General features: G+C 39.7%; 37 protein-coding genes (1 of these 37 running past the window's edge). 18 read left to right on the forward strand and 19 right to left on the reverse strand.

Features of this window, described 5'->3' with window-relative positions; genetic code table 11:
- Positions 1-77 precede the first annotated feature (77 nt).
- Positions 78-458: a hypothetical protein gene (locus V7K56_RS08235; RefSeq protein WP_334909350.1), complete on the reverse strand. Its 381-nt coding sequence runs from the start codon at positions 456-458 to the stop codon at positions 78-80.
- A gap of 89 nt (positions 459-547) precedes the next feature.
- On the opposite strand from V7K56_RS08235, the gene V7K56_RS08240 reads away from it, so the two are divergent.
- The 3 genes from V7K56_RS08240 (at position 548) to V7K56_RS08250 (ending at position 2,545) form a co-directional block, all read left to right on the forward strand.
- The gene (locus tag V7K56_RS08240) at positions 548-964 is read left to right on the forward strand and encodes a XisH family protein (protein WP_334909352.1); all 417 of its coding nucleotides are present in this window, start codon (positions 548-550) and stop codon (positions 962-964) included.
- Entirely contained in the window at positions 952-1,281 is a 330-nt protein-coding gene (locus V7K56_RS08245; RefSeq protein WP_334909354.1) for a XisI protein, read from the forward strand. Before V7K56_RS08240 ends, V7K56_RS08245 begins: the two co-directional genes overlap by 13 nt.
- Positions 1,282-1,363: 82 nt before the next feature.
- Positions 1,364-2,545 (forward strand): class I SAM-dependent methyltransferase, encoded by a 1,182-nt coding sequence (locus V7K56_RS08250; RefSeq protein ID WP_334909356.1) that lies wholly within the window; start codon positions 1,364-1,366, stop codon positions 2,543-2,545.
- Between the two features lie 70 nt (positions 2,546-2,615).
- On the opposite strand, the gene bioB is transcribed toward V7K56_RS08250, so the two are convergent.
- A complete protein-coding gene (gene bioB, locus V7K56_RS08255; RefSeq protein WP_334909444.1) occupies positions 2,616-3,623 on the reverse strand; it encodes a biotin synthase BioB in 1,008 nt (335 codons plus the stop codon).
- A gap of 384 nt (positions 3,624-4,007) precedes the next feature.
- Here bioB and V7K56_RS08260 point away from each other — a divergent pair, with 384 nt between their 5' ends.
- The 4 genes from V7K56_RS08260 to V7K56_RS08275 all read left to right on the forward strand — a co-directional run bounded on the left by V7K56_RS08260 (position 4,008) and on the right by V7K56_RS08275 (position 7,715).
- On the forward strand, positions 4,008-4,583 hold the full coding sequence (locus V7K56_RS08260) for a GNAT family N-acetyltransferase (protein ID WP_334909358.1): 576 nt from the start codon (positions 4,008-4,010) through the stop codon (positions 4,581-4,583).
- A gap of 373 nt (positions 4,584-4,956) precedes the next feature.
- Positions 4,957-5,412, forward strand: coding sequence for a hypothetical protein (locus V7K56_RS08265; RefSeq protein ID WP_334909360.1), 456 nt, complete (start codon positions 4,957-4,959; stop codon positions 5,410-5,412).
- Between the two features lie 460 nt (positions 5,413-5,872).
- Positions 5,873-6,982 (forward strand): bifunctional DNA-binding transcriptional regulator/O6-methylguanine-DNA methyltransferase Ada, encoded by a 1,110-nt coding sequence (gene ada, locus V7K56_RS08270; RefSeq protein WP_334909362.1) that lies wholly within the window; start codon positions 5,873-5,875, stop codon positions 6,980-6,982.
- Positions 6,983-7,061: 79 nt separating this feature from the next.
- Positions 7,062-7,715, forward strand: coding sequence for a DNA-3-methyladenine glycosylase family protein (locus V7K56_RS08275; RefSeq protein ID WP_334909364.1), 654 nt, complete (start codon positions 7,062-7,064; stop codon positions 7,713-7,715).
- A gap of 246 nt (positions 7,716-7,961) precedes the next feature.
- Here V7K56_RS08275 and dapF read toward each other — a convergent pair whose 3' ends face one another.
- Positions 7,962-8,801, reverse strand: coding sequence for a diaminopimelate epimerase (gene dapF / locus V7K56_RS08280; protein WP_334909366.1), 840 nt, complete (start codon positions 8,799-8,801; stop codon positions 7,962-7,964).
- A gap of 69 nt (positions 8,802-8,870) precedes the next feature.
- On the opposite strand from dapF, the gene V7K56_RS08285 reads away from it, so the two are divergent.
- A complete protein-coding gene (locus V7K56_RS08285) occupies positions 8,871-9,089 on the forward strand; it encodes an Hfq-related RNA-binding protein (RefSeq protein ID WP_334909368.1) in 219 nt (72 codons plus the stop codon).
- A 717-nt stretch (positions 9,090-9,806) separates the two neighbouring features.
- On the opposite strand, the gene V7K56_RS08290 is transcribed toward V7K56_RS08285, so the two are convergent.
- The 4 genes from V7K56_RS08290 to V7K56_RS08305 form a co-directional block, all read right to left on the reverse strand.
- On the reverse strand, positions 9,807-11,600 hold the full coding sequence (locus tag V7K56_RS08290) for a diguanylate cyclase domain-containing protein (RefSeq protein WP_334909370.1): 1,794 nt from the start codon (positions 11,598-11,600) through the stop codon (positions 9,807-9,809).
- A gap of 793 nt (positions 11,601-12,393) precedes the next feature.
- Entirely contained in the window at positions 12,394-14,733 is a 2,340-nt protein-coding gene (locus V7K56_RS08295; RefSeq protein ID WP_334909372.1) for a cation:proton antiporter domain-containing protein, read from the reverse strand.
- 278 nt (positions 14,734-15,011) lie between these two features.
- Positions 15,012-15,989, reverse strand: a complete 978-nt coding sequence (locus V7K56_RS08300) for an SDR family NAD(P)-dependent oxidoreductase (protein WP_334909374.1) — start codon at positions 15,987-15,989, stop codon at positions 15,012-15,014.
- 12 nt (positions 15,990-16,001) lie between these two features.
- Entirely contained in the window at positions 16,002-16,895 is an 894-nt protein-coding gene (locus V7K56_RS08305) for a hypothetical protein (protein WP_334909376.1), read from the reverse strand.
- Positions 16,896-17,533: 638 nt separating this feature from the next.
- Between V7K56_RS08305 and V7K56_RS08310 the strand changes: the two genes are divergently transcribed.
- The 3 genes from V7K56_RS08310 (at position 17,534) to V7K56_RS08320 (ending at position 22,449) form a co-directional block, all read left to right on the forward strand.
- Positions 17,534-18,154 (forward strand): cysteine hydrolase family protein, encoded by a 621-nt coding sequence (locus V7K56_RS08310; protein WP_334909381.1) that lies wholly within the window; start codon positions 17,534-17,536, stop codon positions 18,152-18,154.
- Positions 18,142-19,524 carry a PAS domain-containing sensor histidine kinase gene (locus V7K56_RS08315; RefSeq protein ID WP_334909383.1) on the forward strand — a complete coding sequence of 461 codons (1,383 nt, stop codon included), beginning with the start codon at positions 18,142-18,144 and terminating at the stop codon, positions 19,522-19,524. The genes V7K56_RS08310 and V7K56_RS08315 overlap by 13 nt, the downstream gene beginning before the upstream one ends.
- 339 nt (positions 19,525-19,863) lie before the next feature.
- Complete coding sequence (locus V7K56_RS08320; RefSeq protein ID WP_334909385.1) at positions 19,864-22,449, forward strand: GAF domain-containing protein; 2,586 nt, start codon at positions 19,864-19,866, stop codon at positions 22,447-22,449.
- Positions 22,450-22,989: 540 nt separating this feature from the next.
- On the opposite strand, the gene V7K56_RS08325 is transcribed toward V7K56_RS08320, so the two are convergent.
- The 4 genes from V7K56_RS08325 to V7K56_RS08340 all read right to left on the reverse strand — a co-directional run bounded on the left by V7K56_RS08325 (position 22,990) and on the right by V7K56_RS08340 (position 27,345).
- Positions 22,990-24,072: a response regulator gene (locus V7K56_RS08325; RefSeq protein ID WP_334909387.1), complete on the reverse strand. Its 1,083-nt coding sequence runs from the start codon at positions 24,070-24,072 to the stop codon at positions 22,990-22,992.
- 1,376 nt (positions 24,073-25,448) lie between these two features.
- The gene (locus V7K56_RS08330; protein ID WP_334909389.1) at positions 25,449-25,940 is read right to left on the reverse strand and encodes a hypothetical protein; all 492 of its coding nucleotides are present in this window, start codon (positions 25,938-25,940) and stop codon (positions 25,449-25,451) included.
- Positions 25,941-26,281: 341 nt separating this feature from the next.
- A complete protein-coding gene (locus V7K56_RS08335) occupies positions 26,282-26,665 on the reverse strand; it encodes a pentapeptide repeat-containing protein (RefSeq protein WP_334909391.1) in 384 nt (127 codons plus the stop codon).
- Between the two features lie 452 nt (positions 26,666-27,117).
- Positions 27,118-27,345: a hypothetical protein gene (locus V7K56_RS08340; protein ID WP_334909393.1), complete on the reverse strand. Its 228-nt coding sequence runs from the start codon at positions 27,343-27,345 to the stop codon at positions 27,118-27,120.
- A 1,345-nt stretch (positions 27,346-28,690) separates the two neighbouring features.
- On the opposite strand from V7K56_RS08340, the gene V7K56_RS08345 reads away from it, so the two are divergent.
- From V7K56_RS08345 to V7K56_RS08360, 4 genes are all read left to right on the forward strand, one after another.
- Positions 28,691-29,920 carry a sedoheptulose 7-phosphate cyclase gene (locus tag V7K56_RS08345; RefSeq protein WP_334909395.1) on the forward strand — a complete coding sequence of 410 codons (1,230 nt, stop codon included), beginning with the start codon at positions 28,691-28,693 and terminating at the stop codon, positions 29,918-29,920.
- A gap of 4 nt (positions 29,921-29,924) precedes the next feature.
- The gene (locus V7K56_RS08350) at positions 29,925-30,758 is read left to right on the forward strand and encodes an O-methyltransferase (protein ID WP_334909397.1); all 834 of its coding nucleotides are present in this window, start codon (positions 29,925-29,927) and stop codon (positions 30,756-30,758) included.
- A 59-nt stretch (positions 30,759-30,817) separates the two neighbouring features.
- Complete coding sequence (locus V7K56_RS08355) at positions 30,818-32,212, forward strand: ATP-grasp domain-containing protein (RefSeq protein WP_334909398.1); 1,395 nt, start codon at positions 30,818-30,820, stop codon at positions 32,210-32,212.
- A 331-nt stretch (positions 32,213-32,543) separates the two neighbouring features.
- Positions 32,544-33,590, forward strand: coding sequence for a D-alanine--D-alanine ligase family protein (locus tag V7K56_RS08360; RefSeq protein ID WP_334909400.1), 1,047 nt, complete (start codon positions 32,544-32,546; stop codon positions 33,588-33,590).
- Between the two features lie 104 nt (positions 33,591-33,694).
- Here the strand turns inward: V7K56_RS08360 and V7K56_RS08365 are convergent, their stop codons facing one another.
- From V7K56_RS08365 to V7K56_RS08375, 3 genes are all read right to left on the reverse strand, one after another.
- Positions 33,695-34,960: a glycosyltransferase family 4 protein gene (locus tag V7K56_RS08365; protein ID WP_334909402.1), complete on the reverse strand. Its 1,266-nt coding sequence runs from the start codon at positions 34,958-34,960 to the stop codon at positions 33,695-33,697.
- A gap of 119 nt (positions 34,961-35,079) precedes the next feature.
- Positions 35,080-35,883 carry a phytanoyl-CoA dioxygenase family protein gene (locus V7K56_RS08370; RefSeq protein WP_334909404.1) on the reverse strand — a complete coding sequence of 268 codons (804 nt, stop codon included), beginning with the start codon at positions 35,881-35,883 and terminating at the stop codon, positions 35,080-35,082.
- Positions 35,884-36,332: 449 nt separating this feature from the next.
- Entirely contained in the window at positions 36,333-37,781 is a 1,449-nt protein-coding gene (locus V7K56_RS08375; RefSeq protein WP_334909406.1) for an MFS transporter, read from the reverse strand.
- Positions 37,782-38,694: 913 nt separating this feature from the next.
- Here V7K56_RS08375 and V7K56_RS08380 point away from each other — a divergent pair.
- Positions 38,695-41,379 carry a sensor histidine kinase gene (locus tag V7K56_RS08380; protein ID WP_334909408.1) on the forward strand — a complete coding sequence of 895 codons (2,685 nt, stop codon included), beginning with the start codon at positions 38,695-38,697 and terminating at the stop codon, positions 41,377-41,379.
- A 63-nt stretch (positions 41,380-41,442) separates the two neighbouring features.
- Positions 41,443-43,206 (forward strand): PAS domain-containing sensor histidine kinase, encoded by a 1,764-nt coding sequence (locus V7K56_RS08385; RefSeq protein WP_334909410.1) that lies wholly within the window; start codon positions 41,443-41,445, stop codon positions 43,204-43,206.
- Between the two features lie 155 nt (positions 43,207-43,361).
- Here V7K56_RS08385 and V7K56_RS08390 read toward each other — a convergent pair whose 3' ends face one another.
- The gene (locus tag V7K56_RS08390) at positions 43,362-46,655 is read right to left on the reverse strand and encodes a two-partner secretion domain-containing protein (protein ID WP_334909412.1); all 3,294 of its coding nucleotides are present in this window, start codon (positions 46,653-46,655) and stop codon (positions 43,362-43,364) included.
- A gap of 557 nt (positions 46,656-47,212) precedes the next feature.
- On the opposite strand from V7K56_RS08390, the gene V7K56_RS08395 reads away from it, so the two are divergent.
- Positions 47,213-50,068: a CHAT domain-containing protein gene (locus tag V7K56_RS08395; RefSeq protein WP_334909414.1), complete on the forward strand. Its 2,856-nt coding sequence runs from the start codon at positions 47,213-47,215 to the stop codon at positions 50,066-50,068.
- 461 nt (positions 50,069-50,529) lie between these two features.
- On the opposite strand, the gene V7K56_RS08400 is transcribed toward V7K56_RS08395, so the two are convergent.
- The 4 genes from V7K56_RS08400 to kdpC form a co-directional block, all read right to left on the reverse strand.
- Positions 50,530-52,314: an iron uptake porin gene (locus V7K56_RS08400; protein ID WP_334909416.1), complete on the reverse strand. Its 1,785-nt coding sequence runs from the start codon at positions 52,312-52,314 to the stop codon at positions 50,530-50,532.
- 582 nt (positions 52,315-52,896) lie between these two features.
- On the reverse strand, positions 52,897-55,155 hold the full coding sequence (pabB, locus tag V7K56_RS08405) for an aminodeoxychorismate synthase component I (RefSeq protein ID WP_334909418.1): 2,259 nt from the start codon (positions 55,153-55,155) through the stop codon (positions 52,897-52,899).
- A 1,339-nt stretch (positions 55,156-56,494) separates the two neighbouring features.
- A complete protein-coding gene (locus tag V7K56_RS08410) occupies positions 56,495-56,812 on the reverse strand; it encodes a TrkA C-terminal domain-containing protein (RefSeq protein ID WP_334909446.1) in 318 nt (105 codons plus the stop codon).
- 352 nt (positions 56,813-57,164) lie between these two features.
- Positions 57,165-57,671: the 3' portion of a K(+)-transporting ATPase subunit C gene (gene kdpC, locus V7K56_RS08415; protein ID WP_334909420.1), read on the reverse strand. Its footprint extends 132 nt past the window's final position; the window shows 507 of its 639 coding nt (coding positions 133-639); its start codon lies beyond the right edge, outside the window; its stop codon occupies positions 57,165-57,167.

The following is a 57,671-nucleotide window of genomic DNA, read 5'->3' on the forward strand; positions in this document are numbered from 1 at the left end:
TCGGTCTTTTTTCATCACCTGATTGACGTTTAGCATTTTTCTGTCTCATTCCAATCGCCAATCGTTACTTTACCTTATTAAGCGACAAGTCTAATGACTGCTAACCGGAAGCGATCGTGTACTTCCGTTTGATCAATGCTAGAAAAATCTTTATCAATCAGTTCCGGTGGTGTAAAGTCCTCTGAACCAACTAGACAACGATAAACCTTATTATTTTTCGGATTCCGAACCTGAAAAGAATCAGTATCAATAATTGAAGGTAAGGCACGATCGTTTACAAAAATATTTTGCGGCTTAATGTCACCCAAAACATAGCCAGAAATGTGAATTGCTTCAATAATTGAGGCGATATTCAACGCTGTTGTGTGGAAAAAACGCCAATCAACGTTAAATTTCCTGCTTAAAATATATGGGCTGATGGCGATCGCAATTATTTGTCTACCTGAAGTGTTCCGCATTCGCTAAACTTAGAATTGCTGGAATATTGCTCCTGAAATGTCAGACTTCTAATCAGTTAGCGCTGCTGTTGCCAGACTTTACGATACCTATGCCTTCAAAAGATATATTCCATCAATCTGTCCGCACTGCTTTAGAAAAAGATGGTTGGATGATTACCCATGATCCATTGCATCTGAAAGTTGATGACATTGAATTTTTTGTGGATTTAGGAGCAGAAAGACTATTAGCAGCACAAAAACAAGGTCAAAAAATAGCTGTAGAAATTAAATCCTTTGTAGGTGCATCTGAAGTAACGGAATTTCATCTCGCTTTAGGTCAAACCTTGAATTATCGGCTAGCATTAAAAAAAGAAGAACCAGAACGTATTCTATATCTAGCTATTAGCCAAGATACATACCAAGACTTTTTCTCACGTCAATTTATTCAAGATTCTTTAAAAGAATATCAAATTAAACTTTTAATATTTAATTCCTTAAGTCAGGACATTGTTTTATGGAAGGAATAAATTACTCTCAAATTATTCAAGAAGTTTTAAATAACCATTCCGCTAATGACGTAGCTAATGGCACAGAGGTTCAATTGTTGTTTGACGCGGAACGCCATCATTATCAAGTCTTAAATATTGGCTGGAAAGAACAACGGAGAATTTATGGAGTCATCATTCATGTTGATATCAAAGAAAAAAAAATTTGGATACAAAGAGATGGTACAGAAATCGGCATCGCTAATGAATTAATTGCTGCTGGTGTACCTAAAGAAGATATTGTATTAGGATTTCACGCTCCTTATAAACGCCAATTTACTGACTTTGCTGTTGAATAAATAGCAGGAAATAAGCAATACTAATCTTTGCCCTAATCATCCACTATTCGCTAAACTCAGAAATGCTGCGTTATTCCTCATCATGTCCGATTCCCAAATTGTTAGTGCTGCTGTTGCCAAACTCTACAATACCTACCCCTTTCCGCCGGAAGCCCTGTTGGATGAACCACCTCCAGGCTACAACTGGCGCTGGAATTGGCTAGCTGCTCATAACTTCTGCACGGGTCAAAAACCCCAAAGGCAAGATATTCGGATTTTAGATGCAGGTTGCGGTACTGGTGTGGGTACAGAGTACTTGGTTCACCTCAATCCTCAAGCTTCTGTTGTCGGAATTGACCTCAGTACAGGTGCTTTAGCTGTAGCCAAAGAACGTTGTCAGCGTTCAGGGGCTAACCGCGTTGAATTTCATCACCTCAGTTTGTTTGATGTCGAACAGTTACCGGGTGAGTTTGATTTAATTAACTGTGTTGGTGTTTTACATCATACCCCCGATCCAATTCGTGGTATTCAAGCTTTGGCGAAGAAGTTAGCCCCAGGCGGCTTGATGCACATTTTTGTGTATGGAGAGTTGGGGCGTTGGGAAATTCAACTCATGCAAAAAGCGATCGCCCTCCTCCAAGGTGACAAAAAAGGCGACTACCGCGATGGTGTCCAAGTCGGACGAAAGATATTTAACTCCTTACCAGAAAATAACCGAATTGTCAAATACGATAAACAACGTTGGTCACTAGAAAACAACAAGGATGAATACTTTGCTGATATGTACGTTCATCCCCAGGAAATTGACTACAACATTGAGACGCTGTTTGAATTAATAGATGCTTCGGGATTGGAATTTATTTGTTTCTCGAATCCGAGTTTCTGGGATTTAGAGAGACTTTTGGGTAAAGCACCAGAGTTAGTAGAACGGGCAAAACAATTGAGCGATCGCCAGCTTTATCGCCTGATAGAATTATTAGACCCAGAAGTAACTCATTACGAGTTTTTCCTTGGTCGTCCTCCTTTAATCAAAGCTGACTGGTCAGAGGATAACACCCTACTGGCAGCAATTCCCGAACTTAATCCTTGTATTGAGGGATTTCCCAGTCAATGTTTCTTTAATTACGATTACCAGATAGTTAATTTATCTGTAGCAGAGTTTGAGTTTATGCAAAGATGTAATGCTAATTCCACAGTTGCAGATATTTTGGCAAGTGTAGAATTGGGATTGGATAGGGTCAGAACACTTCTTCAGCAGCAGCTGATTTTATTGACACCTGCTTAGAGACTTCAAGTAAAAAATATCCAATTATTTATTGTGGGATAGCCGAAAGACCCATCCCACAATCAGATATTTATCCTACAACAGCCGGACTTGCTACCTTCTCTTGTCTTTGGGAAGGTGGACGCATTCCCAAACCAAGTAAATTCAGCATTTCTCGGTCAGTATCGTAATCTGGACAGGGAGTTGTCACTGTCAACATCTTGTTGTCGTCGCTAGAAAAGATAGAATTAGCTCCTGCCATAAAGCAAAAAGCTTGCTCAACTTGAGAAAGTCTCGCCCTACCAGCACTAAGACGCACATCGGAAGCTGGCATTAAAATTCTGGCTGTGGCAATCATCCGCACAATATCCCAAATGGGAACATCAGGCTGATTTTCCAAGGGTGTGCCTGGTACTTGGGAGAGAATATTAATTGGCACTGACTCTGGATGGGGATGTAAGTTTGCCAGAGTTTGTAACATCCCAACCCGGTCATCGACAGTTTCGCCCAAACCCAAGATACCGCCGGAACAGACAGTGACATTTGTCTGACGGATATTCTCAATTGTGTTTAAGCGATCGCTATATGTCCTTGTGGTAATAATTGTGCTGTAATATTCTTGCGAGGTATCTAAGTTATGGTTGTAGGCGTAAAGTCCCGCTTCTGACAATTTCTTAGCCTGATTTGCCGTCAACATACCCAGAGTGCAACACACTTCTAAACCCATTGCAGTCACATCCTTGACCATTTCTAGGACTTCCTCAAATTGTGAGTTATCCCGCACTTCGCGCCAAGCAGCACCCATACAAATGCGACTAACACCAGTTTCTTTAGCTTTTTGGGCGATGTTAACTACCGTTTCTTTTTCTAGAAGTGCTTGCGCCTTTACCTCGGTTTTATAGCGGGAAGATTGGGCGCAGTAGCTACAATCCTCTGGACAACCTCCTGTTTTAATAGATATAAGCTTGCAAACTTGTATTTTTGTTGGGTCATGATATTGGCGATGCACGCTAGCAGCTTGATAAATAAGCTCTAGCAAAGGCATGTTGTATATCGCCCTAATCTCTAATTCTTGCCAATCGTAGCGTATTCCCACCACATTACTATCCTTCTCGTAGACTGGGTTAATCAAGAGCTATTTTTTGCTTGAATCTGCTGTGGTACAGCGTTTGGGCAAAGCGATTTTATCGAAGTTATGCCCCGCACTGTGTTTTATCATCCATTGGCTCTCAATCCTTCCGCTCTAGATATTAGACATCAGCTTATCAAGATTTTGATTAAATGGCAGATTAAGAGCAAAAATACTCATCGATTGGGGATTATTGACCCTTAATTATTAACAAACTTTATGAAAAAGCTATAACACTTGTGTAAGTCGTAATGATGAGACAGCTAATTTAACTGCTGCTAAACCGCAGGTTATGAGAGAATTTATAACATTTAGAGAATGTTCTGGGAAGAGATCCCCTTGATTAAGTAATTTATGATATCAGAACTGCCAATAATTGCAAGCGATCGCCTGTTATTACGAGCAGCGATCCATGAAGATATATCCCAAATTCTCAAATACTTTATTGATAACAAAACTTATCTCACTCCATTTTACCCTCTTTGGGCTGATGGTTTTTTCACTGAAGAATATTGGCAGTATCAGATAGAGAATAGTTTTCTAGAATTTATCAATGGGCAATCGTTAAAATTATTTATTTTTACCAAAAAAAAACCTACCGTAGTTATTGGAACGGTTAATTTTAGTAATTTTGTCCGAGGAGCCGCTCATTTTTGCTATGTGGGATATAGCCTTGCTGAAAATAAACAAGGTAAAGGATATATGACAGAGGGGTTAAAGTCTGCAACTCAATATCTATTTCAAGAGTTAAATTTTCACCGAGTCATGGCTAATTATATGCCTCACAATCGGCGCAGTGGCAATGTACTCAAAAGACTCGGCTTTGTCATTGAAGGATATGCTAAAGACTACTTATTAATTAATGGGCAATGGGAAGATCATATTTTGACAAGTCTTACTAATCCTGATTGGAAAGCACCTGATTTTTAAAAAATGCTGAAATTTTTTATTAACTTTTTATTTTATTTATCGACTATACCTGTTGAAAAATTAACTGATTTCTACTTGTTGATCATCAACCTTGTTTAGATAATCTATATAAGTAAGTTAGGCTTAAAATTAATTCAAATACTTATTTGTAGTTAGTAAGAAATCCCTGTTTATAATACTATAATGTCTATCTGATAATAAATTTAATATATCAATTGTAAACATCTCCAAATTCATAGCAAATTCATAATAACTACACAACAACTCCACAAGCAAATGCAATAGTAATATTTGTTCACTACCAGGCTTAGTTATTAAGGTTAGCTTTAACCGATGTGTCCAATTTTCTTAAATAGTTGAGGAGTTTTTTAAAATGCTCATTAATTCTATAAAGCGCTTATCTGTCTTTTCTACTATCTTCGCTTTTGCTACCATTTTAAACGGAGTTGTCTTGGCAGCACCAGTCCCAAATTCCGCTACTACACCAGTCTCAAAAACTCAGACTAGTGCTGCATCACACCAGCCAATCAAACTCACAAATCAACAGCGCTTACAAATCCAAATAGCTCGCCAGCAAAGAGATAAGAATATTGAGGCTTTATTAAACCCGTCTCAAGATACTAAGTTTAAGGCGGCATTGCAATCCCGTCAGAGAATCAGAATAGTTTTAAAATCTTTGGATCTGAATCAAGATCAACAGAAACAGGTTCAATCAATTTTGCAAACTTATAACTTACAAGTGAAAAAAATTCTAGCTTCACAAGTATCACAAACAACAGCAAAACCAGTAGGAATTGCTTCACCAACATCACAACCCATTAAAAAATAAAAAATCAGTTTTATTTCATTAAGTTTAAGTTTTGCAAGACTGGCGGATTTTATCCAAACTTCGGTTGAGCCAGTCTTATTTTTTTTGTACGGCGACAAATTGCGTTGGGTTGGTTCTGACACGGATTGGGGAACTGCGATCGCAAAATGCTGGAAAATTTTGAATTTTGAATTCCCGAAGGGCGTGATCGCACTCACTATTTCCCAGTCAACAGTCAACAGTGCTGTGCTCGCAACTACTGGGAAAAATTCTTAGACTCTGCAATCGCACGTCCCAAGCAACATTTGTACATGATTTTTAGCGAGTTTTTACATTAAAAAACTGAGATAATCGACTTTGATCGCAACAATCAGATAGAAAATAGTTTATCTATACATTTAATCTAGTTTTACCTAAAGAAAAAAACTAATAAAAAACACTCTAAAGTGGGAAACTCTGTAATAGATTTAAGGAGAGATGAATGCAATTACAACAGATACAAATTTTAGAAGAAACACTATGGGAAGCAGTTCTCAATCGAGACTTTGCTTTAGAAGGTAAATTTTTCTATGGTGTTCGCTCTACAGGCATTTATTGCCGACCTATTTGCCCTAGTCGCAGACCGAATCGGAATCAAGTTTGTTTCTTCCAGTCGGTACAAGATGCTGAAATTGCAGGTTTTCGACCTTGTAAACGCTGTCAGCCACAATCTGAAACGGTTCCAAATACAGCCAAAATCTTAGCAGTATGTCGATATATTGAAGCACAAGTTGACCACATCCCAACCCTCTCGGAATTATGCTCTCAGGTGGAAATGAGTCCCAGCTACATACAAAGAATATTTAAGAAAATAATTGGCGTATCGCCTTTTCAATATGCAGATGCGCTGCGTAGCCAACGACTGAAGCATCGTTTACAGTCGGGGGAAGAAATTGCTGATGCAGTTTACGATACGGGGTATGGTTCAAGTAGTCAACTTTATGAGAAAGCACCTAAACAACTGGGAATGACGCCAAAAACTTACCAACAAGCTGGAAAGACAATCAGCATTGTCTATGCGATCGCTTCATGTCCTCTAGGATATTTGCTTGTGGCAACAACACAGAAGGGTATCTGCGCCGTAAAATTAGGTGATGAAGCAGACAAGCTTGAACACATTTTGAAGCAGGAATTTCACCAAGCGCAGATCGTGCGTGACGATCGCACACACAAAGACTGGATACAAGCAATCCTCGACTTTATTGCGGGAAGCGAGGCACATCTTGATTTACCACTTGATATCCGTGGGACAGCATTTCAGAAACAGGTTTGGCAAGCATTACAAGAAATTCCCTATGGCGAAACGCGCACCTATGCCGATATCGCTCGTAATCTTGCCAAACCCCAAGCAGTCCGTGCAGTGGGTAATGCTTGTGGCGCTAATCCGATCGCGCTGATTGTACCGTGTCATCGGGTGCTGCGGAGTGATGGCAGTCTTGGTGGTTATCACTGGGGAATTGAGCGCAAACAAAAACTGCTTACACAAGAATCAACCCCAAAGGGGAATTCAAAATTCAAAATGACGCTCGCAGACTCGCTAACGCTGCGCTAACAAAATTCAAAATTACAATCCCCATAAATCAATTTACTTGCTCTGTATCCTATTCTTTTTAGGTTGAAATTTCTTAAAGATGACAATGGAAGAAATAGCTGCACAAACACTTAAACTAGAATCGTTGACTGAAGAAAGTTTGACCCGTGGTTTAATGGTGCTTGCCAACCTTGATAGCGATTTAGCTCGGATTTTAGAAACACTGGGGTCTCCACCAATGTGGCAAAGAGAACCGGGTTTTGCAACACTATTGTGCATAATTCTGGAACAGCAAGTTTCCGTAGCGGCTGCAAGGGCTGTATTTAAACGTCTATGTGGGTTTGTAACTCTGACACCAGAAAATTTTCTGATATTGGATGATGTTCAATTAAGAGGAATTGGATTCAGTCGGCAAAAGATTCTATACTGTCGTGGATTGGCTCAGGCGATCGCAACTGGTCAGCTTGACCTCAGCAAACTCCAAACAATGGACGAAACTACTATCAGAACTGAGTTAAAGCGTCTTAAAGGGATTGGAGACTGGACAGTTGATATTTATTTGCTAATGGCGCTGCAACGTCCTGATGTCTTTCCTAAAGGCGATTTAGCGATCGCGATCGCTTTACAAAAACTCAAAAACTTGGCGACGCGTCCAACACCAATGCAACTAGAAGAAATGACACAGCACTGGCGACCGTGGCGAGCAGTTGCGACAAGACTTTTATGGCACTATTACCTAAGTAATCCTAAATAATTACTCTTTCTTGGCGCACTTGATAATTGGTGCGATCGCTGTCGGATTTTAAGATTTATTGCGTTCTAATAATAATATTACAGGTGATGCTGTTGCCCTCATATCATCGATATTTTATGCACCATATCCCATCTCCAGCAGAAAGTGAATCTTAACGAGTTCGTAGTAAGGACTTTAGTCCTGATTTTCTCAACACTAAAGTGTTTACTACAAACCCTTAAAATAAGTTTGTAGTCTTCTGAGCTCTTACAGTTTACCAGTGAACACCTTTTCAGCCGGGCCTATCATGTAAACTCGTTGGTCGATTTCTGACCATTCAATTTGCAAGGGACCACCAGGTAATTCTACAGTGGCAGTGCGATCGCATTTCCCAGTTAATACACCAGCTACTAAAGAAGCACAAGCACCAGTACCACAAGCTAAGGTAATTCCAGCACCCCGTTCCCATACTCGCATTTTCAAATAGTCACGGCGTACCATTTGAATAAATTCGGTATTTATGCGTTGAGGGAAAACTGGGTGATGCTCAAATTTTGGGCCGATGGTTTCTAGCTCAATTGCTGCGACGTCTTCTACAAAGGTAATGCAGTGAGGATTTCCCATATTCACACAGGTGACATCCCAAGTTTTCCCCGCTACCTCTAAAGGCTGAGAAATTACTTTTTCTTGGGCGAGTACAAGAGTGGTAGGAATTTCGCTAGCGAGTAACCTGGGTAAACCCATGTCTACTTTAACTTGACCATCAGATAAGAGTTGGGGAGTCATTACACCACCCAAAGTATGAATGCGATATGAGTCTTGATTGCGGGATTCGCCTTCTAAGTCTGCTAAAAAGCCAGCTAAACAGCGAATGCCATTGCCACACATTTCTGGTTCTGAACCATCGGAATTAAAAATTCGCATGGTGTAGTCAGTGCCGTTTTCTCCAGGTAGGGCAAAAATTACACCATCAGCACCGATGCCAAAATGGCGATCGCACAACTTAATGGCTTGCTCTGAAGTCACTACAGGCTCAGATGACAAGCGATTGTCAATTAGAATAAAGTCGTTGCCTAGACCGTGATACTTAGTAAATTCGATTGCCATTTCTTCAAGGATAAATTATCAAGGATTAGTTACTCTTTATTTTGCCTTGTAGGTTCATCTTTACTAAAAATGCTTACCGAATTTGACACCACTTTACCCAGTATTAGACAAGTCCAAAACCTGATTAAACAAACAACGCCAGTAGAGTTAAAGCTGCTGACTGGTGATGTACTCACAGGAAAGGTTTTATGGCAAGATCCACAGTGTATCTGTATTGCGGATGAAAACAGTCAGCAAATCACCATTTGGAAACAAGCGATCGCCTACATCAAGCCAAAAGTAAGTTAGAAGTGAGGTAGAAACATCACAACTGATCGCTTCACTCGAATTAAAAATTCAAGCCCACGGCTTAAGCTGTGGGTTTGGAATAAAGACGCCTCGCATCTCGGAGCAATTCTTTATTTATTAGACCTCTTGCATGAATCCTCAAAACCCCACCCCAACCCTCACGCCACTTTCTTGGTTGTCGGCAGAGCCGCCCAACGCAGTGGCTCCCCTTGGTAAGGGGAGGGAGTAAACTTGCTCAATTTCCCCCCTTTATAAGCTATCCATTACCCGGATCTTTCTCAACATTTGTGAGAGTATTCACTCACGTTTTTTCTAACCCTTATGATTTCGTCGTTAATTCTCAATAAAAACGTAATTTTATCGAGAATAATAAGGGTACATTTGTCAAGAATACCTAAGATATCAGTATCCAAGATGCTTATAAAACCAGGGTTTCAAGATTGTTAAGAAAGATGTGACTAATGTATAGCTTTATAAGGGGGGATTAAGGGGGTCTATTAATATTTGTGCAAGAGGTCTATTGTGAGATACAAGCCCACAACTAAAGTTACAGCAGTTTTCATTTGCATGAGGTACAAAGTTACGGGTTTTGAGGCAGGAGGCAGAAACTCTTTATACTTGATGAATCAGTCCTGGTTGTACCTTACTTACCTGCAATTTGCTGTATCTATTTAATTTTAAATTTTTAATTTTTAATTTGATATTTTGAATTTTTTGTCAAGTGACTGAGATTTTTGCAGCACAAACCCACCGATTGCGTCCTTGTTCTTTAGCTTTATACAAAGCTTTGTCGGCTGCATTAATTAAGTCTTGAGCTGAATTTTTATCTGTTGGTCTTTGAATTGCAACACCTAAACTGACGGTCACAAAATATTGAAAATTATTCTTCTTTTTATGGGGAATTTTTAATTCTTGAATGGATTTTTGAATCAACTTAGTTATTTTAATCGCACCTGATTCGTTCATATTTGGCAAAATGACAATAAATTCTTCACCACCATAACGAGCTAGTAGATCGGTAGGACGCCTTAATACAGATTGTGCTGCATGAGCAACTTGTATTAAGCATTCATCCCCAGCTAGATGTCCATAAGAATCGTTATAATCCTTGAAATAGTCAATATCAAATATAATTAAAGATAAATAACTTCCATTTAGTCTTTGTCGATTCCATTCCTCCTCTAAAAACTGATCGAAACAATGACGGTTAGCGATTTGGGTTAGAGCATCTAGCTTACTAAGTTTTTCTAACTGACAATTTGCTAGTTCTAAAGCATTGTTTGCTTGAGCAAGTTGATTAGCTTGAGAGCGAAATTGCTCTAATAATTCAGAATGCTCTAAAGCTACATTAAACTGAGCGGCTAACTGTTGGATAAATTGAATTTCCGACTTTTTCCACTCGCGTGAACAATGGCACTGATGAACACATAGTAATCCCCATAAAGTTTTCCCTTTCATTAGAGGTGCAACAATTTGTGCCTTGATTTGAAATTGCTCTAACAGGTGAATGTGGCAATCCTTTAGCCCAGCTTGATAAATATCTGATACTACCTGTATACGCCCTTGGTGATAAGCAACTGCATATTTTTCACCAAAACAATCATCTTTTACTTTGATAGCGATCGTAGAATCGTAGTCAGGCAATACATTCTCAGAGACAAATTTTCCAGAGGTATAGTTCGATTCCGGGTTAAATTGAAAAATACTGACGCGATCGCTACGGAGAGCCTTACGAATTTCTCGTACAGTAGTCTTAAACAAGGTATCTAGATTCAGAGATTCACGAATTTCAGCAACTAAATTAAACAGAATATCCTGCTGCTGATTCGCTTTATACAGTTCTGCTGCTTTTTGTTCTGCTTGAGCTAAAAATTCTGCTTGTTTAACTGCAAATCCTAATTGTGTTGCAATCTGAGACAAAAACTGAATTTCTAATTTTTTCCATTCATGTGGCTGTGAGTGCTGATAAGCAGTAAGCACTCCCCACAGTTTTTTTCCAACAAAAATTGGTGCAGTTGCATAAGCTCGAATATGGAACTGTTCTAAAATTTCTAAATGGCATTGAGACAAGCCTGCTGCGTAGACATTTGAAACAACTAAAGTTTCATTATTACGATACCGTCCACCTTGATGTTCTTGTAGATAAGAGTCATTCCAAACTGTATTTTTTCCTAATGTCTCTACATCATCCCATCCAGTCTCTGCAAACTCAAAGTCGCTGACAAATTCTCCACCCCAGTTTTCATAAAAACGATAAACAGCAATCCGCTCGACGCGCAGTAACTTGCAAGTTTCCTTAGTGGTTGTACGAAAAATTGTTTCTAACTCAAGGGAAGCTCGAATTTTGCTAATAACTCGGTAAAGCGCCCTTTCTTGCTTTTCTAGCTGCTGAATTTGAACTTGTTGATCGTGGAGTTGAGTTTCTAAATTACTAACACTAGGCTGTCCTAAAAGCTTACAGAGTAGATTAGCAGATACTTTCGTAATAATACGTAAACTTGTGTACAACATTGCAAGTACAGTTTCAGTAATATTTAGAGATGAAAAGAGACAGTTACGACGCTTATAAAAACATAATTTTTCATAGTTTATAGCCATTATCGCCCAAAGAAGTTTCGTAATCGCTTCTCTCCATCTGACTTTTGCCGTTAAGTCTTAAAAAGCTTGCTCACATCACAAAGGATTTTGGATAAAGTACAGTATTATACAGTACAGTAATTATCATTATCGCCAAAGTATCTGATAACTGAAAATATGAGATGAAAAAGTATTGTAAAGACAGAATAAATTTGTAAAAAATAAAGCTCAATTCTTAGGTAAATTCAGTTATCAAGCAAGATAATCAAATTCAGTAGACCAAAAACTTCTGCAATTGACAAAGATCAAGTAGATGACCCCATTAAGTACTTTCTGCAAAAGAGAATCAAAATTTAGAGTAGCCAAAGCCAAAAGATCGCCAGTCCCCAAGCTTGATTTGTCGCCTTATCCCGCAATCACTTTTCAAGTATCCTCTTAAGTTCTCACGGATGGACTGTTAGCGAAACTGAGCTGCAAATTATTCAATAGACTTCTTGCATAAATCCAAAATAAGAACCCCACCCCGCCTTTGACTTACGTCAAAGTCTCCCCTCCCCGCAGGCGGGGAGGGGCTGGGGGTGGGGTTTAGGGGACTTTTGCAAGAGGTCTAATCCACAATCATGTCCGCATCAGAGAGAACATCTTGGATCTGGGTATTATCAAAAGCGATATTATCCCAAAGGCGCGATCGCTATATTGAGTCACTTACCTGGCAAAGTCTTAAGGTTTAATCACTCACATTATCAGCAGGTAAAAACTCTTTGAGCGCTTCTGCCTTACCAGCTTTCGCCATTGGCATAGAAAGAGGTACTGAACTAGGAATCGCAAACAACTGTTCTAGTTGACTCAAACCTGTCAAGCCACCACATAATAATACTTGGTCGCTGATTCGCAAGTCCATGCCGCCATCAGGATAGCGAATAAATTTACCATCGCGCCGGATCGCCTGTACCTGTACTCCATACTGCTTACCGATCTCTAAATCTTTAAGGGTTTTACCTAGTGTTGGCGCATCTGCATTGACTGTAACCCACTGACAAGCACTATTTTCTCCAGGAACAACAGCTTGTCCTTTAGCTAATTCTGCTAAAGCCGCTAGTTCTTCATCTGCTCCCACCACTAGCAAGCGATCGCCTTGTGCCAATTTTGTTTGATTATTGGGATAATCGATTTCTTTGCCATCAGCGCGGCGAATTGCCATCAAACTCACTCCTGTTAAATAGCGCATATCCGCTTCTTCTATGCTCATGCCAATTAAGGGCGAATGAGATGGTAAAGGATACCAACGCTGATTTAAATCACGAGTTGCTTGGCGCAAATCACGAGCAACTTCAGTTGCAGAACGTTCTGGCCGCAAATCTAAATAATGATCGTTGCGGATTTGCTGCATTTCCCGTTGGACGATAGCTGGCGACAACAAGCCCAAGCCAGTTAATAAATGAGTTGCCATTTCTAAACTGGCTTCAAATTCTGGTTGCACAACTTCCCTAGCTCCTAATTGATACAGTACTTCAATACTTTTATCCTGGGTAGCACGGACAACCAAATCTAACTCTGGGCGCAATTCCAAAGCGCGTTTCAAGCAAAGACGGCTACTTATGGGGTCTGGGAGTGCGATCGCCATTCCTTTGGCATGATTCACCCCGGCAGTTTCCAGAACGTGTAAACTCACGCAATTACCATAGACATAAGACACCCCAGTCTCACGCAACTGCTGAATTCTACTCTCTGATTGGTCGATTACCACCACAGGTAGGTCGTGTTGCAACAACAACTTCACCAAATTCTTGCCGACTCGCCCATAACCACAAACTACTACATGGTCTTTGAAGGGCAAATCTTCCGACACATCCCGCGCCTGATCTTCTTCTAAGTACGGTTTCAACCAAGGCATTGATTCGGCAAAGTTAAATAAAAATGGCACTAACCCCAGTACAAAGGGAGTAAGCATGAGAGTAACTGCGGTAGTTCCCAAAATTAATAAATATATTTGTCGGGATACTAGCCCCAAAAACTGCCCTTCACTAGCGAGAACAAAGGAAAATTCCCCAATTTGCGCCAATCCCAAACCGGCAATTATGGCTGTTTTCAAAGGGTAGCGAAATAGTTTTACTAGGGGCGTGATAATCAAAAATTTACCGACGAAAACTATTGCCACTAACCCCAAAATCAATTCCAGGTTATTCCACAAAAACATTGGGTCAATTAACATCCCAATGGCAGCAAAAAATAAACTGGCAAAGATATCTCGCAGTGGTTCGACATAAGTCAGGGTTTGGTCGGCGTACTCCACCTCAGAAATCATCAAACCCGCGACAAATGCGCCCATCTCAATGGACAGCCCCAAATGCTCTGTCAATAGGGCAATGCCTAAACACAGGGCTACAACCCCTAATAAAAATAGTTCTTTACTTTCGGTGCGGGCTAGCAATTGCAACAAAGGCGGTATCAGCCAAATCCCCGCAGCTACCGCCCCAGCAGCAAATAAACCAATCGAACCTAGCGCTGTGAGGACAGCGATGCCAATAGTTTCTGCTGGTTGGTTGAGGGCTGGTAAGACTGCTAACATTAGTCCCAGTGCCAAGTCCTGAACTACCAAAATCCCTAGCATCACCTGCCCGTGGGGCGTTTCTGTTTCGTTGCGCTCCATCAAGCACTTAAGGACAACTGCTGTGGAAGACAGGGACAGAATACACCCCAAAAACATCCCTTTAGCAGGTAAGGCTCCCCAGGCTCCGCTTAACCCGCATACTAAAACCGTGACTAAAATCGTCAAACCAATCTGGAGTCCACCTCCACCAAGAGCGATCGCTTTTACCTTCTTAAGTTCTGCAAAGGAAAATTCCACACCCAAGGCGAATAACAAAAAGGCGACCCCGAACTGTGCCAGAGTCTCTACTTGAATCAGTTCTTTAATCAATCCTAGTCCCGTTGGCCCAATGACTATCCCGCCAATGAGATACCCCAGCAGCACGGGTTGTCGCAAAAGTGCCGCGAATAGTCCGCCGCAGGCTGCAACGCCTAGAACTAAAACTAAATCAATAATTAACCGAAAATCTTCTTGCACCAGTTTTAAAAGAACTCTTAAGACCTATTAGTTTAGGATACAAAGTTTTATATATCCCAGGATAGTTTCTTTAGATATTGGGCATGGGGCATGGGGCATTGGGCTAGAAGAGATGTATCTTATAATGCAACAATGAGTCTTCGATACTCGCGGACGAGTCTTTAATACTCGTGGACGAGTCTTTGATATTCGTGAATGAGTCTTTGATACTCGTGGACGAGTCTTTTATACTCACAGGTGCAGTATTCCTCTACCCCATGCCCCATGCCCAATGCCCATTAAATTTTAGGCGAACTGAGGGCATTCAATAATAGTAGCGACCACGGCACTTTAATATCAGGTATAAGCCATGAGTACTTTCTCAATACAGGCAATGCAGCAGGTAGTACAAAACGCAGAGAGCGTAACGATGCAGGTCGATCGCCATTTTCATCTACAAGATTATATTTCTTAGCCAGTTCGGCAACAATCTGCACGCGTCCTGTATGGCGGATAACATTTGGCTCACCAGCAAGTGCAGCGATCGCTCGTCCAGTTAATAAAGGAGTTTCCCAGTTGTAGCGATCGCTCAAGAATGAGTTTTTCGGGTCGGTAGCATTTGTTTGGTTCATTTGGGAAGCAAAACGGGAAAGAAGCTCAGTACCAACAATACCCGGCCAAATTGAAACAGAAGTGACGTTATAGGGTTTTAACTCAACAGCCATATTAGCAGCAAGGCGATCGCAAGCTGCTTTGCCAACACCATAAGCTGTATCAAAGAGATAAAACATACTACCCCACGAGGAAATCGTGCAAATTAATCCAGAGTTACGTTTAGTCATCATCCGAGCCGCAAAAACACTCGCAACATAGTGGCTGCGAAGACCAACATTGTTGCTAGCATCCCAAAGACTTGGTTCAGAATCCCAAAAGGGCTGCCCCTGAGCGTCTTTTACTGCCTGAACTCCTGAATAAACATTATTTACCAGTAGGTCAAGTTGTCCATCCTGTTCATCTTGAATGCGATCAAAAAGCAAACGCACCTGCTGATCGTCGCTGTGGTCTACTTGGACAGGAATGCATACACCACCGACTTCCTCAATGGCTGATTTCGTTTCACTAAGACTACCTGAAACCCCATCACTGGAAGAGTTGTTGAGGCTGCGACCCGTGATGTATACAGTTGCGCCGGCTTCACCAAGGCCAATGGCAATTCCCCTACCAATTCCCCGCGTAGCACCTGTTACCAAAGCCACTTTACCTTCTAGGTGTTTCATGAGCGCTCATTTCTAATCTTTTACCGTTAAATATTGATTATTACAATATTCTTTCGTAGCTGTGACTGAAACGACTTCTACTTCAATCGGTTTTTCTTTAGTTCCGTCGAGCAGAAACTCACTAGCTCCTTCACGAGGTTTTTTCGGATTTCCCCAATCATAGGTGTAACCTAAACCTGTCCAAGGATAATATTCTTGACTAGCATCTAGGTAAGAAATTCTGTATATCTCTTGTAAAATCGGATAACTAGCAGAAATTGGTATATCAAAAACATTACAACTAGAATCATTAATTTCTGGATCAACACATGGTCTACTTAAATCTTCAGCTTTCACCCACATTTCGACAAAATGCGTCTTATTTGAATTTTTATTTAAAATTAAGCCTAAATACTGCTGTAACCTCAAAGAAAGCATGATATTACCGGGAATCTTTATACCGATTCCCTTACAATTTTGACAAAATTCTTTAACTTGAGGAACGGCTGTTAACCAAGTGCGTGCTTCTATACTTTTTTTTGTACCTGTTTTCCAATCCTCAGTTGGGTTTTTAACATATTTCCAACTTGCCATCAAATATTCAATTTTGCCGTTATTTTCTCTCCACTTTACTTGAGGATTAGTTTTTGACAATGACCAAAGATTTTTTACTACTTTATCTTCACTCGGTCTTTTTGCATCCTCAATCGCCGCATCTAACTGCCTTTTCAGAGCTTTATAACTTTCGGGTTTATTTTTATCCAGATACTCATTGACATTTATGTTGTTTTCTGATTGCGCTAATAAATATTTTCTGAGGTTTGATGTACTCTGTCTGGGAGTTTCTGTAGCTAGCAAACTGGAATATCCAACTGCCAAAAATGCACCTGTCAAGCCTAAAAATACTTGAGTCTTTAATTTTTTCATTAAAATAATCCTGTGGATTTCCAACAAGAGGGTGAATGTTCCATCCCATATAATATGGGTTCAACTCAAAGATTGAATCTGATTTTATATTTATGTTTGGCTGATATGCTATAGTGCTTAATATTTTTAATTAACTTTATCTGGATAAAAATTAATATCTATAGCAATCCTAAATCATTCGCGATCAACAAGATCCCCGACTTTTCAAAGAAGTCGAGGATCTGTGGGTTCAATTCTCACAAATTAAATAGGATTGCTACATATCTAGTAGTCTGCCACAGGCATTATGACAGATTAATAGAGTTCATCGTCAGCAGAGGACTAGTATTTTTTACTCAGCACTTTCTTTTTCAGGTTGACATATCTGCAACAGGAAGCAATCGCAGTTGAGGTAGAGCTAATAATAACCGTATAATTACTTATGATTTACAGCTATTTTCAGGTAACTAGATTATGTTATACAGGCACAGCAATGCTCATTTGTGTGCCCCTGCAACATATTAACCCAAGTTGCGGGTTATCAAGCTGTGGGTACTAGGGTTTTCAAAAGTTAAAAAATATTTCGCCAACAGCATCCATACTCACACTTAAAATGGGAATAATAAAGTGTCTGTGTATACTAAATAGTTAAAAATACAATGCAACCCCAACGTACTGCTGTGATCTTGATTGGTTATCAAAATGACTACTTTGCAGCCGATGGTATTCTACATAATGTCATTGAGGAATCCTCAAGAGCCACCAAAGTATTAGAAAACACCGTTGAGCTTGTAGGATGTTTGGTACAAACTCCAGTGTTGATGATTGCCACACCGATTTTTTTTACGCCAAACTACCAAGAATTGGTTGAACCTGTTGGCATTCTCAAAACTATCAAGGAAGTTGGGGCTTTTCAAGCTGGTACGAAGGGATCGCAGATGATTGATGAGTTGCTACCCTTTCGCAGCAGAATTCTCGAAGTTCCCGGAAAACGAGGATTTAATGCTTTCATAAATACTAACTTAGACATGATTCTCCATGAAAAAGAGATTACTCATGTAGTTATAGCTGGTGCAGTCACTTCGGTCTGTATTGATTCTACAGGTCGTTCTGCCCATGAGAAAGGCTATCAGGTTGTTCTTTTGTCTGATTGCACTTCTGCTCGCACGGTGTTTGAGCAAGAATTTTACCACACTCACGTCTTCCCCTTATACGCCGATACAATTAACCATACCGAGTTACTTCAGCGTTTGACGAGTACAGTAGAATGTCAGATTTAAGCAATGAATTGCATACACAGATTCAGTACAGTTTGATTGAGAAATTGTCTGAATCTGAGCGGCGTTACCGGGAATTGGTGGATAGTCTGCATGAAATTGTGTTTAAGTGCGATCGCTTGGGCAATCTCAACTTCCTCAACCGAGCCTGGACAAATACCCTTGGTTATGGGATAGCAGATGTCATCGGTAGTGCTTTAGGCAATTTCATTGACTTGAACGATCGGCACTTGTGGGAAAAAACTCTAGAAAAGTTACAAACTGGAGTAGAGGTTTGCCAAACACTCCGCTTTTACCATCAAACTGGTGTAATTGTTTGGTTGGAACTGTCTGCTCAACCTCAAAGTGAAACAGAATTCTCTGGCTCACTAATCAATATTAGCGATGTCTACGAGGAGCTTCGCTTACGCAAACACGCAGAAGCATTACTAAAGCAAACGAATGAGGAACTGGAAGCTAGAGTAGAACAACGAAATACTGAGCTAATTCAAGCTAATCACGACCTAAAAGTTACCCTTGAGGAACTCAAATATACTCAGGCTCAACTGGTGCAAACTGAAAAAATGTCGAGCCTGAGGCAATTAGTTGCAGGGATTGCTCACGAAATTAATAATCCAGTTAACTTTATTTACGCTAATCTCACCCATGTATCTGAGTATACAGAAGTCTTATTACAAATCTTGCAACTCTACCAGCAAACCTATCCAGTTCCCTCGCCACATATTCAAAAAGCAATAATAACCTGGGATTTGGACTTTATTCAAAAAGATTTAGGTAAGGTGCTGGAATCGATGCAAGTTGGCAGCGATCGCATTAGAGAAATTGTGCTGTTACTGCGAAACTTTTCTCGGTTGGATGAAGCAGATATCAAAAATGTTGATATTCATGCAGGTATCAATCACACAATCACATTGCTGCGTCACTGTTTCCAAAGCAAGTCGGGAAATATGGGAATTCAAGTAATTAAAAACTATGGAGTAATTCCCCAAGTAAAGTGTTATCCTGCACAGATGAATCAAGTATTCATGAATATTTTAAATAATGCTATCTATGCTTTAAAGGAGGCAATTGCTAGTCTATCAATTAATCAAAATCCTCAATCTCAATCGTTCGTTCCTACTATTTGGATTAGTACTGAGCTCATTGATGAAACTTGGCTTAATATTCGCATTAAAAACAATGGCTTGAGTATTCACGAATCAGTAATTTCCAAAATATTCGATCCGTTTTTTACAACAAAACCTGTTGGTAAAGGAACTGGACTTGGCTTATTTATTAGTTATCAGATTGTAGTAGAAATGCACCAAGGCAAGTTAATATGTAACTCAAAAACAAGTCAAGAAACAGAATTTTGTATCCAAATACCCATCTAATAACCCAAGTTGCTACTTATGCTTGCAGGTGTTCAGATGGCGTTGCATAAATACTAAAATTCCCTCCAGAGGAAAAATTTGGAGGGTAATGGCTACGGAAAACATTGTTTTATCGTTTATATGAGGGGTCTAACCCTCTATTTATCACACTGGGAAGGGGTTTTGGTCAAGCCATGCTTGTTGGTAATCAAGTTGAGCGCTTATTCACAGGATGACGCTGGCTAAACAAGCGATTAAACTATGGATAATGTCAAGCAATTGTTGCTTTTAACACCACTTACATAAATTTAATCTCACTGTCAAATCTAGAACCTCATCCTGTTATACAAAATACCAGTTATGTCAGCCTATCAAGGAAGTTGTGGGGAGACCACCGATTTGATTATTGGTGTTCACAACCAAGAAAACCTCGAATTACCAGCAAATTCTGCTCCTGTGGGTGCTCTTGCCACAAGACAAGGAACTTTTTCTACGTTTCTTGCTCCCTTGACTCAGGATACTTTTAAACAGGTCGTTAAGGATGTCGAGCAAAAATTACAGATTGTTCATCAAACCCTATCAATGCTTGATTCTCATGGGTTTGAAACTCTTCTGCAAGAAATGTTGCATTCGATTACCTTGAAAACCGGGGAATTATTAGGAGCAGACCGGACGACGATATTTTTATTGGATGAAGAAAAACAACAACTTTGGTCAATTTTAGCTGAGGGTGAGGGCGGTCGCTCTTTAGAAATCCGCATTCCCGCTGATAAAGGCATTGCTGGGGAAGTCGCCACCTCCAAGCAAGTTATCAATATTCCCTTTGATTTTTATAACGATCCGCGATCGCATTTTGCCCAAGAACAAGAAAAAAGAACTGGCTATCGCACTTACACCATGCTAGCTTTGCCACTCTTAAATGAACATGGGCAATTAGTTGCAGTAGTGCAATTACTGAATAAATTAAAATCTGGAAATAATCACAATGCTCCACTTGCAGAGCGCATTGATACCAAAGGTTTTATTTGTGCTGACGAACAATTATTTCAAGAATTTGCCCCTTCGATTCGCTTGATTTTAGAGTCCTCGCGCTCTTTTTATGTCGCTACCCAAAAACAAAGAGCAGTGGCGGCGCTGATGAAGGCAATCAAGTCCCTCTCTCAAAGCAGTCTCGACTTAGAAGACACCCTCAAACGGGTGATGGATGAAGCCAAAGAATTAATGAATGCCGATCGCAGTACACTATGGTTAATAGACCGCGATCGCCATGAATTATGGACGAAAATCACTCAGGATGATGGTTCAACCAAAGAGTTGCGAGTCCCGGTAGGTAAGGGTTTTGCTGGCATAGTAGCGGCTTCAGGCAAGAAGCTGAATATTGGCTTTGATTTGTACTACGATCCTGACTCAGAGACAGCCCAAAAACTAGACCAGCAAAATGGTTATCGCACTTGTAGCTTGCTTTGTATGCCAGTATTTAATGCCGATCAACAACTGATTGGCGTTACCCAACTTGTAAATAAAAAGAAATCTGGGGATTTTCCTCCTTATAATCCAGCTGATTGGCCCAAAGCTCCTGACTGCTTCCAAGCTAGCTTTGACCGCAACGATGAAGAGTTTATGGAAGCTTTTAATATTCAAGCAGGAGTAGCGCTGCAAAATGCCCAGTTGTTTGCCACAGTCAAGCAACAAGAACAAATGCAACGGGACATTCTGCGTAGTCTTTCCAATGGCGTGGTTTCCACTGATAAAACTGGGTTAATTATCGCCGCCAATGAAAGTGCCAAACGTTTGTTAGGGCTGGCGCCAGAAGACCGTTTAGAAGGTAAATTAGTTACTGATGCGATCGGCATCAAAGAAGGTGACTTTAGTAAGTGGTATCAGGATGCTTTACACGCAGTTGACTTAAAGGGCCGCCAACAGTATTACCCCGATCGCACACTCCTAACCACTGATACAGAACAGCATAGTATCAATTTATCGATTAACACAATTGCCGATGCTAGCGACCAAGAGCAAGTCCGTGGGGCGCTGGTGGTGATGGAAGATATTAGTGATGAAAAGCGGCTCAAAAGTACGATGTACCGTTACATGACCCAGGAATTAGCCGAAGAATTGCTGAAATTAGATGACGCTAAACTCGGAGGCGATCGCAAAGAAGTTTCGATTTTATTTTCCGATATTCGCGGCTACACCACATTAACAGAAAACTTGGAAGCAGAAGAAGTGGTGAGTATGCTCAATGAATATTTTGAATCAATGGTGGAGGCAGTTTTTAAACATAAAGGCACTCTTGACAAATATATCGGCGATGCGATCATGGCTGTGTTTGGTTCTCCTCTACCATTAGAAGAACACGCTTGGATGGCAGTGCAAACATCTTTAGAAATGCGCGATCGCTTGCACGAATTCAATCAACGTCGCTATGCAGATGATAAGCCCAGAATTAAAATCGGCATTGGCATCAATTCTGATACCGTGATTAGTGGAAATATTGGCTCTAGTAAGCGGATGGAATTTACTGCGATTGGCGATGGCGTTAATCTTGGCTCTCGATTAGAAAGTGTTAGTAAACAGTATGGTTGCGATATTATTATTAGCCATAACACCTTTAAACCATGCCAAGATCACATTTGGGCTAGAGAACTAGATTACATTCGTGTCAAGGGTAGAAACGAACCGATAGCCATATACGAATTACTAGGTTTACGTTCCAATCCGATTGAAAGCGAAAAATTGCAAGTGATTGAGCACTATCATAAAGGGCGTGAGTATTACCTCAAGCGGCAGTTTTCTCTTGCCAGAGCTGAGTTTGCTAATGTTTTGGCAGCAGATAGCCAGGACAAAGCTGCTATGTTGCATCTGTTGCGTTGTCAGCATTGGTTACAATCACCCCCAACAGAATCAGATTGGGATGAAGGAGTCTGGACATTTCAGGAAAAATAACCCTACCGACTTTTCGGTTAGGGCTTCTAACTAATACTAACTTGAAAAAAGATGTAGATTAACTGATTATTTCTCACTGGTAACAACTTGTGTAGCAGATTTAAAGTTGGTGAGGTAGACAAGCTAATACCAATTAAAAATTCAAAATTAAAAATTCAAAATTAAGAAAGCCAGATAGAACAAAAGTTTGAGAATATGTATCTGTCGCATTATTTTTTCAAATTGATATAAGTCTGTTACCCAGGTATAAAACGTGTTTTATATCAGGTTCGATTGAGTACTTATAATTAGGACTAACACGAAGACGGGGAGACGCGGAGAATTTTGAATTATAAGTGATTATCCGAACTTGATATTACTCTTGAATTATGAATTCTAAATTCTGCTGTATTAATCTTCTTCTATAGGAGAATGAATAATTAATTTTAACTAACTCAGACAATATTCTATAACTAAAATGATTGTGAACCAGATAATATTCAACCTTAAATATCTAAAATAATAGGCTGTTTAAATGAAGTAATTTTTTATATTAGTAAATTAAACAATATGTTGAAAAATAACTTTGAGTAAATCTCCTTGTTGAAAAGGCTTAGTTAAATAGCCTGATGCTCTGACCATCTTAGCTTTAGCTTTATCTAGAAATCCTACTTTTTCTGACACCATAATCACAGGTGTATTTTTAAAATATGAGTGTTTACGCAGCAAAGAGCAGAGCTCATATCCATCTAGATTAGGCATTGATATATCCAACAAAATTATGTCGGGTTTTATACGGATAATCTGCATTAAAGCTTTTAAAGAATCAGTGACTCCGATAACGGAAAAAGTTTGCTCATCTAAATAACTTTTAATAGCATTCAATATTGTAGGACTGTCATCAATACACAAGATTGTGTAGATTTTTCTGTCAGCAGGCGATTGGATGATTTGCTGACTCCTGTGTTCATTAGTATTAATCGAGTAGGCTGCTGGTTTATAGCCGTTTATTTTAGACAACTTTGGCGTAGTTTTGACTTTAGGTTGTAGCTCATTTATTTGGAAAAATTGTGAGGTATGCGATTGATAACTTGGCGATGTATGACGATAAACCGCTTCATTTTGGGGCGTTAAACATCGTTCAACTAATAAACGTAGATTTAAATGGCAAAACTTTGGCATATCATCCAGAAAACTCTCAGGAATAAATTCATAACTTCCCTCCTCTAAATTCAGAAATGACTCTAGAACTTCTAGCGCCAATTGCTCTATCAGCATTGCTGCTTGAGAGGAACTGATATATTTCTGATTGACTAACCAACAAATAGCCAGATAATCTGGGTTCGGTATTGCCTGATTTTCAATACCAGTTTCAAATATTGCCCGCAACTGGTCTTTGATTCCGTCAGGGAGAGTAGAAATTTGCTGACTCAAGCGTTGCAAATTTCTGTAAAGCGGCTCAAACATTTTCTCTGAGTAGCAGGCATAAATTAGTTTCCCCTCATCTACATATATTGACCAAGAGCCTGATGTGCTAAACACCTGTAAACAACCAGTAACTGACTTACCAGTGATTTTTTTCAACAAAGGTAGGGGCTGGAGCTTTTGGAAAAATCTGTATCTACTAATCGGAAATGTCTTCATTGGGATAGCTCTGGAATAAAGTTAACATTTGCAGGTAAAATTAGTGAATTACCTTTTCAGAATTCACCGTGACTTTGTTAGAAGCACTGTCAGATAAATATAGCGGTCATATTTGAGTTAGTACAGAGATTCCACACCCCCTAACTCTTAATTCACCAATCTCTGTTAAGCTATAATCCACGAGTTACAACTAAACCAATAAATGCTACTGACCAATAGCAAAATTGCCCGACTAGTTGCCAGGATATAGTATTTCAAAAATTAGATTGGTTTTCTGTATCTTTAGCTAATTTAGCCAATCTAACAGTAACTCAAGTGCTACATAAAGACCATTGGCTCTCGCCCATCAGTCACAAAAGTATCATTGTTATCCGTATTTTATAGCCTAAAATTATAGATACTTTAATTCTCTTGCAAAAGTTTTTTGTCCCTAATCCTAAAGTCTGGAGCGACCAAAATCTACTGTAATGTAAACGTAAATGTTTCTCCATCAAGACTTATAGGCATTAAATACGCACTGACTAAGTATGTTTTTATATCCGTGAAGAAAGTCGTCGGGTACTTTTTCAAGAAGTTTATTCTTGAGGGTAACTTCACAAGAGAAAAAGTATTATTAAAAACTAAGCATTCCAGAAGTTCAATATCTTACTTAAGTTTGTGATTGTAGAGCAACTCTTAGTCTTGGGATTTGGCAAAATTATCACTTGCACAACAATAATGGTAAACTCCGGCCAAGAATGAGTTTGCTGATAATTGCCGCCATGATGGTGTGTGGTGAGATGCAGAGGCGACCAAATCAGCAGAACGGAATCTCTTCATAAGTACTGGAAACTGGTTCTAAAGTTGTGTGGGGCTAAATAGTCATCCTTCACAAATTGGAGTGGCAAATTCAAGAACTTACAAGGAAATCCTTGATTAGTAGTAGATACCTGCAAAATAGCTATTTTCAGCTAGATGGTAGATAACAAGTAACATACTCGCTAAAACTTAGATTACTATAATTTTCAAAAAAAGTTACCAGAAATATATAAACTTCATCATAAATCACTAAAGTAAACATGAAAACTAATTGATATCATCTTCCAGAAAATTGTTATAAATATTTATTTGTTTAGATGTCCGGGAAAGCTGAAAATGTATAGTAAAAGATAATTATATGTCTGCTTATTGAATTACACTTATAAAAAACTGAATCATTTTACCCGAAAAATCACAAAATATAAATACAAAATTGTACGCATAAGCCTAGCGTGTCGTAAACATCACATTCATTAACCCATAAGATATATGTAGCGAAAAGACGCAAAAAAATTCTTTGCGTCTTTAGCGTGAGATTTATAAGTGGACATTCTTACCGTTATAACTTCTCCATCTACTTAAAATTGCTCCCGCCAGCACCAGCTTAAAAGTGTACCACCAGCTACCAGCTTCACTACTTCCAGTAGCCAATAACTACCGTGTAGTAAATTCATTGTCGATGGAATAGCAGCAGCAGCTTCAAATAGGTTGAGTTGAACTCCTATAGCGCACATCTGCGGAGTTAAGAAATAAGTATCAAGGACAGTGATAGTTAGCAGCAGCACAGATAAAACAATACTGCCAATACTCCAGTGATATCGGGTTTTGCTCAGAGCTAGTGCCCCAGTCAGGACTACAGCAGCTGATAGTAATTCCATCCGATTGAAGTTCCAAAAAATCGTATAGCCTGCTGTCGTAAAACCAGCTTGGCTCATCATCCCCGAAAGATAAAGGCTAGGCATAATTACCCAATCTAAAACTAGACTAGCACTGAGCCAAAAGCCCAAGGTCAATACGATCGCAGTTTGCCAAATTGGACGTTTTAATTCAAGGTTAGAAATAGCAGTCATAAAATAATTGCGTGTGTTGTATTTCTTTAGTTTCTAACTTCACCAGCAATTTGACAACTAATTTCAACTAACCTTTACAAAGTGATCGCTCCTACATTTTGAAGTCAATACCAAGATTTTTTAAACTAAGTTAAGAAATTTTAAGATTTTATAAAAATTAATTTAAATAGATTTTGTCTGCTTAAGAATACTCAATTTTTCTATCGAAATTAACTTGTCAAGCAATATCGGATGTTAAAGCAGACACTTCAGTTATTTTGTACCTCTTCTACTTGAAAACTGCTGGATGAAAATTCTTATTTGATTAGCTTCATATTGGCTGATGGAGTAATCTAGAATATTCATCCATGAATTATCTCTGGCCCGACGATAATCCTACCATCACCAACAATAGTATTTTGGAACAAGGCATTGTTAATGTAACCGAAATCACAAAGGTAAGACCCTTTGAGATTGGCATTTTCAAATCTGGCGCCAATTATGTCAGCATCAGTCACATTAGCACCCTCTAAATTAGTACCAATGAACCTAGCCAAACTCAATCTGGCATAACTGAGATTAGCCCCACTTAAATTAGCATCACTCAAATTAGCTGCCAATAGATTAGCTTGACTCAGGTTAGCCTCGCTCAGGTTAGCTCCACTCAAGTCAGCCTCTTCCAAATTAATCCCACTAAAGTTTCTCTCTCCAGCAGCATAACGCTTGAGCAACTCTTTAGCATCCATAACTAAGCTAGATTATGCACATTTAAGATAGTAAATTTTATCATAACTTAAAAAAATTAAGACACAAATAACTTGAATATTTTTTTCTGTATGAAATAATCTAAACTTGTTGCTTTTGTTTTATTAACCTTATCTTAATTCTAGACCCTTGTAAATCAAGTGTTTGACATTTAACCTCTTAACCAGACTATCAATTAAGTTAAAAATAATACTTTTTTCGCCCAAAAAATACTGAAATATGTTTAGTAAATATCTGGGCTGATTATTATTTAAATTAATTTTTCAATAAATTTTGCCTGTTATAAATATTCAACTTTTTATATTGTAAAGTAACTAAGCAATCGCACTCACAGATTCCCCGCTTTGGCAGCTATCAGCTATTTAGCACAACAGTAATATTGTCAGTTGTCAACGCAGATATGATATGAAAACAACCTGTGTTCCATGATGTCTTAAACTACGCCATTTGCGATCGCATATCGTAGCAATATTTTGCTAACTATGTGAATTAGACATCTCCGGCAATGAGATATTGGCCCTGACAGCACAAGGCTTTGATATTCTTTTTCGGAGATGTCTATTAGTGTACTATTGAGTTCATCCGGTAAATCGCGATCTTTTACCTGTGAATCTGCCTGCAAAAGTGAAACATTGTATGTAAATGCATCTAGAACCGACAAAAGCGAAGGATTTCGGGCAACGTAACCTAACGCATAATTAAATTCACCAGATGTCTGTTATATCAAGTCTGCTTAATTACTTATGATTACCGCATCTATGCAAAAATCTTAAAAGCCTCTTTCCCCAGCAAGAACTGGGATCTAAATGATAAATCTTTAGTCGGACACGATATTAGATATAGCTGCTGCATAAAATATATTTTTGTATAACGTATCTATCTTGAGACATATTTTTTTGTAAATATTTGCTTATCTAGTACACTTCGCATGGTGGATTGACTTAAAGAGATTTACAGATGTTATGATTTGTGTTGTACTTTTCAGTTACCAAGTAGTAAATTATTTGCTGTTGAAGCTGAAAAGGCTTACTTTAGGACTAAGAAGGCAATTCAAGCAAACTTAGAAACCTTTAATACACACAAGCATTCATTAAAAAAGTTAAACTTTTGTTACAAGGAACTCAGGTACATTTAAATTCTGAATTGTCAGGAGTTGCTGAGGTAAGTATGTTGATTACTGAGCAGTAAATTAACCTACTAAAAGAAGTATTTTACTGATATTTTGAATAGAATGCAGTGAGTCATCTTTGCTTTTAGCCATTTTATGGTTTGAGACTAATGCAAAAAAACAGCGAGATGAGGATTAATCATTTCTGTAATATCAAATGTCAGCCCAGAGATAGACAATGATAAACAATATGAGTAGTTTACTAAGAGATGAGTTTTGCAAAGTCTAACAATCGGCAAGTTGCTAGAGACAAATTATAGTGGAGTTAATAAAAATTCAGGTAAATTTCTAAAAGTCCATTGTTATTCTGAAGCAAACAGGATGTAGCGAGTTTAGTAATTTAAGGTTTGAGACTAATGCTAATAAACAGCCAACTAACGATTAATCAGGGTTCTAATCTCAAATTTAAGCTTGGAGAGCAACGGTACAATCAGTTGTCTAGGCTAGATTTTTTGCGGAATCGTACAGTTGGAAAGCCACTATATTTAAATGTAGTGGAATAAATCTGAATTCAGATGAATTTCCCAAATTTAAAGTCAACAATTCACAGAAGCAGGCAAGTATTATACCAATATATTGCTAGTGGGGTTAGTTGACCTGTTTGAGGTTATGCCGAATTAAAGGTTAACCCATCTACACAATTTACTCATCAAATGAATGGTGTTGTTTAAAAACATTACCAGTCAGTAATAAACGTTAGCTTTTTATTGAAAGCTAATTTTGTGCTGTCTTTTATCTGAAAGGGTAAAGAGCATGGTTGCTTGCTGGCATACATTAGGGTAAATCGCAATTATTACCGAAATCTCACAACTTTTTAATTGGAATCAGGTCAATACACATGAATAAAGTTCAAGCATCATTTGAAGCTACAGAAGCTGCGTTTTACGTGCAAGGTTACGAAAAAATCGATTTTAGTCTTGTCTATGTGAACGGTGCATTTGATATTCAAAACAGAGAAATCGCAGATAGCTATGCAAAATTTGGTCGCTGTCTGACTGTAATTGATGCCAATGTCCATGAACTTTATGGCGATCAGATCAAGTCATATTTTAGACACTATGACATTGAACTGACGCTATTTCCAATCATTATTACAGAGCCAGCTAAAACCCTGGCAACTTTTGAAAAAATTATTGACGCTTTTTCGGACTTTGGTTTAGTTCGTAAGGAACCAGTCTTAGTCGTCGGCGGTGGTCTAATTACTGATGTGGCTGGGTTTGCTTGCGCTTCTTACCGTCGCAAGAGTAACTACATTCGCATTCCTACTACGTTGATTGGTTTAATTGATGCAGGTGTAGCAATTAAGGTTGCAGTTAATCATCGTAAGGAAAAAAATCGCTTGGGAGCATATCATGCACCTTTGAAAGTAATCTTAGATTTCTCATTCTTGAAAACCTTGCCAACCGCTCAAGTTCGCAATGGGATGGCAGAGTTAGTGAAAATTGCGGTAGTTTCTAACTCGGAAGTCTTTGAACTGCTATATAAATATGGCGAAGAACTGCTTTCCACTCACTTTGGATATGTGAATGCAACACCAGAAATTAAAGAGATTGCCCATAAAGTCAACTACGAGGGAATAAAAACCATGTTGGAGTTAGAGACTCCTAACTTGCATGAATTAGACCTTGATCGCGTCATTGCCTACGGTCACACTTGGAGTCCTACCCTAGAATTAGCACCTCAAATACCCCTATATCACGGTCATGCGGTCAATATAGATATGGCTTTGTCTGCAACCATTGCAGCACGACGGGGTTATATTTCAACAGGAGAGCGCGATCGCATCCTAGACTTGATGAATCGTATCGGTTTAGCACTCGATCATCCTCTATTGGATGGGGATTTGCTCTGGTATGCTACCCGCTCTATAAGCTTGACACGAGATGGCAAACAACGCGCAGCCATGCCTCGTCCAATTGGTGAGTGCTTCTTTGTCAACGATTTGACTCGTGAAGAACTTGATACTGCCTTAGCTGAACACAAACGTCTTTGTGCTAAATACCCTCGTGGCGGAGAAGGGGTTGACGCATACATTGAAAGTCAAGAAGCTAAGTTAGTAGGGGTCTGAAAATATGACCAGTATTGTAGGACGAGAAACAGCTAGACCGATAACGCCACATAGCATCTTAGTAGCCCAGCTACAGCAAACTCTCAAATTGGCACAAGAGAATAACATTTCTGTAGAAATATTAGATTCTTTAGAGCAGGGTGTTCAATTAGCGGCGGGTTTAGATCCCTACTTAGATGATTACACTACCCCCGAATCAAGCGCATTGACAGCATTGGCGCAAAAAACTAGCAAAGAAGACTGGAGCAAACGCTTCAGCGATGGGGAAACAGTGCGTCAACTAGAGCAGGAAATGCTCTCAGGACATTTGGAAGGACAGACATTGAAAATGTTTGTTCATATCACCAAAGCCAAGCGCATTTTAGAAGTAGGAATGTTCACAGGGTATTCAGCCTTAGCAATGGCAGAAGCATTACCAAGTGATGGGCAACTTATCGGTTGCGAAGTAGATCCTTATGTTGCTCAATTTGCTCAAGCTTGCTTTAGTAAGTCTCCCCACGGCAACAAAATCGTTGTAGAAGTAGCACCTGCCCTAGAGACACTCTACAAGCTGGCTGCCAGAAAAGAAGTATTCGATCTGATCTTCATTGATGCAGATAAAAAAGAATATGTAGAGTACTTCCAAACGATTTTGGATAGTAACTTACTGACTCCCGACGGTTTAATTTGTGTGGATAACACTTTGTTACAAGGACAAGTTTACCTACCACCCGAACAACGCACCGCCAACGGTGAAGCGATCGCTCAGTTCAACCACGTTGTCGCTGCCGATCCTCGTGTCGAACAAGTTCTGTTACCCATCCGAGATGGTATAACTCTAATTAGACGCGTCGTGTAATAAAGTTTGTAGAGACGTTGCAATGTAACGTCTCTACACTAAACACAAAGGAAAGACTTATGGGACAATCAATTTCTTTATCTCTGCCTCAATCCCCAACGTCATCAACGGGTGTTAGAGTAAAAGTAATAGCTTTATTCAAGACTCTCGGTACTCTGACATTATTACTAATAGCCTTGCCGTTCAATGCTTTGATAGTGTTGATATCTTTGTTGTGGGGCATTGTGCGTTCGCCGTTTACGAAAAATGTCGTAGCTGCTCATCCTCAGACGATCTTGGTGAGTGGAGCCAAGATGACTAAAGCATTGCAACTTGCCCGCTCTTTCCATGCCGCAGGGCACAGAGTTATTTTGATTGAAGGTCACAAATACTGGTTGTCTGGTCATAGATTTTCAAAAACGGTGAGTCGTTTTTATACAGTTCCGGCTCCGCAATCAGACCCAGAAGGCTATATCCAGGCGCTAGTAGAAATCGTTAAAAAGGAAAAGGTTGACGTTTTTGTACCTGTATCCAGTCCTGTATCTAGCTACTATGAATCTTTAGCAAAGGCTGCATTATCAGAATACTGCGAAGTTTTCCACTTTGATCCAGATATAACCAAAATGTTGGATGATAAATTTGCCTTTACCGATCGGGCGCGATCGCTTGGTTTATCTGTGCCCAAATCTTTTCAAATCACAGATCCTCAACAAGTTATCAATTTCGATTTTAGTCAAGAAACTCGCAAATATATCCTTAAAAGTATTAATTACGACTCCGTTCGCCGCTTAAATTTAACCAAACTTCCCTGCGACACTCCAGAAGAGACAGCAGCCTTTGTCAATAGTTTACCCATCAGTCCAGAAAGACCTTGGATTATGCAAGAGTTTATTCCTGGTAAGGAATTATGCACACATAGTACAGTGCGGGATGGGGAATTAAGATTGCATTGCTGTTCAGACTCATCTGCTTTTCAAATCAACTATGAAAACGTCGAAAATCCCCAAATCCGTGAATGGGTGCAACACTTCGTCAAGAGTTTGGCACTGACTGGGCAAGCTTCTTTAGACTTTATCCAAGCCGAAGACGGTACAGTTTACGCCATAGAATGCAATCCCCGTACCCATTCGGCAATTACAATGTTCTACAATCACCCCGGTGTTGCAGACGCCTATCTTGGTAAAACTCCTCTAGCTGCACCTCTGGAACCCCTAGCAAGTAGCAAGCCCACTTACTTCACATATCACGAAATCTGGCGACTAACTGGTATCCGTTCCTGGAAACAATTGCAAACATCAGTTAATACTTTAATGCGGGGAACTGATGCCGTTTACAGTCTTGATGACCCCATACCATTTTTGACTTTGCATCATTGGCAGATTCCTTTACTTTTGTTGAAAAATCTCCAACAACTCAAAGGATGGGTAAAAATAGACTTCAACATTGGCAAACTAGTGGAATTAGGTGGCGATTAAAGTAACGCTCTCCTAAGAAACAAGGCAGTCCCGATGAAACAAGTTTCACTAGCCTTGCCATGAAAATGCAATCTGGAACACCTATATAGGTACTCATCTAAGAAACATTTTCAAGTCAGGAGACAGGAGGCAGAAGGGAAGAGGATTTGACTTGTTTCTTGAAAGAGGGATAATTCATAATTCTTAATTAAACACTTTTAGATACAGAACTGTTATATGTAGCCTTTACTAATCACAGAGATACATCATAACCCTCTCTTCGCTTGTGGGGAGCGGGTTGGGGGTCGAGAACCGCTATATAAATTCTAACAATACATAAGGAAGATGAATCATGCCAATACTTCGTATCCTTCATTTAGTTGGATCTGCACACAATAATTTTTACTGTGATTTGTCACGCCTTTACGCCCAAGACTGTCTAGCAGCAACAGCAGATCGATCGCACTATAACTTTCAGATTGCATACATCACACCCGATCGCCACTGGCGATTTCCTTCTTCCCTCAACCCTGAAGATATTGCTGACACCAAACCGATGACTCTGGCTGATGCCATACAGTTTCTAACAGCACAAAACATTGACATAATGTTACCACAAATGTTTTGTATCCCTGGAATGACTGAATACCGCGCTTTATTCGACTTGCTGAAGATCCCTTACATCGGCAATACTCCAGATATCATGGCAATAACAGCGCACAAAGCCAGAACCAAAGCAATTGTCGAAGCAGCAGGGGTGAAAGTGCCTCGTGGAGAACTGCTTCGTCAAGGAGATACGCCGACAATTACACCTCCAGCGATCGTCAAACCCGTAAGTTCCGATAACTCTTTAGGGATGGCCTTAGTCAAAGAGGCTACTGACTATAACGCTGCTTTGAAGCAAGCATTTGAATATTCAGATGAGGTGATTGTAGAAGAATTTATTGAACTCGGTCGAGAAGTCAGATGCGGCATCATTGTCAAAGATGGTGAGCTAGTGGGTTTACCCCTTGAAGAGTATCTGTTAAACCCCCACGAAAAACCCATCCGCAAACATGCTGATAAACTCCAACAAACAGACGATGGCAACTTGGGATTCGCTGCTAAAGATAATAAGAAGTCTTGGATTGTAAACCCGAACGACCCGATGACCCAGAAAGTTCAGCAAGTGGCTAAGAAGTGTCATCAGGCTTTGGGTTGTCGCCACTACAGTTTGTTTGACTTCCGCATCGACCCAGAGGGAGAACCTTGGTTCTTAGAAGCCGGTTTATATTGTTCTTTTGCCCCCAAAAGTGTGATTTCTTCTATGGCTAAAGCAGTGGGAATCCCTCTAAATGAGTTATTAATCATGGCTATTAATGAAACGTTAGGCAGTAATCAAAAAGCGTTGCAAAATTGATAGTCAATTTCTTGGTATAGGTTTTTCTGCTTATAATGTGTAGGTGAGCGATCGCTAATTAAGAGTCGGTTAAGGCAGCGATCGCTTGTTTACAAGAAGCTTCTCTACGAGGGCTTACTCATTTCCTCAAAGAGGGATAAGTAACGATGTGCTTGCAGATTGATCGCAAATTCTTGTTCTGCTTTTTCACGAGCGCGATCGCAAAGTTTTTGATGCCGCTCTTTGTTCTCTATTACCCAAATAATACCATTTGCTAAGTCATCACAACTAAAACATTGCGCTCGATATCCATTTTTTTGATGTTCAACTAAATCTTTAAGTCCCGTTGAATCAAAAGAAACCACAGGTGTACCACAGGACAGGGATTCACAAGCAGTCAGTCCAAAAACTTCTTCAATTGATGGCACAATCATCACATCCGCAGATGAATAGAGAAGCGCTAGTTTATTCTCATCATCAACTTTGCCTAAGTAGTGTACCTTAAAACCTAAATCAACTGAATCTTCAGGTTGAGATGAACCAAAAACAATCAGTTCAATTTTATCTTTCCACTCAGACTGGCTCAATTTTTGCAACGCTGATTGCAATAGATGAAATCCTTTTCTAGGATTGCTAGTTGCGTTGAGTGCTCCAAATAAAATTAGTTGCTTATTTTGTGGGAGATTCAGTAAGTTTCTGGCTATTTGACGCTCAGTTGGTTTATAGATGTTAAGATTTAACCCGTGAGGAATAACTCTGATGTCACTATTTGAAAATAGTGAACTGGATCTAGCACATTCAGCAAGCCAATTACTAGGACTGACAATAGTAAGCTTGAGATTTTGCCAGGCTTTAGTTTTACGCTGCCAAACCCAGCGAGATAAATCCCAGCTATGCTTACTACCGAGTTGAGGGCAATTTCCACAAGATTTTGTATAGCGATCGCACCCTAGAGAATAGCAGCATCCACCTGTAAATGCCCACGTATCATGAAATGTCCAAACAATAGGCTTATTGAATTTAGCCAGTGCTTCAATTGGTATAAATCCTTCACATATCCAATTCAGGTTAATGATATCTGGTTCAAGTCTAGCAATTTGCGACGCAACTGTATTAGGGAGCCATTGCAGCCGGAAAAATGTAAAGTTACGTTGCCTATTTCTATAAAGTTTTAGTGGTAAATCATTTAGAATCGGACGAGCTTTCCATATTATTTGAGCTACTTTATTGGGATAACTTACCACAGTAGAGTCAGCTATTCTTTTATCTTGAACTAACATTTGAGAATCAATTTCTAATCTCAGTAGTTCCTGATGTAGCCGATAAGCTGCACGAGCAGCTCCTGCTCCTCCTTTGGGATCGTAAGTGTTAACCAATAGAGGCTTAATCATTGTTGATTTAAATATTTATTCAATAACAGAAAACTGAAAGCTACATAAGACAAGCGGTAGACAGTTAAATACTAGTACAAATCATTTTCCAATTTGATCAAATTATTGATTTACACCAATTAGCGATGCAGTTCAACTCTCGGAAAAATATCGCAGTCTATCGGCTCACCAGGTTTTTTAGCTTTGAATGAATTAAATTCTGGTAAATCAATTTCCTCAACAGGTCTAAAAGGCCATGCTTTCGGACGGTTATAGTAAGTAACATCATCGCCAGTCCAATTGGTGACTACTGCACGTCGTTGTGTGGAAGATATGTTAGTTACTGAATGATGAATTGTCAGAAAATGATGAACCAAGCAATCTCCAGGCTCCATATCCCAAGACAAAATTTCGTGAGGCTCTGGCTCTACAAACCAGGAGGGGTTTGATCCTTCACGTAACTCTTTACCCCATTGATGAGAGGCTTTAATATACTCTAATCGACCATTTACTTGGTTGACACTATCTAAAGCCAGCCAAATTTTACAACACTGCCAGCCTTGTATAGGCCAGTAAGGTAGGTCGTTATGCCACCCTACACGGCTGTTTGTTTTCGGTTTTTTAACAAAGAAACCGTCAGTCAAAAAGTTCAGTTTTTCTGATTTCAAGACTTGAGCGGCGAGCGTTGCTAGCGGAGATTCAAAAGCCAAAGCACGGAAATCAGCATCAATGAGCCATAAGCTACTGGTATGTTCCACATGACCTTCCGGTCTGGGGATGCCCTTAACTTCTAAAGGGCCAGGGATTAATACATTCTTGTCAACGGCTGTTCGTATCCGTTCTACCCAAATGTCATCCAAAACATTTTTGACGCAGATAACACCGTCTCGCTCGAAAGCTTCAACTTGTTGGATGGTGATTTTTGATATATCTACCTTGAGCATCGTAACTTTTCAAATTTTGAAATTTAACTAATTTGGGTCAGATAAGCTAATAGGCATTCAAATTGCATATTGAAACCAAAATTATGACCAGATTGCCAACTAAATGTATATTAGCTTGTTACAACTTTATCCAAAATTAAGAACTTGGTTTTCTCGATTGGGCAAAAAACTTCTCGACTTCACTGATAACTCTGTGAAATCGAAACAGTAAAACTACTGTTCCACAAATGTTCAGCTTCAGCTTGAGCATTGTCCAAAAATTGATAAAGTTGAGTTTATGTAACAACAGATTTCTAGAACCTGCTTCACTAACATTAACTTTGTTGTTATGTCACTAATCTTTTTCACTATAGAGTAGATATGTAAGTTAACAATTCTTCCTATAGGTGTATAAATCTTCAGTTTGAGTGCAACATTCTTTATTCACATCCATAACAAACAAATTCACCCTAACTACCCAAATCTTTTTTAACAATGAGTGGCACAAGTGATGCTAATCGTAATACACCAGATACAATGAATACTTCCGCTATACCAAAAGACTCAGCAAATTGAGCGATGAAGCCACCGATAGTTGCTCCTAAAGCACCACTCGCCCCAGCAACAGCTGCTGCTGTTGCAAAATAGATAGACTGATTTTTTACTGGTGCAATCTCTATCTGGAGATTGTTGTTACACAAGTCAACTCCTCCCCAATTAGCTCCAATAAAAATGTGTAACAGCGGCAACCATAACCAGAGATCGAGAGGACTAGAACCCATCCTCAGCCACAGCCAGGGTACGACGGCAATTAAAATTCCATTAGAAATTAAAATCGGACGATTGCCTATTTTATCTGCTAATTTACCCCAGACGATCAGCATCAGCATGTGTGCCCCTGCTCGCAGGCTATTGTAGAAAGTTACCCAACTTATATCTAGGTTCAAGGTATCTAGCAAGTAGAGGTTAAAAAATGGGGCACTCAGGTTAACAGCAAACGTCCATGAGCCGAAATAAAGTAGAAAAACCAAAAAATTAGAGTTTTTCCAAATGCTGCTATCTATCTGGTTTTGAGGAGTTGGCATTTGCGGCAGAGAGATTGGTTCAGATATCTCACTAGGTTCATTTGGTGCCGAGTCTAACTGAATCTCACTGGTTTGAGATGAGTTACCATAATAAGTATTTTGTAATTGAGGATTTATATCTACCTGAAAATACTGACACCCCAAGCTGACAATTCCAAAGATAATGCCTAAGAGCAAAATCACCCCGTAACCTTGGATAGGTCCCCCGTACCAATGTGATACAGCTAAACCGACTATTGGCAAACCGACCAACTCGGTTAAGTTGGCAAGGCTATTGCGTAGCCCGAAATATCTACCTCGTAATTGCCGTGGGACTAACATTGCCATCCAACTCAACCAAGATGCGGCTCCTAGTCCTCCTAAAAAATGGCTACATACGAGAATCAAAAGCGACAATATCACTAATTGGTTGGAATTCAGCCCTCCCCAATTAAAGCTAACAATGCCAATTACTAAAATCAGCCATAGTAGCCGACCAATCCCATAAGTGCTAAGGGAATACTGAAAGCGGCTAGTGCTGCGTTCAGACAAATAAGCACCCATCGGCTGAAAGAGATTCACTAACATGGGGATAGAACTCACCATGCCAAATACCACTGGACTGGCATCCAACTCCACCAAGAAATTACCTAGCAAAATCCCGCCAGTACCAATAGAGAAAACTGCTGCGAAAACACCATCGACAGTGGAAGCCTTCAAACTGGTGCGAATAGCATCTTTAGAAATACGAGGGCTGAGTGTTGATGTAGTAGGAGAGAGTGTTGTTGATGGTGAGGCAATCTGAGCAATTTCTAGAGAAACAGGCGCACCTGTTTCAATTTGAGAAGAATCCATAAATGTAGTATTTAAGAAAATAATTAGGATTTACGCATTATACAAATGTACTATACTAACTTTAGGCTTTTAAGCTGTGTCTAATATCATGTCCGGTTAAAGACTTATCATTAAGAACGCAGTTCTTGCTGGAGGTAGGGAGCAGGGGGAGAAAAAGTTTTCAGATTTTTGCACAGATGCAAGAATCATAACTAATCAGCCGGACATGATATAACACCCAAAAGAGTAAATATACAACTAAATTAAGAGTTACAGTCAGCATTTGAAATGTATACATTGACTAAATGGCACTAAGAAAAGCTGAAACGCTTGTGGTCTAAGCAGTTTGCTTTCATATTTCATAATTCGTACGGGGTTTGGTCATCAAGAGGTAAATTTTTGGGCGACGTTAGCGGACTCTGTCGCATTTATTTCTACTGACAGAGTACTGTTACGCGAGCTTTTTTGACTTTACAAACATTCTCTCAGAGAAATGTCCCCAAAATCAGAATTTGTTTTTCAAAGATATGAGAATAAGCTGATGTGTAGATACTCTTACGCAAAGACACGGAGATGGTATTTGAATGATGATTAGCTGACTACAAAATTTTATTAATTAATCACCTATTAGATATTTATAGAAATTAATTATTATCTATAAACCTTGTAGAGACGTAGCAGTGCTATATCCTTTATATTCTCTTTGCATTCATTGGCGTTTAAAAAAGCTATGAATTTATGCAAAACTGTACTTAGTGTTCAGAAAAGGATGAAACTTTTGCCTGAAAGTGACTCAGCACTCCTGAACTGATCGCTCTTTGACAAATGGTTCACCCGATTGGGTGAATGCGATCGCAGCATCCAGAATTACTCTGAAATAAGAGCCATTTTTTTGTTGTTAGCGATCGCGCGCTGACATCTAAAAACTTTTACAATGGCTATGATTACCTTGAATATTATGCCAATTGCTTATATATCAAAGGGTCTAAGAGTGGATGAAATTATAAAATCACCGCATAAACCAGATTTTCCACCAGAGAAAATCACTCTGTTGGAAACAATTGCTGCCAATTTACCGGGAATGATTTTCCAAATTCTGCAACGGCAGGATGGTTCTGTATTTATCCCTTATATTAGTTCTGGTTGTAAATATTTGTATGAATTAGAACCAGAAGCTGTACAGGCAGACTTTCAGGTGTTATGCAAACTGATTTATCCACAGGATATAAAAGCTTTTACAGAATCTATAGCTGTTTGTCGCAATACTCTTACACCTTGGCATTGGGAAAGTCGGATTGTTACGCCTAGTGGCAAACTTAAATGGATTCAAGGTACTTTGCAACCCGAATTACAAGCAGCAGGTGATTTTCTTTGGCATGGCTTGGTTATGGATATTACAGACCGAAAACAAGCCCAAGAAAAATTGCAAGAAAGTGAGGCACGGTATAAAGCAATTTTGGATGCTATCCCCGATTTGATGTTTCGCATCAGTCGCGATGGCGAGTATCTAGATTTGAAAAACGAGGACGCAAATATCACTCTATCGAGAGAAGAAATAGTTGGAAAAAACTTGCAAGAGTTGTTGCCGAGTGATGTTGTAGCCATTAGCCAAGTAGCGATCGCTAAAACTTTAGATTCTGGAATTTTGCAAACTTGTGAATATCAACTACCAACATATTTGGGAATCAGAGATTATGAGGCGCGGTTGGTAGTTAGTGGCGCAGATGAGGTACTAGCAATTGTCCGAGATATCACAGATCGCAAACAAGGAGAAGTCGCCTTACAAAATCTTGCTCAAAAATTTGCGAAAGCTTTTAGTTGCAGCCCCGATTCAATTACGATTAGCACGCTGCAAGATGGACGCTTTATCGAAGTTAACGACAGTTTTGTGAATCTTTCAGGTTATGGGCGAGATGAAGCAATTGGTAAAACTTCTTTTGAGTTAAATCTTTGGGTAGACGATCGCGATCGCTTAAACTTAGTGCAAGAGCTGCAAAGCACGGGAGTCGCTCGTAACTTGGAAATTGAATTTCGGCAAAAATCTGGTGAGATAATTACAAGCCTGCTTTCAGCCGAAGTCATTGATTTGGATGGTACTCCTGCCATTTTAGCAGTGCATCACGACATTACAGAACGCAAACAGGTAGAAGCACAATTACGCCTTTGTGCCCAACGCGATCGCTTGTTGGCAGAAACCTTAGTGCGAATTCGGTCTTCGCTTAACTTAGAGGAAATTCTTCAAACCACCGTGACAGAAGTTAGGCAATTTCTCCAAGCAGATCGGGTTTTTATTGGTTTAAATAATGCCAATTTAGGAGTCAGAACTCTTGCTGAATCAGTAGATCCCAAATATCCATCAGTCTCAGGCTGGTCTACTAGTGATGAAGCTTATTTACAAGAATTACGAAATTTACTAAAAGATAATCTTGTGCGTGTCGTTGAAGACGTAACGCAAATATCACTATCTCCTAAAGTAAAAGCGCACTTTCAAAAATTCCAAACCAGGGCGACTTTAACCGTACCAATTATGCTAGGTAATGAATTATTTGGTGCGTTAATTGCCAATCAATGCTCAGGGCCGCGTGATTGGCAGCCAATAGAAATTGATTTGTTACAGCAGATGTCACAACAGGTAGCGATCGCGATTCAACAAAGCCAGATTTACCAAAAACTAGCAGAACTCAACACTAATTTAGAATACCAAGTCCAAGAACGGACAGCACAGTTGCAGCAGAAAATGCAAGAAGTTGAAAATTTGCATCGTGTCAAAGATGTAGTTTTGCACACAGTTGCCCACGATTTACGAACTTCGGTGATGGGTAACTTGATGGTATTAAAGAATTTGTTAAATCAGGGGCAGGGGAGCAGGGGAGCAGGGGAGCAGGGGAGCAGGGAGCAGGAGTACAAGGGGACAAAGGGACAAGGAGGACAAGGAGGACAAGGGGATAATGAAAATAACCTTGCCCAACGCCCAATCCCCAATGCCCATTACCCCTTATCCTCAGAGGAGGCCCCACCTTCCCCAATTCTTATATCTCGCTCAATCATAGAGCGGATGATTCAAGGCAACGATCGCCAGTTGGCAATGATTAACTCATTGCTAGAAATCAATTCCGCAGAAAAAGAGGGTCTAGTAATTAAACCCGAACCTGTGCAATTTAGCAATCTACTAAAAGAAATATTCGCCTCTTTAGAGCCTATACTGACACAAAACCAAGCGACTCAGAAGAACTTGGTTCCCGCCGATTTACCGTTAGTAATGGCGGATAGGACTTGCTTGCAGAAAGTTTTGGCACATTTGATCGCACATAACTTGCACAATAATCCGCCAGGATTAAATTTTACTCTGAGTGCCACCGTTGAGGGGGAAATGATTCGTACTCAGATTCAAGATGACGGTGTGGGAATGAGTAAAGTAGAATGCGATCGCCTCTTCGATCTCCATGTCCGCGATCCTCAAGATTGCTGCTCTACAAGTATTGGCTTAAAAATGTATCTTTGTCGAAAAGTTATTAAGGCGCATGGCGGCGAAATCGGAGTTATAAGTAACCGCAAGCGTGGATTAACTTTCTGGTTTACACTACCTCTGTTCACTTCATCCGCAACAAATCGCCCATAAATCACCAAAAAATGAGAGGGTGTTATTTATGGCAATGTTAAGTAAAGGAAACACCCTCAAAGTATGGGCAAAGTTGCTCGGATGCTAATGGCTACTCCATTTACAACAGTGCAAAGCTGGTGGAGAAAAACCTTTTGTGTACCAACAACAGATGAAATCACCACTCTTTATAGAGCTTGGCGTAATCGTTTCTTGTGGCAGAGATTACGTTTATGGTTATGGCTAGCGTTGATTTGTCTATTGTCTTTTACTTTGCGAGACTTTTACGGCTTGTTTTTTCCTTTTGCAGAGTTGCAGCAACTACCAGAAGAACTTAGAACTCAACGCCTGGTAATTGATGTTGCAATGCTTGCAAGTATAATTATTTGCTTTGCCTTACATAAAACTAAGTTAGGTCGTCATCGTCCAGATTTATTATTTTTAGGGTCTTCTTGGTCAATTAGTTTAGCATCACAGTTGTTTGCAACTCTTACTGGTTTCGCGCTACCCGATACCATTGGTTGGTCGCTGTTGTTCTTGAGCCAAGCTGTGTTGATGCCCGTCTGCTGGATTCTTCACTTGCTGACTCAAGTGAGTGTGCTGATTTACTACTTTAGCGTGAATACAGCACTTGGGCTAAAAACATCAATCCCCGATCACCCAGGAATATATAATGTAACGTTCATTTTATACATTTTCTGGTTTTGTACTATATGTGACATCGGTGTTTATCTGTACGATCGCCTGCAACGTTCGGAATTTTTCGCTCGTCAAGAACTGGAATCTGCCTACCAAAAACTCAAGGTTGCCGAAGCTAAATATCGCAGCATTTTTGAAAACGCCGTTGAAGGGATTTTTCAAAGCAGTCCTGATGGACATTACATTACGGCAAATCCTGCTTTAGCGAGGATTTATGGCTACTCCTTAGCACAGGAAGTGACAGCAAATTTCACTGATATTGAACAATTGTACGTTGATCCGAACCGCCGGGCAGAATTTGTGCGTCTGATGGAAAAGTATGGCAGCGTTTCCGAGTTCGAGTCCCAAATTTATCGTCAAGATGGGAGTATTGTCTGGATTTCAGAAAAAGCCTACGCAGTCCGTGATGAACATCTTAAACTGCTTTACTACGAAGGTTTGATTGAAGACATTACCCAGCGCAAGCAAACTGAAGAAGAACTACGAGTGTTTTTCCATGCAGTTTCCCACGATTTACGCAACCCAGTACTAGGTACTTTAATGGTGCTGAAGAATTTGCTTGCCCGTTCAGAGGAAAATATTGCGATTTCCCGCTCAATTTTAGAGCGGATGATTCAAAGTAGCGATCGCCAACTTAATTTAATTAATTCGTTGATGGAAGCTCATCTCAGCGAGGTGCAAGGTATCGTTTTGCAACTTCAAGCCGTACAATTACTGACAGTTGTCGAAGCTGCGATCGCTGATTTAGGGCCATTACTAGCACAAAATCAAGCCAAACTGACAAATTTGGTATCCGCAGATTTGCCATTAGTAAATGCTGATCCCACACAACTATGGCGAGTTTTTTCTAACTTAATCGTCAACGCTCTCAAACATAATCCCCCGGAATTGCTTTTAACAATCAATGCTACCCGTAAGGATGAGATGATTTATTGTACTGTTAGTGATGATGGCGTAGGAATTAGTCAACAACAAAGCGATCGGCTTTTTGACCTTTACTTTCGGGGTACAAGTATCGGCAATTCTGTAAGTTTGGGATTAGGATTGTATCTGTGTAAGCAAATCATCCATGCTCACGGCGGCGAAATCGGTGTAAACAGTGAATTGGATGCAGGGACAACATTTTGGTTTACATTGCCTATTAGCTGACTATAGCAGTCCTAAATCATTTGTGAAATATTTTCCTGTTGGCTGTCATTAGTCATTCATCTATAGTTGCATGATTTTTGTATGGTGCGATCGCATGATTGTGCGTCCCATTTTGCAGAAAACTGTGTATGCAATTTTTCCGATATGTGCAATATTTATTTTGAACAACTTCGACTCAAGATTAATTGTCCATTGGGTAATCGATACAATCCTTGTGGTTCAATTATTGGGTCGCCTTTTTTCCAAGGACGTGGTGTTGGTTCCACACTACGCACATCACCAGTTGTGTACGCGGAAATTAACACACCTCCTGGAGTATAGCGTAAAGCACCAGAACCTGTGATAATAAAAGAGTTTTCTTGTCGCTTGCTGCCGCGTGAAATACAGCTATTAGCAATGAGTGCGTTGGTATCGATGACATTTGGTGATAATCCGGTAAAGCTGTTTTGAATAGAATTGTTATCGGGTGTATTAATATTTGTTACACCGGAAACGCCTAATTCCGAACTAGCGGTAATATCACTTTTTTCGGTTAGTTTTGGACGCGATTCGATACCGAAAATACCTTGCGAGTTGATTTGGATGTTTCCACCACTTCCTGTAAAGGCGTTAGCGCTGATATCGCTATTTTCTTTGGGAACTGCAACGATAAATCTTGAGTTGATACTGATGTTACCGCCATCGCCACCTTTTTTGGCTGTACCTGCGTTGGTGGAGATTTGGCTATCATTGCGTAGGAGTAAGTATCGGGCAAAGTTTAAGTTGATGTTACCACCATCTGTTGAGGCTGCTTGAGCCGTTATTTGACTTTTATTGAGACCTAAAGTGTCAGCTTTGATGTTAATATCACCTGCAATCCCTTCACCTAAACTACTAGAACTGATTGTTACACCATCCGTTACAAAAAAATTTTCTGTTTGAATGTTAATATCCCCACCACGTCCAATTGCACCAGCACCAAGTCTGGTATTTATAAAACTATCCCTCGATATTGTCAATGCATCACTCGCATTAATATTTACAGTACCACCAATACCTTTACCAAGGTTGCTGGCAATTACTCCAGCGCCATTGTTGAGAAAGAATGACCCAGCCGTAATATTGATTTTTCCACTATTCCCCTGTCCCCTATTGCTGGTAGTTACTCCAGCGCCATTGGTGAAAGAAACCAATGGCGCAAAGATTTGAATATCGCTACCATTGCCCACAGCCCCTGATTCTACATCGGTGAATATCCCACTGTTTTTACCCGTAAAAGAAATACTTTCCTGAGCTTTGACAGACACGAGTCCCGCATTTCCCTGACCCCCAGAATAGAAACCTGCTTGCAGTTGCGCTCTATCAGTTAAGAAAACTGTTCTCGCTGAAAGATCAATATTACCAACATTGCCCAAGGCTAGCTGTCCTTCAGGACTGCCAATATTGCTGGCAATCAAACTATTATTATTGGCGGAGATATTGTCTTGAGCTTGTACCAGTATATTACCTGCATTTCCCTGTCCAGTATTGCTGGTAGTTACTACAGCATTGTTGAGAAAGAATGACCCAGCTGTAATAGTGATTTTTCCACTACTCCCCTGTCCCGCATTGCTAGTAGTTACTCCAGCACCATTGGTTTCTTTCACCAAAGGCGCAGAGATTTGGATATCGCTACCATTGCCCACAGCCCCTGATTCTACATTGGTAAATATCCCACTATTTTTACCTGTAAAAGAAATGCTTTCCTGAGCTTTGACAGACACGAGTCCCGCATTTCCTTGACCCCCAGAATAGAAACCTGCTTGCAGTTGCGCCCCATCAGTTAAGGAAACTGTTCTTGCTGAAAGATCAATATTACCAACATTGCCCAAGGCTTGCTGTCCTTGAGGACTGCCAATATTGCTGAGAATAAAACTATTATTGGCAGAGATATTATCTTGAGCCTGTAGCAGTATGTTACCTGCATTCCCCTGTCCAGAATTTGAGGCTTCAAGTTTAGCGCCATCAGTGAGGGATAGAAAAGTACCTTTGATGTTGATATCTCCACTATTGCCTACACCTCCTGTTGCTACATTATTGGAAATGGTACTACTTGCAAGGGAAACAGCATTTTTTGCACGCACTGTCACATTCCCTGCATTCCCCTGTCCAAAAGTTGAGGCAGAAAGTACAGTGCCATCAGTGAGTGAGAGTGAAGTTGTACTGATATCGATATTGCCACCATTACCCACACTTTCATCTTCCACTGTGCTGAAGATAGCAGTATTTGCAAGGGAAACAGCATTTTTTGCACGCACTGTCACATTCCCTGCATTCCCCTGTCCAAAAGTTGAGGCAGAAAGTGCAGCGCCATCTTGTAACGAGAATGAACCAGAATCGATAGTAATGTTACCGCCATTCCCTTTTGCTCCTGAGAGTACAAAATTTACAATCCCACTTTTATAACCTGCAACTTTGATATCTCCCGTAGCATTGAGGGTAATATCTCCTGCAACAGTTTCAGGTGTCCCTAAACCCGCCTTTATACCAGCAGAAAGAACACTTTTGCCTAATATCTCTAAATTTCGGGCATTGATTGCAATATTACCGCCACCAGCACCTTGTACATCCACAAACGCTTGATTGGCAAAGGATACATCTGCTCGTATCACATTTTCAGGGAACTTCAAGTTAAGATTATTGCCATCTACATTTAGAACTACAGTTCCGGCTTCTGCTAACCCTCCTAAGTCAATCTTCCCACCAGGAGCAAACAATATTCCACCATCTAGATTGATGTTACCGCCAACCAAAGCCAAACTTCTACCAAGAGGAACTTGTAAAAGACCGTTATTTTGAATCGCTGCATTTTTATTGATCTGATTAAATAACAATGCCGAAGGATTCACAGTTAACAATGGCAGTGCTTCTAGATTTGTGGTGCCAAAAACTTCTTGATTACCAAACTGAATTCTGTTCGCTGTTGTCCCCACAAACGAAGCCTGCACATCCAAGCTGGCATTTTTGCCAAATACAATACCATTGGGATTCATTAACAACAGATTAGGATTAGATGTGACACCAGCAGCATTGAAAATACCAAGAGTACCAAAAATCTCTGAGCGATTCTGACCTGTAACACGAGCTAGAATATTTTGGATATCGTTGCTAGGGTTTATGAAATAAACATATCCAGATTTGCCAACATTAAACTCTTGAAAGCTATGAAATAAATTTGCTTTGCGAATCGCTCCACCCTTAATCATATCAATCGGTAAACCAACACTATCAAGAGGTACAACACGAGAACTTTCAGCGCCAAGACTATTGTCGGGGATAATTTTACTCTGAGCAAAGGCAGGTTTATCAGAAAATGTGATACCTATGGTAAGCTCCGCTAACACACTTACGCATCCGCTCAATGCCACTATATTTAAGCAGCAAACTAAGGTATCTTTCCCCGACACTTGAAAGTCCTTAAGTAATTTCATTTTCTAGATTCAGAGGGTATTAATGCTTGTATAAGAATCTCATCGTATCAGTAGAAGACTTCATACCATACATGAGTAATATTAAGTTTGCTTAAGAAGTTATAACTTTAAAATGTGTGTCTACACAGTATCTTAAATGCGCCAAACGCCCGTAGTAACTAAGTCCACCTACGTAGATTGAGCCAAAATCAAGCAAGTAAGTGGCCAAGAATAAATCAAACTAAATTATGCAATATAAAATTAATTAAATTCGCTATTAGTAAAAGCTTCAGCCCTTACTATAAACCTTTAATTATTCACACCCACTTATTTATTTCAGGTTTTATCTATTGTAGCTACGACCTCCAATCACCAAATACAAGATAAATTGTATAAAACTACACACCTTCCAAAAGTTCAGTTTTCTATGCCGATTTCTGGTAAGTTAAAAATAAAAGCTATACAAGCATTTTCTCTATCAATTGATTGGGAATAACTGGTGATCGCTAAAGCAATTTGTATAAAAAATAACTTATTTCAACTGACATCATAAAAACCAGGTGTTGCAGAATTAAAATATGAAATACCCGAAGAAATATCTCAAACTCTTACTCTCTGCGCCTTTGCGACCACTAAAGTTTCGAGCAGCGGATTTTATCGCTGGAATTTATTTTTATACAAGGCTAATTCATCTGTTCAGTCGGCAATACCAAAAAATCAATCGCCATCGATTGATTAAAGTATTATTTTTAGCAACCTTTGTAATTTGTTTATTGTTTGGACAAGTAGTATCTGCACAAACTCCAAATGTGACTACATTAGTTGAACAAGGAATTAAAGCCTATAATGGCGGAGACTTTTTTAATGCCATAAAAAATTGGCAAGAGGCATTAAATCAGGATAAAAATAATCCGTCGTTTACGGCGATTGTGAATGAAAACTTAGGACGCGCTTACCAACAAATAGGAGAAAACAAAGCAGCAATTACATCCCTATCGACGGCAATTAATGACTATAATGCGGTGGAAAATATCCAGCAAGTCGGACGTATGAAGTCGGAACTTGCCCAAGTTTACAGCAATTTGGGACAACCTCGGAAAGCGATCGCACTTTTGTGTGGCAAACTAATAGATAAGCCGAAAAGTACTGAAAATCAACCAAGTCAGGCAGAAAAATGCACTCCAGAAAGTGCCGAACAAATCGCCACCAAATACAACGACAAACGCGGTCAGGTTGCGGCTTTGGGTATTCTTGGTGAAGCATATCGCTTAATCGGAAGTTACGACCAAGCAATTAAGTATTTAGATATAGCGCAACAAGTTGCTTCAGAATCTAAGTTTTTGGTATTTAATAGTTTGGGTAATGCATACAAAAGTCGCGGTCAATTGCGAGAGTTACAAGCCGATTCGGCAAAGAAGGCTGGTATTTTTAGTAAAGAAAAAGAATTTATTCAAAATTCACAAGAAGACTACGACAGAGCTTATCAATATTTTCAAGATAGTATAAAATTTGCCCGCAACGAAAAACAACCTTTAGCAGAGATGCGGGGATTATTAAATTTTATTCAGTTGGCTTCTCAGACAAATAAGAACAAATTTATTAATGATAAAGAGTTTAATAAAGCTTTGAAGGATGCTTTAAAAGTTCTCGAATATTTGCCCGATTCCGCCACAAAAGTATATGGGGCAATTGATTTAGCATACTTGCAGCGCGATGCTAAAGGAACTTCACCGTTTACCTACTGTCCAACTGGGCGGGTTTTATCTGAGAACAACGAAGCATTAAATTTGCTCGAAAGCTCAGTATTAACAAGTCAAAAATTACAAGATGAGCGCCTAATTTCTTATTCTAATGGTGCTTTGGGCCATTTCTGGGAATGTAGCCCAGATAATGAAAAAGCATTAAAAAATCAAAAAGCATTAAAATATACCCAAGCTGCTATCATCGCAGCAGACAGCAAGTTGAGTGCAAAAGATAGCTTGTATTTGTGGGAGTGGCAAGCCGGACGGATTTTAGACAAACAGAAGCGAAAAGAAGAAGCGATCGCATCTTATCAGCGAGCATTTGATACCTTAGAAGACATCCGCCAGGATATTTTGACTGCCGAACGAGATGTACAGTTTGATTTCCGCGATGTCGTTCGACCATTATATCGGACATTGGCACAATCGCGGCTCGATTTGCTAGGAGTTGGGGCAATTGCAGACGAAGGACGTGCGAAGGAACTATCGAAAGTAGTTAACACCATCGATGCTCTGAAACTCGCAGAATTACAGAATTATTTTGGCAATGATTGCATTTTGAGTGGGTTAAATCCCAAACAGGTGGGCGAAATCCTCAAAGATAAGAGTATAGCCTTTAAGAATACTGGGTTTTTGAGTTCAATAATTTTAGATGGCAAAGTTGGGATATTATTGCAGTTACCCAATCAGGCAATTAAATTTAAGTGGATTGAAGACCCCAATCAACAAGGTGAGAAAATAGTTAGCAGTGAAACCTTACAGAAAAAAATTGCCGAGTTTCGCAGGGGACTAATTAAAAGAGAAGAAATTAACTACGATACAACAATTGCAGCAGAGCTTTATGATTGGATAATTCGCCCTTTTGCAGAGGATATCAAACCGGAGAAAGTCAAAACTCTGGTATTTATTCAGGATGGGTTCTTGCGTAGCGTTCCAATGGCGGCGCTTTATGACAGCAAACTCAACAAATATTTAGTTGAAACTTATGCAGTTGCAACAACTCCCAGTTTACGACTAACCACACCTAAACTACGCGATCGCAGTACGCAAAAAGCGTTAATTTTGGGTTTGACAAAAGAAGCCACCATCGATGGCAAAACTTTTGAACAGCTTTTTGCAGTTCCCGATGAAGTCAGTGCAGTTGAAAGTATATTCCCCAATCACACCCCTCTGATTGACGAGAATTTTCTCGCCGAAAGTTTTCAGCAAACACTTGACAAAACCACATATCCCATTGTTCACATAGCTAGTCACGCTCAATTTGGGATTATCCCAGAAGATACCTTCATTGTCACAGGGAAAAACCAAAAACTTACTATTAGCCAATTAGAAAACTCACTGCGAAACCTCAACAGCAAATCAGATAGCGTCGAACTACTCACACTAACTGCCTGTGAAACCGCAGTTGGCGATGACCGTGCCACACTAGGATTAGCTGGAGTTGCATTGCAAGTTGGGGTTAAAACTGCGATCGCATCTTTGTGGAGTGTTACCGATCAATCAACATCCGAACTAGTGAAAACATTTTACACCAACTATCGCAACACTAGCATGAGTATTGCAGAGGCTTTGCAAACTGCTCAAATCAGAATGATTCATGCTAAGAAATTACCGCCATCTGAAGGTGTCAATACCATGTACGATCATCCTGCATATTGGGCACCAATGGTTGCGATCGGTAATTGGCTTTGAAAAAGATCCCCAGTACCGCAAGGCGGAAGTCAACCCCTTTGGGGAATTCAAAATTCAAAATTATTATCCCCATAAATAAATTTAGGGGCTTGAAATAAGGACACATTATTTTTCGTGCTTCTCTACGAAACGCTCCGCGAACGCATCTCGAAATAAATCTTTTTTCTTGTCCATAAATAAATTTAGGGGCTTGTATCATGAGTCTGTTGTGGTCAAAAGTCAAAAGTCAAACAGGTATACAGCATAAGCGTTTTATTGATTTGGAATGAGTGGTTTATTTACGCAGTGCTGTATTAGTAGTTTGCCAAAGTAACTTGACTGAGTAAAGAGGAAAGGTATTTATATCCCTTCGTTGCACAAAATTCATTCTGAATTCTGACGACTGACATCTTTATTCTGTTTCGATAAATTACCATAGGGACGCATAACTATGCGTCCCTAAAGCAAATTGCTGTAAACCTTTAGAAGGTGAAAGTTGTTCTCAGCGTACCGATAAATGCATCATCGTTATCGCTGTTTTGGCCAGGAGAGGTCAACCAAATTACACCAGGGGTGATTGAGACGTTATCTGACACGCGATACTTGTAAAAGCCTTCAAAGTGATAAGGTATATCGTTACCAGTACCAGCAAAAGCTCCTCCTCGGTTACGGGCATAAGGTTCTGCACCAGCAAAAATCCCTAAAACGTTACCCTTTTTACCAAGGTCAGGTAAGGCTACCCCAAGACCGTAGCTCCAAGCTTCATAATCATCACCAGCACCAAAGCCTGTGACATCGTGGTAAGAAAAGAAGCCGCTGATTGACAGTTTGTCGCTGGGTCTAAAAGCTGCCGATACCCCATAAGAATTACTGGAAGATCCGTTTAGGGCAGTTAGAGTGTTAGCTTGATCAGTACCTACAACGCGGTTAGTACTACCCAAACCACCACCTAGATCGAATAAATTACCACCTCCAGCACCATGATAACCGTGAACGTAGGTAGCACCTATAGATAAGCGATCGCCAACACTAAAGTTCAACTGTCCAAGAGCTGCATAGTTACCTTCCAATAAACCTTGATTTGGTCCAGGATTATTAGCATTTGACGCCAAATAACCTATAGTCAATGAGGGTTTGAAAAAACTGCTACCGTTACCTAAGGGTAAAGTCAGTGCTGCACCTGCACCACCACCAATGCGATAAATCGGACTTTCAGTAGCAAAGGTAGACAAGGCACCATTACCACCATCAAAGTCCTCAAAGTAAGGGTTGTTAGTGGGTACATAATCGCTATGAATACCTCCGGTGCCCGCAAAGTAAACTTGAACTGGACCTATTGGTACGTAATACGCCAGCCAGTCTATAATTACACCGTTATTACCAGTGCTACCGATTTGAAAACTTTGTGTACCTTCAGCAGTATTAATAGGAAGACCAGCATTATCCACTTGATTAAAGGCTAGTGCATTCCCGGCTGCAAGACGGGTGTGTAAAAGGTCTTTACCTGTGAAGCTGGTTTGTAAGTCTAAACGTACCCGATCTTGGAAGACAGTATTATTTGCATCGCCAGTATTATTGCCAAAAATATCAGTAACGGCAAAAATAGCTTCACCCACCAATTTTGTAGTAGTGGAAAACTGATTGGCTTCTAGTTCAGCAGTTCGTGCTTCTAGAGAATCTACTCGACCGCGTAGAGTTGCCAGTTCTGCCGAGAATTCTTCTTGCAAACGCTGGAGAGTCGCCAAATCCTGTTTTGTCACCAAGTCAGCAGTTGCTGTCGCAATCAGTTCATTAACTCGATCTAAACAAGCATTCAAACCTGCGGCAAACTCATAACGAGTCAGTGCGCGATTGCCACGGTAAGTGCTATTGGGGTATCCTGCAATACAACCGTAGCGCTCAACTAAGGATTGCAAAGCTTGGAATGCCCAATCAGTCGGCTGTACATCAGAAAATTGAGAAACTGATGTGACTTGAGAGAGTGAATTCTGATTTTTGCCTTCGCTGCTGTAGCGATTAACCTCTTCTAAAACCTTATTTTCATTAGTCTTTTGGGCAACCAATTGCTGATTAACTTTTGGTTGCTCTGTTTGAATAAATATTGAAGTATTAGAAGCTATTGGTGCTTCTGTCTGATCAGCTTTTGGCTTTGTCTCTTCAGAATAACTTCCTACTTCAGCAGCAGCCATAGCCTTAGCGGAAACCAACACCGTCACTCCCAAAACTACTGGACTTAGTACCAGAGTTTTCCACAATAAATGAGACATTTTTATTTTCCTTTCCCAAAAAATAACCAAAATCAGTTGGTTCAAGAAAAAGAGAACAAGTGATTATTCTACTTGTTGGAAAATCTTATCAGATTGCTGTTAATTAAGCTATATATCTAAGAAAATTTTTACAGATAATGAATTGTCAAGTTTTGCAGATAATTTATTTGCCAAAGGTTGAGTAGATAAGGGAATTTAAGTCGATTTTGTGCCATTTATGGACTTTATCTGCTTGTTTTTAACCCTGATTTGCGGTGATTGCTTTTTATCTTTAAATTTATTCCTGAATCAAGAAAGTGCATTTATTTATGGGGTTTTGATTATAAATTAGTAACTATTGATTATTAATTATTTTGAACCTCCAACCTGCTGAATGTTGGATATAAGTCAATACTGTCAGTGAAGCCCAAAATTCTTGGTAGAGACACAAAAATCCTCGTCTCTACAAGTTAAAAATCAATACCAAAAATCCTTAACCCAAGGGAATTTGGATATAAATGTTAGTTTCAAGAGTCTATAGTAGCCAGTTTTGTGTCAGGATAGCCACCCTAAACACATCTCCATCTTTTTTAAGTCCTTGATTTAGGCAGATAATTTTTCATAACTATCGGCAGTTGTTGTTTCTAATCCCAGAATGGGATAGATATCTAGTTCAGATGTTCCGTGTATCGTCAGAAGCAGAGCATCGATTAAGGCTTTGGCTTTAAGCAGCGTTTCCTCAAACTCCATCTCTGGCTCAGAAAGGGCTATAATTCCGCCACCGATACCAATGGAGGTTTGATCGGGAGTCAAAACAGCAGTCCGAATCACAATATTCAAATCGGCTGAACCATTCAAACCCAAAAAGCCGATCGCACCTGAATAGACTCCCCGCGCCTCTTGTTCCAAGCGATCAATAATTTGCATGGTGCGGATTTTGGGCGCACCAGTCATCGATCCTCCGGGAAATGCAGCTCGCACGCAATCCACCGCTTGTAAATCTGAACGTAACCGCCCGCGTATCGTTGTCACTAACTGATGTACTGTTGAGTATGTTTCCACATCCATTAATTTGGGTACATGGATGCTACCAACTTCACAAACTCGCCCCAAATCATTGCGTAACAGATCGACAATCATCAGATTTTCAGCTCGCTCTTTTTCGTTGTTGCGTAGCTTCTCACGGAGGACAAAATCGGCTTCGGGGGTTTCTCCTCGTGGTAGGGTTCCCTTAATCGGCTTAGTTTCTACGCAACCTTGGCGATCAATCCGTAGAAACCTTTCTGGAGATGAGCAGGCGATCGCAATCTTACCAAAGCGTAAAAATGCAGAATAAGGAGCCGGATTGATTTTACGTAATGTGCAATAGAACGTCAATGGATCGGGGGTGGCATCGGTGTAAAGTTGATTTGTCAGGCAAACTTGATAAGTTTCCCCTTCTTGAATTTCGTCCAAGCATTGCTGAATATCTTGGATGTAATTTTGGTAAGTACGACTCAAACGGAACTTAACAGGCTGACAATTTTCTTGGGGTACAAGAGAAAAAAGAGGATCGAGAGTTTCGAGTTGTTGTTGGATAGTATCAAACCAAGTTTCTACTTTTTGTGTTTGTCCTTTTTTGATTAATTGCAGCAAATAAAGACACTGTTCTTGATGATCGATCGCAATCATGCGATCGGCAAGTAAGAAAATTGCATCAGGTAATGGTGAAGAATGCACCAATAACGATCCACACTCCGCCTTGAGTTCATAGCCAAAATAGCCAACAAATCCACAGTTAAAATCAAAAGGTAACTCGTCAGATTGACAAAATCGGCAGTCTATTTCCCGCTTCAAATACTCAAAAATACTTTCGGTGCGATGAATCACGGTATCTGACTGTGTGATAATTAGTTTTTGGGTTTGGGTATAATATCGCACCAATAAACTGTTTGCTCCGCTGCCATCACCCATAAACGAGAAGCGAGATAGACCAAGTTCTACACGGCTGCTATCTAGCCAAAAAGCGTTTGCTGCATCCCCAAATAGCTGTACAAATATTTGTTCTGTATTTGGGCAGATATCTAACTTGCGTGTATACAATTCAAACTTCTCTTCCTGTTCTTGGCGGGGTCGATCTATAACAGGATTAATAGATCCATATCCAATCCAATATTGCGTTTGTGGACTTTTTGACTCTGCCAAGAGGTTTTCAAGCTCCGCCCCTTGTGGGTGTCTCCCCTTCCGGCATCCTGCCTCCTGCCTCCTGCCTCCTGCCTTCTGCCTCCTTGACAATTTCTCTGTAAATTTCAGCGTAATATCTCGAAAGTTTGCTATTAATCTTTGCCCATATTCTGTACAAATAGACTCTGGATGAAACTGCACGCCCCAAAAAGGTAGATGGCGGTGATGCAATCCCATCACCAGTCCTTCTTCAGTCCAAGCAATTTTTTCTAGACACTCAGGTAATTCATTAGCCACTAGTAACGAGTGATAGCGCACCACAGAAAAATTACTAGGAATTCCTTGAAATAATCCCGAATTATTATGATAAATTTTACTGAGTCTACCGTGTCGAACTTCCGGTGCATAAATCACTCTTGCACCATGTAGGTAGCCAAGTCCTTGATGCCCCAGACAGACTCCCAGCAAGGGCACATCCGCATTTTCAATTATCTGTCGGCAGACTCCAAAATCTTCTGACCTTTCTGGACGACCGGGGCCAGGTGAAATCACAATGTTGTCAAATGCAATTTCTTTCAATTCATCCCAATTAAGGCGATCGTTATAAATTACTAGAGGTAGTTTACCATTTACCTCAGCAATCATCTGGTAAAGATTAAAAGTATAAGAGTCATAGTTATCAATAATTAATGTTTGCATACATACTTAATTAACGACTGTATAGAACATTTTTGCAATTACAATAGCACCTAGATAATTTATCTGCTACTTTAAATTTTTCGGTTCTATCTTTGTTAATAAGTTATGTTGTCATACACTTTGCAGTTCTTAATTTTGGTTATGGGAACTCCAAAAAATAAATTATCCAATTTGTCTACTCAACTAGACTTCTTTCTTCCTTGTCCCCCTTGTCCTTTTGCGATTGAATATTTTTTTACTTGGAAGTCCCTAAGCTTGTCCTTACTGCCTGTAAAGTATCCTAGCATAAGATATTTCCAACAAATAAATTATCTAATCTTGTAAGGTGGCAGTATTCGACTCAGCGCTCACGTCGAAGTCCTGCTCACCCTGAATATGAGATGGGTAAGGACACCCATATTAAAGGAATAAAACTTAAAGCTGACTAATTACTTACTATTCGCGCAATCGCCCATCTTATCCCCTACAATCCAAATGTGTTTGTAGATTTTTTGCCATTTCACGAATAAAGTACTTGGGGTAGTAATGCAAGGCTAGTTAATGGGACTTAGACAAAAAGTAGCCTTAAAAAACCATCAAACCTATATACAGAGTGACTTTGACATCGTTTTACCTGTTTTCTTGATATATCTGGGTTTCAAGCGTTTTTGAGCTTTCGGTGTATTTCCCTTATCCTGTATAGGTTTGAGGCTTGTTTCTGTCTCAAAAATGTTTAAGTCCCGTTAATTTTTCTTTACATAGTTTGCTTTTTTGTTGCCGACTTACTTATAACGAGAAACTCATCTATTTAGGTTTGTAGTCAGAGCAATTGAGTGCTTGTTTTGTTAGAGCAGTGGTAGGATGTACTGCACACTTTAGAAAATAGTTATTGTTAAAAAATTGGCATTTTTTACAGGTATGTTGCTTTAAATGTTTAATGCTTACTATTTCGTCTTTATCTTGTACCGTATTTTCTGGGGGATCTTCTAGCGCCTTGCAGACAAATGAAACGAGAAAAACGACAATTGTCCAAACAACCATGAAGGAAATGTGAACCAAAAACACTGCTACAAAGGGAACGTCTCCGTCATGTGGTTTTGTATGACTATGTGTTGCCTTAGCCAGGTTAGCTTCAATCAGAGTAGACTGATGAATGCTTTTTTGGATGGATACATCAAGTCGGAAAAACTCCGAGGTATGCATATTAAAAACCTTTAGTTAATCGAACTTAGATTCAGTAAAGTTAAGGAGGCAAGAGGCAGGAGGCAGAAGGCAGGAAGCATGAGGTAAAAACATATTTTCTTCCTCCTGTTGCAAGCTAGAACTGTCCTCTGCCTTTCTTCGGTAATTGTTCATCTGTCTAATAATATGTGGAACTGAAAGTACTTGATAGGTCTGAGTAATCTGAATTAACAGATTGACTATCTGTTAGTCGAGCTTCCAATAAGCAACTGTTCAGGGAATAGTAAATAGAATGGATTTTTTTAAGAGTAACTTTGAGAGCGAGAACCATCATGTGATGGGTTGCTATTGCTAAAATGTAATCCCCAGGAAAGAGACTAGGATTATCTGTTGCTGAAATTACTTGCTTTCCTCTTAAAATTCCTAGAAAAACACATTGATTTGATAACTGAATGTCACTTAAATGAATGCCACAATAAATACTATTTGCTTGGATTAAAACACCAAATAGGCTTGTTTATAAAGCTTTTTTATTTTTCAACACAAAATGTTTTTTAACTCTATCTAATAGTATTGTGCAATACTTTTTATAAAAAGTATGCTTTCTCTAGGATATATTTTGAAGATATATAAAATGCATTAATAAAATAAAATATTTGTTTATAAGTAGCTAAACAGGTATATATTTAAAAATATATATTTATATATATTTATTTTTTTTATTAAAAATAAAATTCTCGATTTATTACATAAGTCGAGAATCTAAGTTTTTAAAATTTAAGTAATCATTAAAGATTACTAGAGATAACTATTCAAAATAGGAGGCATATTCACTATTTACCAAGCCCTTATCCCTTAATTTTATCCAGAGCTAAATTCAGCTTTAACACATTAACTCCAGGTTCGCCAAAGATGCCAAGAAACCGACCGTCGGTGTTTTGGGAAATTAAAGTTTCGAGTTGATTCGGTTGAACTCCCCGCGTCTTGGCTACTCGTGTAACTTGGGCGATCGCAGCTTCCGGGGTAATATGGGGGTCAAGGCTAGAACCAGAGGTATAGACTAAATCGCCAGTCGGCTGCATACCTGCTTTTTTCAGACGATTGAAGTCACCTTCAACTTTTTTGCTGGGATCTGGGTCATCTTTACCTTTAATGCGTTCCAGCAATGCGGGATTACTGGGAGCCAAGTTACTAGCACCGGAAACCCCAGTTCTCAAAACTCCCGTATCGTCCTTTTTGGGATCGGCTGTGCTGTAACTGGTGGTACTGGGACGGCTGTTAAAATAGCGATCGCTACTAAAAGGTTGACCAATCAAAGCAGAACCGACAACTTGACCCGTAGCATTTTTCAGGAG

The organism is Nostoc sp. (assembly GCF_036917535.1).
In the GTDB taxonomy this organism is placed as follows: Bacteria; Cyanobacteriota; Cyanobacteriia; order Cyanobacteriales; family Nostocaceae; genus Nostoc.

Coding starts and splice junctions, on each gene's coding strand:
- V7K56_RS08250 (WP_334909356.1), top strand. CDS start 1,364: ATGTCCGATTCCCAAATTGTTAGTGCTGCTGTTGCCAAACTCTACAAT.
- V7K56_RS08260 (WP_334909358.1), top strand. CDS start 4,008: ATGATATCAGAACTGCCAATAATTGCAAGCGATCGCCTGTTATTACGA.
- V7K56_RS08275 (WP_334909364.1), top strand. CDS start 7,062: ATGACAATGGAAGAAATAGCTGCACAAACACTTAAACTAGAATCGTTG.
- V7K56_RS08400 (WP_334909416.1), bottom strand. CDS start 52,314: ATGTCTCATTTATTGTGGAAAACTCTGGTACTAAGTCCAGTAGTTTTG.
- V7K56_RS08335 (WP_334909391.1), bottom strand. CDS start 26,665: ATGGATGCTAAAGAGTTGCTCAAGCGTTATGCTGCTGGAGAGAGAAAC.
- V7K56_RS08240 (WP_334909352.1), top strand. CDS start 548: ATGCCTTCAAAAGATATATTCCATCAATCTGTCCGCACTGCTTTAGAA.
- V7K56_RS08390 (WP_334909412.1), bottom strand. CDS start 46,655: ATGAAATTACTTAAGGACTTTCAAGTGTCGGGGAAAGATACCTTAGTT.
- ada (WP_334909362.1), top strand. CDS start 5,873: ATGCAATTACAACAGATACAAATTTTAGAAGAAACACTATGGGAAGCA.
- V7K56_RS08235 (WP_334909350.1), bottom strand. CDS start 458: ATGCGGAACACTTCAGGTAGACAAATAATTGCGATCGCCATCAGCCCA.
- V7K56_RS08285 (WP_334909368.1), top strand. CDS start 8,871: ATGCTTACCGAATTTGACACCACTTTACCCAGTATTAGACAAGTCCAA.
- V7K56_RS08310 (WP_334909381.1), top strand. CDS start 17,534: ATGCAACCCCAACGTACTGCTGTGATCTTGATTGGTTATCAAAATGAC.
- V7K56_RS08360 (WP_334909400.1), top strand. CDS start 32,544: ATGCCAATACTTCGTATCCTTCATTTAGTTGGATCTGCACACAATAAT.
- V7K56_RS08370 (WP_334909404.1), bottom strand. CDS start 35,883: ATGCTCAAGGTAGATATATCAAAAATCACCATCCAACAAGTTGAAGCT.
- V7K56_RS08265 (WP_334909360.1), top strand. CDS start 4,957: ATGCTCATTAATTCTATAAAGCGCTTATCTGTCTTTTCTACTATCTTC.
- V7K56_RS08385 (WP_334909410.1), top strand. CDS start 41,443: ATGGGCAAAGTTGCTCGGATGCTAATGGCTACTCCATTTACAACAGTG.
- V7K56_RS08320 (WP_334909385.1), top strand. CDS start 19,864: ATGTCAGCCTATCAAGGAAGTTGTGGGGAGACCACCGATTTGATTATT.
- V7K56_RS08325 (WP_334909387.1), bottom strand. CDS start 24,072: ATGAAGACATTTCCGATTAGTAGATACAGATTTTTCCAAAAGCTCCAG.
- V7K56_RS08365 (WP_334909402.1), bottom strand. CDS start 34,960: ATGATTAAGCCTCTATTGGTTAACACTTACGATCCCAAAGGAGGAGCA.
- dapF (WP_334909366.1), bottom strand. CDS start 8,801: ATGGCAATCGAATTTACTAAGTATCACGGTCTAGGCAACGACTTTATT.
- V7K56_RS08355 (WP_334909398.1), top strand. CDS start 30,818: ATGGGACAATCAATTTCTTTATCTCTGCCTCAATCCCCAACGTCATCA.
- V7K56_RS08245 (WP_334909354.1), top strand. CDS start 952: ATGGAAGGAATAAATTACTCTCAAATTATTCAAGAAGTTTTAAATAAC.
- V7K56_RS08350 (WP_334909397.1), top strand. CDS start 29,925: ATGACCAGTATTGTAGGACGAGAAACAGCTAGACCGATAACGCCACAT.
- V7K56_RS08345 (WP_334909395.1), top strand. CDS start 28,691: ATGAATAAAGTTCAAGCATCATTTGAAGCTACAGAAGCTGCGTTTTAC.
- V7K56_RS08305 (WP_334909376.1), bottom strand. CDS start 16,895: ATGAAAAAATTAAAGACTCAAGTATTTTTAGGCTTGACAGGTGCATTT.
- V7K56_RS08330 (WP_334909389.1), bottom strand. CDS start 25,940: ATGACTGCTATTTCTAACCTTGAATTAAAACGTCCAATTTGGCAAACT.
- V7K56_RS08315 (WP_334909383.1), top strand. CDS start 18,142: ATGTCAGATTTAAGCAATGAATTGCATACACAGATTCAGTACAGTTTG.
- V7K56_RS08395 (WP_334909414.1), top strand. CDS start 47,213: ATGAAATACCCGAAGAAATATCTCAAACTCTTACTCTCTGCGCCTTTG.
- V7K56_RS08380 (WP_334909408.1), top strand. CDS start 38,695: ATGGCTATGATTACCTTGAATATTATGCCAATTGCTTATATATCAAAG.
- pabB (WP_334909418.1), bottom strand. CDS start 55,155: ATGCAAACATTAATTATTGATAACTATGACTCTTATACTTTTAATCTT.
- V7K56_RS08290 (WP_334909370.1), bottom strand. CDS start 11,600: ATGTTGTACACAAGTTTACGTATTATTACGAAAGTATCTGCTAATCTA.
- V7K56_RS08375 (WP_334909406.1), bottom strand. CDS start 37,781: ATGGATTCTTCTCAAATTGAAACAGGTGCGCCTGTTTCTCTAGAAATT.
- V7K56_RS08300 (WP_334909374.1), bottom strand. CDS start 15,989: ATGAAACACCTAGAAGGTAAAGTGGCTTTGGTAACAGGTGCTACGCGG.